A 57,671-nucleotide genomic window follows, 5' to 3' on the forward strand; every position below is an offset into this window, starting at 1 on the left:
CGGATCTCTCCGTCCATCCCTACCCCGCTCGCCGCGCTCACCCGGACCACGTGCGCCCGCCGCAGCACGCCGTCCAGCGCTGTCGACCTGTCCATGAACCGATCCCTCCCCGCCCGGGCCGCAGAGGCCGCCCGATTCCACCGCAGCTCCCGACCGCCTCGCAACCCGGTTCCCCCGCGCCCGCAGTTCAGCGCGTACGCCGACGGGCGTCGCTGCACGATGAGGCTACCCCCCCGCTTTGGACCGACCGCCCTGTCCCGAGGCCGGCTGGCTATCGGCCGGCCCCGGCCATGTTGCGGCCAGGCGGCCGAGGACATTCGCTCGTACCGGGATGGGGAGGTATGCCCGTACGCCGACACCCGGTGCCCGATGACCGCCGTGAGTGCCGTGGACCTTCGCCCTCCGCAGTGGAACCCAGGCGGTGAAGGCGGCGTTCATCTCCTCAACGGAGGAGAAGGCCCGCCCTGCCGGCACCTGGTCGCGGACGATGTTCACCTGGCGTTCGACCCGGCCCTTGCCCTGCGGCCGGTAGGCGGCCAGCACGTCGATGTCGTAGTCGTAGTGGCCGGCGAAGGCGACCGCCTCCCGGTGCAGCGGGACCGCCTCGCCCGGGGCGACGTGCCGGCGCACGACCGTGTTGGTGCGGTCGTAGACGATGCTCATCGGGATCCCTCTAATATGCGGGTCTTGCTGTCAACCCTGGGAAACCGGTTGGGGCTCACTGCGCGGTGGGACAGGATGACGGGCGTGATCCTGAAGTATCCCTGTGTGTGCTGCGGCCGTCTGACAATGGGCGAGCCGCCCGGCTCGTATGAGATCTGCCCGGTGTGCTTCTGGGAGGACGACGCCCTGCAGCTGCGCTGGCCCGACTGGGCAGTGGGCGCCAATCGGACCTCGCTGGTCGAGGCGCAACGGAACAACCAGGCATTCGGGGCCTGTGATGAGCGGTCCGTGGAGCATGTCCGCCCGCCGGGGGACGACGAGCCGCAGGATCGGAGTTGGCGGCTTATCGATCTCGAGCGCGACCAATTCGAGCCCCAGGGCATTCAGCTGGCCGTGTGGCCAGTCGATCGAACGGTTCTTTACTGGTGGCGCTATCGGAACACGGGTTTCTGGCGTCCCGCGGTCGGATGATTGTCACCCGGCCCGTTCGTCGAGTCGAGCCAGGAGGCCGTCGAAGATCTGGTCGCGGGCGACCTGGCCCTTGGCCGCGGCGTCGTCCCGCTGACGTTCGAGGGTCGGGCGGAATTCGATCGTGGTGACGAACGTGCACGACTCACAGATCGACTCGAAGTGGCAGTCCATTTCGACCGGGCGAGCGCAGTAGCCGTTGCCGAGCATCCGGCGGTGCATTTCCCGGCGGAGCTTGCCCATCTCCGAACCCTCGGCGTCGGCCGGCAGTCGGCGCGGAGCATCGTAGAGGGCTTCGACCTTCTCCGAGACGGCGAAGTACTCGTCCGCGGCAGTGCGGTCGGCGATCCGCGCGTAAACACGCGTCATGGACAACGACCGGTGACCGAGCAGCGCGGCGATGGCCTCGAGGGACATGCCCCTGATCGCCTGGGTGGCCAGAGTATGTCTGAGCTGGTGCGGGGTGACCCGGCCGAGACCAGCCCGCTCTGCGGCCCTGCGGACGACCGCCTCGATGCGAGATGTGTTGACCGGGCGGCCGTGATCGGTGAACAACAGGTTCGAACGCAGGCCCTCGGGTCGGTGCAGCAGCCAGTCATCCAGGAGCGTCTTCAGCTTTGGATGCAACGGGAGGTAGCGGTCGGTGTGCATCTTGCCGACCGGGACGCGAAGCCAGTAGGCCGAGCCGATCTGCACCCCTGCGTCCACATCACTCCGCGAGACGGCAAAGATGCGGCGAAGTGGCGAACCCCGAGGCCGGAGGAAGTGTATGAGCAGCGAGGACCCCAGGGCGCAGCAGTGGCCGGGCTACCGCGCGAAGCCGTCCTATGACCCTGGCCAGAGCTTTGTGTTCCCCGCCCCGGTGCCTGCGGACCTGGGGGCGCTCGGGCAGGAGGTCCGGGCGGTCGACTGGCCGGTGCGGCTGGCCTTTCGCACCTCGAGGATCGCGCTGCTGGACACCCTGTGTCACTGGCAGACCCTACGTGCGCTGGCCTACGTACATGCGCTGGCTGCCCAGGCTGCGGATGCGCAGCTGCTGAGCGCCCTACGGGTGATCCCAGGGCAGGAGACGGCCAACGATCCGGCGCTGCCAGAACTCCTGGAGCGCCTGGAGCGGTATGCCCTGGCCCTCCCCCCGGACATCGTCGACGCGGTCGCCAGCGATGGCGGCAGGCTGATCGCGGCCAACCGGTTCGCGGCGTCCGTACTGGCCGCTGGGCTCACCGCCGACTCCCGCCCGGCGGACACGGACGAGGCCGTCTCCCGCGCCGTGGTGCTCACCAGCTACTGGTACGAGACCCCGGCCCAACGCGGCGCGCTCGCGCTGGCAGGGAGCGCCAACGCGTTCGTCCGCTCCTGGCTGTGGTGGTCGGCCCGCTTCACGTACGGCGACCCGGCGAGCGGCATCGGCATCACCTCGGATCCCCGCTCGGCCCGCCCGTCACCGTCCGCGCTACCCGTCTGGGCGGCCCCCCTGCTGGACCGCGCGGCCCAATGACTGCTAGGTGATGAGGTTCCGTGAGCCATCACACCGGTCGCAGGACAGCTGCCCACGGTGCCAGTGGGCAGCCTGCGCGCACTCACCGGCCGCGGGGCCGGTGAGAGGTCAGAAGCGGACCCAGCCGCTGATGACGACGGTTGGCTGGGGGCCCAACGTGAGGTTGGTGTGATAATAAACGGCCACCAGTAGAACCCGGTCCGTCAACGGAAGGCACCGCGGCCGACCCCGCCAGGACCGTTTCCGCCCCGTTCACGCACCACCTTGACCAACTTGGCGACCGGTCCATCCGCAAGCCAGTGAACGTCTCCACCCAGACTGGCTCACGCTGGACCTGTGGGGAGACGCGTTCGCGGAGATCCCCCAGAACGACGCCCTTCTCGAGTACACAGCTGTAGCATTCAGGTCGCCGGACGTCTCCGTCGTTCTGAGCTCTACCAGGTTGTGGACGGCCAGCGAGGCCCCTTCACCCTTTGGCCGCCGAACGAGCCGCACGACCTGATTGTCGCCGGAATCTGGCCGTGCATTCGACGGCGGTCTGATGGCCGCTGTTTGGTGTGCAGTGGCGTTTCGGCAGTGAACCGGGCGCCCCGCGTGGGTGAACCACCTGCCCGGGACTGTCCCCGCAGGTACGCGGCCGGTAGAGCCGCCGTCGTGATGATCACGATGAAGCGGGCCGCCACGGTGGCCGCGATCTACGCCGCCAGCCCGGCTACAGAGCAGGGGTCTAAAGGGTGTTGCTGAAGGTTTGGCTAGGGGAGGGCTTTGTGGCGTCTGACCTGCTGGTTCGCCCGGCCAGGGCGAGATTATGCATGGTGGCGACGGCCTGGACGGCGTGATGGAGGCCGTCGCCCTTCTGTCGGCAGTCGCGGAGGATCTTCCAGTTCTTCATGCGGGCGAAGGTGTGCTCGACGCGTGCCCTGATCCCTCGGTGTTCGGCGTTGTCCTCCTCCTGACCACGCAGGAGAGGACGTGCAGCCCTTCTGCGGTGCGGCACGATCAGCCCGGTACTGAGGTAGGCGCCGTCCGCGATCACCGTCGTCCCGGCCGCCGTGGCCGGCAGCTCCGACTCGCGCCAGACATGGGCATCAGCCTGGTTTCCCGGTGCCGGGCGGGCCGAGGCGACGACCAGGCGGGTGTCGGCGTCGATGATGACCTGCACGTTCGCCGAGAAGCGGTAGTTGCGTGAGGAGGCGCCGACGGTGCGGTCGCGTACGGGGATGAGCGTGCCGTCCACGATCCACAAGCGCTCGACGTCGGCAACGGGCCGCGGCGTCGGCTCCAGCGCGAGCAGCGGTCGCAGCCGGTGGATGACACGGCAGACCGTCGCCGAAGAGATCCCGAACAGCGGGGCCAGCTGCCGCATGGTGAGGTTGGTGCGGTAGTAGACGGCCACCAGCAGGACCCGATCGGCCAGTGGTAGACACCACGGCCGCCCACCGCCCGGACCGTTGCAGCCCCGCTCCTTCACCACTTTCACCAACTTCGCGAACCGGTCGATCCGCAAGCCCGTGAACGTCTCCACCCACACCGGCTCAGCCCGCAACACCCCACCCATACAAGAGAAATGCCCGGAGACGAGCCTTCTGCAACACCCTTTAGCCGTCCGGGTCACCCACCGGCCCGCTCGTCAGCCGCGGGGCGCCAGCGGGTGAAGATGCACTGATCGTCGCCCCCCGGAGTCGGAACGGCAGGGCGATGGGGTCGACGCTCGTGACTCGTCGTGGCACCAGATGCCAGAGGCTCTGGTGCCACAGCAGTGGGTGGGAACTCCTGCTACTCGGCCCCTGCCTTCTCAAGCTCAGCAAGTCGGGCAAGAATGCGCCTTGGAAGTTCAGCAGCCGTGAGCCGGAACGGGGTCCAGCGGTCCTTGGAATCTGGCTTCATCGACGCCGAGAACCGGAAACGGCCCTTGCTGTTGGGTTCTGTCACCATCTCTCCGAACGTCCCGCTTGGTATCAGCCAGGCTGTCATGACCGCCCCTCGCTCGACGTCTACGGCGATGAACAACATGTCCAGGTCAGTCCGCGGCTGGAACGTCTGCGACCGCACGAAGGCCATCAGCCTGCCCTGCTGAACCTGTGTCCCAGTGGACATTCTCGCCTTGACCTGTACCGCCAGCGTCGCGGACCTCCCGCGCCGATGGAAGACGAGGTCCACCCCCTCGTCATCCACGAGCGAAGTAGAAACGTTCAGCTCACCACCCGTGGCGAGGATGGACGAGGCCGCTACCAAGTACTCTGCGGCCTTCCCCATCCGTGCAGCTGCTGGGCTCTTGTCCAGGGAGTCCTCGTCGTCACTCATGACGGAAATCTACCGAGCGCCGACTCACGGTGACCATCCATCCGGACAGCCGCCCTGCTCCCCTGGAAAGGATTCGCGTAACGAGATGGCGGGCCCCGCGCCCGACCTCGCCGCCGTCCCCAAGGGGCACCAAGCTGCTGCCGGCACTGATGCTGCAGACGAATAGGTGACACGCGTGGGGTCCTCGTATCCGAGCTGTGCGTCGCGCTCGACACTGCGGCCGTCAATCTGGCCGCACGCTGCACCTGCGGAACAGGCTCCGCGAGCCTCTGCTGACCACCGTGTCGCCTCGGATCGGGGCTACGGCTCAGGTGCTGTACGACGCCGTGCGGGACGCCGCGGACGTGCAATTCGAACTCCATCGTCGTCACTACGAAGTCCGGAACGCCTGGCTTCCCTTGACCGCGTAGCGTTCGAGCAGCACAGCCGGGCCGTGGACGACGCGGTGAACGCCTTCTTCGTCGCAGACCGCAGGGAGGGGAGGATCATGGCGGCGAGCGCATCCGACCGTGCCAAGGTGGGACGGATCGTTGAGGTTCTGCCATCCGACGAGCCCTGGCTGGTCACGCTGGCCTGGCGCCAGCCCTTGCACCGGGCCCCCGTTGGGTTCTCCGACGGGCTGCAGGCCACCCTGAACGCCCTCAGCCAGGACGTCGTGGACTTCGAGGACCCAGAACTGGCTGGAGCTCACCAGGCGCTCTTGGACGCGCTCGAATGCCTTGTAGGCGAGTTCGCCGGTACCTTCGCCCCAGAGAGCGCCGGGCCACCCCGGTACACCGAGGTCCCACCCGAATGGAAGCGAACCGACCGCGCCCGCTACGACCAGACCCTGCGTGACCTCTCCCGGGCCGCGCGACGCCGTGCTCGACCGATACAAGGAGCTGATGAACGCCATGGGCAGCAGAGGCCACCTGCCATCACCGCAAGACCAGCCCAAGGGGCAGTCCTTCAACCTGACCAGCGGAAACAATTCTCCGGTCACCGTGAACGCCCCGTACGCCCACGCCACCGACGGCTCGACCGCCACGGCCGGCGTTCCCGGGCCGCAGCCTGCCACGCCAGTCCCCTCACCCGGTACACCCTGGTTCCGCAGCTGGGCGAAGTGGGGAGTCATCGCTGGCTTCATCGGTGCCATAGCTGGCGTCGCCGCCATCTTCATCAAATGATCTGGCCGCGCCGCCGTGAGCTCCAGCCTTGGGACAGGCTGGAGCGGGGCGTTTTGGACGACACCGCGCAGCTCGCTGGCCTGCTGCGCCATGCGCTCATCATCGGGGACCACGCCTCTTCCCAGCCGCTACGCCAGTGGGCTCTGCACGAGTTGAACGGCTATGTCAACGTTGATGCAGAGGTCCCCGAGTACCGTCGTTTGCCCGCCCCGATCCAAGCAGACTCCCTCTCATATGCGTGGCAGAAACGCGGCGAGACGATCAGCGTGAGGCACCTTCCGGAAGTCGCGCGCGACGTGATCAAGGAAGAGGTCGTCATCCCCTGGGGTGTCGGCCATATCGAAAACCTGATCGCTCGCACACCGCCCGGAGAGCACCTGAAGTTGGCACTGCCTGGGGCCGCGGAGCTCCGAACGCTGATGAGTGCGCAGTACCGCCAGCGCGGCATCTCCATCGAGGCCCTCTACTGCTCCATCGACGCCTCAGCCCTCCACGGGATCGTCGATCAGGTCCGCACTCGGCTGACCCAGTTCGTCGCCGAACTCCGATCGGCCATGCCTGCCGGCATGCAGGTCCCTTCCCCGGAGCAAGTCCACCGAGCGGTGCAGAGCATCAACATCGTCACCGGCAACAACTCCCCGGTGACGCTCACGGCTCCCGTGGCGTATGCCGAATCCGGCGGCACAGCCGATGCAGTAACCGCCGTGGAACCGGGGCGCTGGTGGCGGCGGCAGTTGCGCGAGAGACCGTTGTTCCACCGTAACCACCCCTCGGATACAACCTGGCAACCGGCACTCCCTGCGTGCACGCGCCTGGATACGACATCAGCGGCTTACCGGCCTGGAACGCCTCGCAGGCCGCCATCGACGCCTACCGCAATCACCTGCCGGATATACGGTTCATCGCCTCCCTGCTGGCCGGCTACCAGTTCGACCGCGAGGCCCCGACCGGACGACTCGCCCATGGACGGGACGCCGTCTTCTCTGAGGTGAACTCCTTGCCCTGGAGGCCCGCGACGACTTGCTGGAGGCCGGCGCGGTCCTGGACGCCCTGGCCCTCTCCTGCACACCGGGCCCGTATCTGCCAGGCGAGGAACCGTACGACGACGTCCCCGAACCGGTGGACTCCGCAGTGGAGCTGCGCACCGACGCGGCCATGCTCGCCGAGCGCCTGGTCGCCCACGACCGCATCCACGGGGGAGGGAAGACCTCACGCCCTCCCCAGCCCCGCACCGACGGCGACCGGGACGCCGAGCGGGACTCCGCCCGCGCCTATCTGCGCAGGGAGTGGATAGCCTCCCGCGAAGGCCGTCTCGGCGGCCGCCGTCTGCCGTAGCCAGCACGGACGTCAGTCTGTGAGATCTGTGAGGCTCACAGGCTATTTCCCCAAGTGGGCGAGGTGAGCTGTGAGGCTGTGAGGTGCCTCGCCAAAGGCGTTCCGCCGCCTGTCTCGCACGGTCGCAGCTCACCGCCTACCGTCACCCTCTCGGGTGAACGATGCACCTGGCGGCGCGGGCTGCGCTGCTGGACGGCACCTACCGCGAGGTCGTACTGCCGGCGGAGCGGCGCAGCCGGTCGCCAGCCCGTGGCGCGGGGCGATCAGGTGTGCAAGGCATGCATCGGTGACACGTCCCAGGCAGACGTAGCCGGCTCCCGGAACGCGTACCTGCGGCTTGACTGCGGCAAGCCCGGCTCAGAGCTTGCTGACGGCTTGGCGCTCATCACCGATTACGACACGAAGACACGTGTCGGGAGCATCATCGGTGCTTCGGAGCGCGTCAGCTCCCCTGACGCGCCCTCCGCCGTCTACAGCCCGTACCTCGACACCGCGGTTCAACACCTTTACGAGGAGGCGGTCCAGGGCAGCAAGCCCGCCGTCACGCCTCCGATCACGCCGGGCGCGAGCCCCTTGTACACACCTCCCGTCACCCCGCCGAGCGCAAGCCCCTCGCCGTCAGCGCCCCGCCCTACGGCCTCGAGCACTCCTGCCACGCCTCCCTAGCCCACCGACCCGGGCGCCCTTCTGACGGCGGTGAGATGAAGGTGAAGGCGACGCCCGCCCAGATCGCCGCGGCGAAGGAGGCGGAGGCGTACTGGACACCCGAGCGCATCGCCAAGGCCGTCCCAGTGGACGGCGGCAAGGCGTCGGACACCAGCGCTGCACGGGAGAGCGGTGTGACACAGCCGCGCCATCCCACTTCGACAACAACGGCGTAGCCACAGTCGGCGTGTTCCTCATCAACGAGGACGACGACCCCCAGTCGGACCCCGGCGGCCGCGACCAGTTCTGTTCGGCGAGTGTTGTGGCCTCCCCGACCAAGTCGCTCGTGTTGACGGCTGCGCACTGCCTCAGCGACAACGACCGCTTCAAGCGACTGGCGTTTGCTCCCGGCTGGAAGCCGGACCCGCGAACCCGGAGAATCGTGGAATCGCACCGTACGGAGTCTTCCCGATCCAGAAGGGAAAGATCTGGATCGACGGCCGGTACCTGGCCCAGGGGCCGTGCAAGGCAGATGATGTCGACTTCGCGTTCCTGAAGACCGGACCCAACTCCAAAGGGCAGTTCCTGGAGAATGCCACTGGTATGGGCAACACTCTCACCACGATCGCACCGGGGCAGTTCAGCCAGAAGAACGTGAGCCTGTTCGGGTTCCCCGGCGGGTCCAAGGCTCCGCTCGTATGCCCCTCGACGAACACCACCGGATACTCCGGTCGGTTCCTGAAGATCGCTTGCAAGGGCTACGCCGGCGGTGTGTCTGGAGGCCCCTTCCTGCGCAACTTTGACGGCAAGCGCGGGGACGTGATCGGTGTCATCGGTGGCTGGAAGACCGGTGGAACCATCGACGACGAGTCCTATTCCTCGCAGTTCGACGCCGACGTCATCCGCCTCTACAACCAGGCGGTGAACGACTACGCTCCTGACACCCCCAACGGCGATGCGACGATGGGCAGCTCGGACCTCTGGAAGCACGCTACCGGCGCCGCCTCGGGAACCTTCCACACCAGCTCCCAGCAGTTCGGCGACTCTGACCTCATCGTCAAGTGGGACGACGGAGAGGTCACCCTCTACCCCGGAGACCAGAACTTCGGATTCCACACAGGCTGCAAGCCCGACGCGCCCTGCGAAACACAGCTGGCCAAGCCCAACGACGTGTGGAAAAACTACGCCGACATCATCACGGCCGGTGACTACGCAGGAACCAACGCATACGACCTGCTGGTCAAGTGGGTCGACGGTGAAGTCACCCTCTACCCGGACGTCAGTGAAGGCACCGGCCTCCCCACAGCCTTGGACCAGCACCTTCCCAACGAGATCATTCTCGCCGCGCCACACTCAGTGTGGGAGTACGCCCGCGGTTTCGCGACCGGCAAGTACGGAGGCAACCAGTGGCCCGACGACCTAATCGTCCGCTGGAGCGACGGCGAGGTCACCAAGTACATCGACATCGACGGCAGCGGACTGCACGCCGAGGAACAGCTCGCCGCTCCGAACGACCAGTGGAATACCGCGAGCCTCATCACCGGCGGTGACCTCGACGGCGACAGCAACGGCACCGACCCCAACCACGACCTGCTCGTCGTATGGGCCAGCGGAACGGTGAGCGTCTTCCCCAACGTGAACTCCGGACGCCTCCAGAACGAGCAAGTCATCGAATCCAGCTCCACCTGGACCCACGCAAGTGTCATCGCCCTCGGCGAATACGGCATGAACGACTGGGAGGACGACCTCATCGTCCGCTGCTCGGACGGCGAGGTCACCATGTACGGAAAGACCCAGGCCGGCGCCATCGGCCGCGAGTACCAGCTCGTCCCCCCGCCCGCAGCAGCGAGGGCAGCCACCGCCCAGAGGGCCGTCCGACCGGACGACCCCTGTGCGAAGGTGTGTGGACCGGAACTGTATCGCCGTAGCCACTAAAGCCAGTGGGCCGTGGGGCCCCCGCCCACATCGCGTGGGCCCCACGGCCCGAACCGAGGACGCCATCATGCGGATACCAAAACCACTTTTGGCCTTAGCCATCGCTGCTGCTCTCGCTGGCTGCACGAGCAATGAAACGCCAGCGTACGAACCTGGAACGGAATGGGAGCCCGACGACGCCCTGCGAAACGCCCAGGCGATCCTGAAGGACGATGATGTTCCCACGAACCGTATCAAATCAGGCGCTCCGCACCTAGCCTCGGGTCTGAACGAAACCCTGCAGACCGGCGGCGACAAGCCTTACCGCTTCGACATCGTGTGCGACAGCGGCGAGGTTTCCAAGGTGACACTCGTCGTGACCCGCAGCACATCGAGAAGACAGTTCGGCGTTGCATGTGCAGGTACCGACGCCGTCCGCGTCAACTTTCCCGCAGGACCGCCTGTCACCGTGACCGTCCCGCCCCTAGCAGGCAAGACCAAGCCCCAGGGCCTGCTCGTCTGGAACCTCAAGGTCCTCGAGTCCGCCGATGTGCACGGCTGCGCCAACAACATCGAGGGCTGCTAGCCAGCCGCATCGTGGACGGAACAGTCGGCACAGGGCGTTGGAACGCGTCGGCCATCGGCCGGAGTACATCAGCTCTTGTAGGGGGCCTCCAGTAGATCGGCTGCCATTCGGACGGCCACGAACGAGGCCATCGTTGTCTATCGCCTGACCAGTCCGGCACGGCAGGCACGCGAGCACACCGCTTCGGGTCCGACGCGACGCTACCCCGGGCCACCGAGCCGGCCCTCCCACGCCGCCCCGCGGATCGACGCCGACGACCCCTTCCCGCGTACACAGGCGACGGTGCCCCAGGAATAGGTGAGCGAACACGTCAAGCTGTGAACCTTTTTTGAAGGTCGGTTGAGCTGGTGACTGGCAGATGTTCAGGTGGTAGGTAACGCAGATGGCACGCGGAGTCGCAAGACGATGGCGTGAGACGGTAGCCGAACGGATCACGCCACCTTGCGTTCTTATTCAACTGCGCCAAGACATGGCCCTGCACCGCGACCTGCTGGGCTCCTGGGTCAAGGGCGCTCACCTGGAGAGCCTGATCCCGCTGATCGGAAGCGGCGGCGGCACCAGGCAGCGCCCCTCTGCCTGACCGCGACGCGCGCTGCGCCCGGAGATCTACGCCGTACTGGAGCTAGCAGGTCCTGGGCCCCGAGCACCGGCACCCGCCCCGGCCTATCCGGGCGCTGCGCCGCCAGCCAGCCGCCATCGTTTGGAATCCCAGTTGTGCGGCTATCCCCAGTCGTGCAGGTCCCGTTTCAGCTCGTTGAACCGTGCGGCCCGGCGGGGGGCTTGGCTCGCGTCGGGTGGGCTGCCGAGCGCGAGTACGGGATCGGTGACCTGGTAGGTCACCCGATAGTCCAGGACGTCCAGGGCGGTTTCCAGCCATTCCTCCGCCTGGCGTGGGGAGCCATGGGGCCGAGTGCCGTCGTGAACCACACGGGTAGCAGGTCGGTGCCGGTGAGCGCTTCCGACAGGCGGCTGCGTAGGCGTACGCGCAGCTGGGAGTACGCCCGTTGACCGGCCTCGATGACCGCTGCCGACTTCGCACGGCGGGCCTTGTCCGCGGCCTGCTCGGCTTGGGCGCCCTGAGCGCTCTGTGCCAGCTGCCCGATCCGTTCCTGGCCCTTCTGGGCCTCGGCCGCGGCCTTGGCGAACGCCTGCTCGGCCTTCTTACGGCGCGGGCCGCCGGCCGGCGTGGAGGCCAGTACGGCCGCGGCGTCGCGGACGGTCGAGCGGTGCGCGGCCAGTGCCTGCCTCGCCTGCTGGTAGTGAGTGATCCGGAGCTGGAGGACGTTGCGCTGGTGCGCGGAGAGGAGGACTTCCTCGGCAGCAAGCCCCTCCTCAACGGCGAGACCGAGGCCCCTCAGCTTTCCTCCTCGGTCGACGTCCAGGTCGACGACGACGGCACCCTCGGCCTGCCGCAGGTGCCGCTCCAGCGCGCTCACCCGCGTGGCCAGCCGCTCCAACCCCGTCTCCGTCGCGGTGATGGACTCCTCCAGCTCGTCGGAGCGCGCATCGGCGATCTCCTTGGCTTCCTGCAGTTCTGCCTCAAAGGTGTCGAAGCGCCGCGTGGCGCTGCGCTCACGATCCTCCAGGCGCTCCACCGTGTCCTCGATGTAGGACGGCTTCGACTTGAGGTCGGACAGGGCATAGTCGGTGTCGCGTTCGAAGGTGTCCTGGCTGCGTTTGAGTGCGTCGATGCGGCGGCCGCGTTCCTCGCCCAGGCCCAGGGAGTCGTATCCGCTCATGCCTTCGCCTTCCTCACGTCGTCCCCGCTCGCTTCGCTGGCCAGGCCGTAGCCGGCGGCCCAGCACACGAGAGGCAGGAGCCACACCCACCACGGCAGCATCCCAAACGTGAGCAGCGGCACCGCAAAGCTGGCGACGCCCAGTGCGGCCGCGGCGTGCCGCAGCTGCCGGTGCTTGCCCGGCAGGGGCTTCTGGCCGGCCTTGTAGAACGCGGAGGTCCCGATCAGCTGCGCCAGTGCGAGGGGCGTCCACCACCCGCTGATCCAGCCGACCCCGGCGGCCACGCCCAGCAGCACCGCACACGCTGCGTGGGCCCACAACGCCACCGTGAACCACTTGGTGCTCACCTCGAGGTGAGGCTGCTCCAACCTGGCCGGCACCTGCGCCTCGTACGTGAGCAGCGCGTTGCCTGCCTGTACCAGGCGCGCGAAGGCGGCCGCGTACTGCGGATCGTCCTCGTCCAAGCTGTCGAGACCTTGGAGAGCGGCAGTGATCTCGGCCTGCAACTCCGTGACCTCCTGGGCTATCTCCTCGTGAAGCTCGGCCACATGTCCCCCTCCTCGACGACCACGGGGCACCTCCCGCGTGTCCGCTGCGAAACCGGTCGACAGTACCGGCCGCCTCACTCCCCGTGCTTGTGACTTCTCCGGGAGTGGCCGGATCAAAGCGCTCGACGACCGACCACCGGTTTCGACGCAGCGACGGCCATGAACCGCTCGGCCCCGGCGCGGGGATCGGCAGGATGATGACAGAGCGTGGCTTGGTCGCCCAGCGCATCCGGCGGCCCTCCCCGTTCCAGTAACGGATCCCATCCGATCTCACCGGTCGGACGCGTGGTCGAGACCGCGGGCCACTGAGCGGCGTCTGCTGCATCCGCCTTCAGGGTGTTGGGGCGCCCGACGGCTGTTTACGGAACCTCTGACCGCAATCCTGGCTGAGGCGCGGGGGTCGGCGCATATGATCCAAACCAGGGGAACAGGGGAGGATGAGCATGTCAGGAGACGCAAACAACACGGGAACAAGCCTGAACAGCGTGGATGGTTTACCGGGGCCGCTGGCTTCGGGAGGCGGAAGCGTGTTCGGCTCGACGCCGGCGGAGAAGAAGGCCGCGGCGAACACCATCGAGACCGAGCTGGAGCCCAACACCAAGAAGGCCACAGACGGTGCGAAAGAGAAGACTAGCGCGGCGGCAAGGACCCTTGATGGCTGGGAAACGGCTTCCGGCCTGAAGAAGGTAACGGAGACCTGGGACCAGCAGGCGAAGATGCTAATGGGCCGCCTGAGCGCCGAAAAGGCCTCCTTACGTGGCACCTCCGGCTTGTTCGTACAGAACGACGTACGCACGGGTGACGACCTCCGCGCGCTGGCTCCGAAATCCAAGCTCGAGCGACTGTAGGGGGATCGGGATCGTGTTGACCTACCAGGAAGTCATGACGACCGATCTCGGCGTTCTGACGACAGCTGCCGAAAAATGGCAATCCATGGCCGCTGATCTGTCCAAGGTAGAGGAGCGTTACGGGGAGACGGTCCAGAAGATTACCCTGGGCCAGAACTGGCTCGGGGTCAGTGTGGAAGCGGCGCAAACGAAGTTCGCGACGACTCGGCGTGAGTACAAGTCCGCGCAGACCGAGGCGAAGGCGGTGGCCAAGCTCCTGACGGACGCGCACACCGGTTTCGCGGACCTGAAGAAGAAGGTCGAATCGGCGCGGGACGACGCGGTGGCCGCGGGCATGGCGGTCTCGGCAGCGGGACGCGCGACCTTCGACTTCACGCGGGTTCAGGACCCGGCGCAGGCCCGGACCCTGCGGCGCGACCCGGACCTGAAGAGCGTGGAGGAGTCCTGGACCGCGCACATCGCCGCGGCGGTGAGGGCCATGGACGAGTTCGACAAGGCCGTCAAGCAGGCACTCGAAGCCGTGGTCGTGGACGGGAACATCCTCGACGGCACCATCGGGGGGTTCAACGCCTCGGCCAGTCCCGTCATCCCGCCGACGGGGTCGGCGCGGAGTGAGCAGAAATTCACCGACGCCGAGAAGTGGATCTTCGAGGAGATGAAGCGGAACGCAAAATCGGACACCGTCGGGCACATACGGTCCCTGCTGGACAAACCCGAGTGGTACGAATTCGGGCGCAACTACGGTTCCGACATCAACACGGCGCTGACGATGTGGGGCGTGAAGGTGGCTCCGGGGCAGGACTGGGACCACAAGCCGCAGCTGCAGGAGCGATACGACCTGCAAACGCTTGACGACTACTTCTTCAAGCAGCCTGGAACGAACCGCGAAGTCTTCTACGACATCTATTCCAACGTCCACTACGGATACGTCGGCCGAGCAGCCGGCTTCGACGCGGACACCTTGATCAAAGGCGCCTCCCTTGGAGAAACGGTGCTCACCGGGGATGACGACCAAGGGGATCAGATAACGATGCGCGTCGGCATGGACCTCTACGACAAGTACGGCGACAACCTGACCGAGGAACAGCTCCGGCAAGGAATCAACGACGCGATAGACCAGATGGAGCAAGCACAGCGCAATGGCGAGAACGTCCCGCAGATCAGGACCCGGAAGTGACGCGGGGGCAGTGGGGCTGTGCAGTCGCCCCCGTGGCCAGCCTGGCCACCGGCGTGCTCGGGTCGGTGCTGCTGGCAGCCGCGTGGCGGGCGTGCGATGTAGGGGTGAACGGCGCGGCCAACGGCCTCGCGCTGACCTTCTACGGAGCACTGCTCGCGATCGCGGCAGCGGTGTGGTGGGGGATGCTCATCGGGTACGTAGGACGCTGGAACCTCACAGTCGCCCTCCTGGGTGGCACGGCCGGCGCCGCGGTCATGGTATGGATCTTCGTGGCTCTCCTCCAGGTCCCCAACGGCTACCGCTGCTGACGAGGTCGCCCCGGCGCGGTGATGCGCCGAGCCCTCTGCGCCTGGTCATCGAGGGCGAATGTCGAAGGAACTCGTGCGACCGTCGTGCAGGCGGCCTGTTCGATGCCGAGGGGAAGGTGGCCGAGTTCGGTGCACAGTTCGACGGCACCGTCCAGGTCTCGTCCGGGACTTGCGTGGGTGGCGATACGGGTGAGCAGGGCGAGGGATTCTTTTGGTTCGAGGACGTCGAGGCGGACCACCTTGGTGGCGTCGCTCCAGGCGGTGGCGAGCCGGCTGGTGATCAGGAAGCGGGCCGTCGGCGGCGCGTGCGATCACGGGGGCGATGTCCGCGGGGTCGTTGACGTTGTCGAGGGTGAGCGGCCAGCCGGTGTGGCTGGCCAGCCACTGCAGCGCCGGCGACATCGCCGGCATCTCCACCGGCTTCCACGACCTCGGCACCCTCACCGGCGGCCACTACCCAGGCCAGCTCATCGTCATCGCCGACCGCCCCTCCATGGGCACCTCCACCCTCAGCCTGGACCTCCTGCGCGTGTGGCCAGCATCAAGCAGAACCTGCCCACAGCCCTCTTCACCTCGAGTCCCACCGCACCGTCGTCACCCTCCGCCTCCTCGCCGCCGAGGTTCGTGTCGCCCTGACCCACATGCGCTCCGGCAGCAGGACCGACGACGACTGGACCCGCCTCGCCAAGCGCATGCGCCCCGCACCCGCTCGTTGGTCGCCCCGGCCGTCGGCGGAAGCGTCCAGACCGTGCACGTCCTGGCGCCCGCGCCCGTGAAGGCCGGCCCAGTCGCCGACCCGGTACCGCATCAGGCTGCTTCCGTCGTACCGGCGCAGCGACCTGCTCCGCCAGAGGGCTACCGCCTCGGCGTCGAAGCGCACCGTGCCGCGGGGAGGGCGTCCCGAGCGGACGGGGGCATCGCGCAGGCGGCCGCGCGGCGGGAATGCGTCGTGCAGTGGCGCCGGGGCCCGAGTCGAACGCGTGCAGCGGCCGGGGCAGCAGTTTTCCTTCCGCCAGTCGCCCTCGCTTCGCACCTCGGCCAGACCTGGCCAGCACTGAGCAGGGACGCCTGCTGGAGGAGAGGGCCCCACACATCGGCCTACGCCGGGGTGCTTGCTTCCGTGCGGGCGGCTGCATCGACCGAGTTCTACGGCCTCAGTGCGACGCCTGCCTCCCGGAGCAGGGCAGCGAGGTCGTCGGGGATCGGCATGGGGGTGGTGAGTCCGGCCCGGGTGCGGCCGGTGTTGCCGTCTGGATACTTCCCGGCCGCTGAGCCGGGAGCGGCCACGACCAGGCGCACCAGCTGGCCGAGGACCTCGTGCAGGTCGCGGTCGCGCAGGGCCAGGCGGAGCATCAGGCCGTGGGTGCGGGTGTGGGGCCATGGCCAGGGCTGGGACAGGATGTGGGCCCGCTCGGCGGCCCGCCATCGCTCTGCCGTCACTCCCGGCGCGCGGGCTGCGGACATCTCGGCGGTGAATGCCTCACGCAGGGGGCGTGGCATGGGGGCGCGGCGGGACACGGAAGACCTCCAACAGTTCAGGGTTTCTTGGATTCAAGCATCCATGTATCGTCTTGTCCATGCTGACCCTCGCGACCGACCTCGACGCCCTGACCCGCTTCGGCCGGGCGCTGGCCGACCCGATCCGCTGTCGCCTGCTGCTCGTGCTGCGCGAGGCCCCGGCCTATCCCTCCGACCTCGCCGACACGCTGGGGATCTCCCGCACCAGGCTGTCGAACCACCTGGCGTGCCTGCGCGACTGCGGTCTGGTCGTCACCGTCCCCGACGGCCGCCGTACCCGCTACGAGCTGGCCGACCCCCGCCTTGGCCACGCCCTGGACGACCTGCGCAACGCCGTCGTGGCCGTCGCCTCCGACCGCACCTGCGTCGACGTCGACGACAAGGGGTGCTGCTGATGACCGGGTGCCCCTCGGGCCCAGCCCGGCCCGCCGCGACGTACTCGCCCGCCACGACTGCTGCACCTGAAGGCGGCAACCGGAACCGGTCACGACTGCCGGCAGCTGCCGACACGCCGCAGCGTTCGTAGAACTCACCGTCCGTAATTAGTGTCGGCCGAGCGTTCTTGGAAGGCAGCTACAACCGTTCTTCGTTCTCACTGACGTAGCCAGCCCGCCTGACCAAGGTGATCTCGGACATTCGTGATCCGGGCCGAGGGCTGCTCGGCGTGGCCCTGCGGTCGGGGGTGCCGCGGAGTGCCGGGGTCGCCTGGGCAGCTCCGCGCTGCCCAGGCGACCCCGCTTGGCCACTGACAACGAACCGAATCCAGGGCTGGGATGTCTACGCTCAGTGTCGATGCGCAGGCTCAGGCAGCTGTGGCCCTGACGCCCCCGTTGCCCCGGTATTCCGCGGTGTGCGTCTTCTTCTGAGGCTGCTTGGGCTGCTCGGTACGCGTCTTGGTCGTGGCGGTGGTTGCCTTCTCCTGGGTCCGGAGCTTGGAGACCCGGTCGGTGACGCAGGTGTCGTACCCGCCGCACTCGGTGCGGGCCTGCCGGTAGAGCGGGTCGGCGTTGGACTTGTTTGCCTTCTTCGTGGAGTCCGCGATGGCTTTCGTGTTCTGCTTGCGCAGCTTGTCGGTCCGGTCGGTGACGCAGGTGTCGTATCCGCCGCATTCGGTGCGGGCCTGCCGGTAGAGCGTGTCGGCGTTGGACTTGGCCGCGGTCGCTTTCGCGGTGTCTAGCGCCTTTTGGGACTTGATCAGCTCAGGGGCGATCTCGCGGGTGGCGCCCTGTGTGAATCCCTTGGACGTGTCGAAGGCGCGGAGGAGGACCTCGATTTCGTTGTTGTCCTTGATCTCGTGGTAGTCGTCGATGATCCGCTTCGCCAGCGCCGGGTCCTTGCGTGCCTTCTCCAGCAGCTCCCGGTGCTCGCGGTCCAGATGGGCCGCGTAGTCCTCGCCGATGTCCTCGCCGATGATCTCGGCGATTTCAGTGCCGATGCCGGTGCCCGTGCTGCCCCGGAACCCGGTCTTGGGCGTCTTGGGACCGCTCCATCCGGTCCACCCCTTCCAGGACGCCCTGGGGCCGGTTGCGGTGGTGCCCTTGGTCCCCTGCGGCACGGCCGTCGGGCCCGCGGGGGTGGTCCCCTTGGTTTGCGTGGTTCCCTTCGGCATGGTCGAGGTGGTGGTCGGGCCGGTGGAGACCGGTCCCTTCGGAGGCTGCTTCGGGCCGCGCGGTGTCGTACGTGTCCCGCCGGTGCCGCCGTCGTCGTCCGGCGGTCCCTGGAGCCGGCGGCGGTCGGCGTCGGCCTGGGCCAGGTCCGTACGGGCCCTCTTCAGTTGCTGCAGCTTCTCCCGGCGGTCCGGGCGGGACTTCTTCGTCTCCTCCTCAAGGATGCTGATCTTGTTCCTGAGGTTGCTGATCTTCGTGTCGAGGCCCTGGATCCTCTCCGCGACGCTCTGCGCCTCCGGCCGGGTCTCCTTGAGATTCCGGAGCTTCCCGGACAGGTACTTGTACTGCCGGCGGACCACCCTCCGCTGGTTCTCCGCCTCTTCCCGCTCGGCGGGCGTCTGGGCATGTTTGATCTTCTGGTTCAGATCGTGGAGCTTGTCCCCGGTCTCGGTGACCTGCCGGCGCACCCCGTCGGGAGTGTCCTGCGACCGCCGGAGGAATGCCTCCCCGTCCTGCACGAAATCCGGCACATCGGCGATCGAGAAGCTGGTCTTGCCCGTCTTCCACCACTCAAGGCCGCGCGCGGTGCCGATCTGCCGGAGCAGCTTCCACTTGTAGTACGGGTCGTGGGGGTCCAGCGCGTCTGCGACGGACCACTCGTACATCTGCCACTTCGCCTTGTTCAGCATCTTGTCCCAGCGGCTGGGCTCACGATCGGGGGAATCCGAGGTCGGATTCGGCGTGGGCGGCGCGGCCGTCGCCGTCGCCGTCGGCCCGATCAAGGCGAAGCCGATCGCGGCGATGACGGCCGCCAGAGCCATCCGCAAGGACGCCGGCCAGCGACGGGGCTCACGGGCCAGCCACCAGCCAGTGCCTTTGCCTCGATGGGAACTGACCTTACGCACAGGGACCTTCACAGGGTTCCTCCTGGGACAGGGTGAGTGGGGCGCCGGGCAAGTCCATCCCCCCCGCAGCTTCGAGTTCCGGCTTTGCTCCGGCGTCCTGGACTGCTGGAGGAAGGCCCCGCACCCGGCGCCGTCGAACGGCTGCGGAGCGGTACGAGAAGCGTCGCGAGCCACCGACCTCCCCACAACGGATCAAGGCGTCCGGGACCGTCCGGGACAGTCCGGGACAGTCCGAGGCCAGCCCACCCCAGGTCAAAGCCCTGATCAGACACTCCCGGACACCCGGCCGAATGCTCGCGGAAGACCCACGGCATCGTCGCGTAGCTCCGGCTCGGACAGCATGCGGCCCCCGATGCGGCGGCCTTGCGGACCTGCTGAAGAGTCAACCGCGAGCCCGCGACGCGACCCGTTGGCCAGCACGCAGGTCTGGGCCAGGGGATCACGAAAGTGCGGAAGGTTTCGGTTGGAGCTTCGGAAGTGATCGTTTTTGGCCTGCACATTCAGGGGCCCTCCAACCGGTATAGGGGTGGAGGCGACACCACCTCCGGCGCCGCGGAAGGCGGGGTGCGGCGCCTTCGACGACATCCCCTGGGAGCGGCACGTGCAGCGAGACGCTGCTCCGTGGTTGGCGGTCCTGGAGACCACTCTGGCCATCCGCGTCTTCGGACCCGACGCGGTGCGCTGCTGCCGACGGTTGCTTGCCGCAGACGTGCGGATCGGGATCACCACCATGGCGGGGGCCGCCCGTCGCTCCAGCACCGATCCAGACGATCACCACAAGGCCATGCTGTGAGCCACCGCGAGCCGGAGCCTTCCGGCGGGGCTGAGGACGCTGCGGACTCCACAAGCCGTCAGGCCATGAGCGATGGACCGCCGAGAACCAGCTACGACGAAGCGGGACACCTCACCTCGGTGACCGACGCGCTCGGCGCCACCACGACCCTGCGGTGCAACGCTGCGGGCCTGCCGATCGAGATCACCGACCCACTGGGGGCCGTCACACGCTACGAACGCGACGCCTTCGGGAGGCCGACTGTCATCACCGATCCGCTGGGAGCGGTCACCCGCTTCGAGTGGACGGTCGAGAGCCTGGTCTCGGCATGCACCGAACCTGACGGCGCGCGTCGGACGTGGACGTACGACGGCGAAGGCAATTGCCGGACCGACACGGACGCCCTGGGCCGGACCACTGAGTACGAGTACACGGACTTTGACCTGCTGGCGTCCCGGACCGACCCGGACGGGGCGCGGTACGAATTCCGGCACAACGTCAACCTGCAGCTCACTAGCGTCACCAATCCGCAGGGCCTGACATGGGAGTACGCTTACGACGCGACCGGTCGGATCATGTCCGAGACCGACTTCGACAACCGCTCGCTGCACTACCGGTACGACGCCGCCGGACGGCTGAACGAGCGGGTGAACGGGCTCGGTCAGACGACCCGCTTCGAACGCAACGCACTCGGTCAGGTCCTCCGCAAGGACAGCGAGGGTGCCGTTACCACCTACGAGTACGACGTCTTCGACGAACTCGCGGTGGCGGTGAACGCCGACGTCAAGCTGGTACGGCTGCGGGACCGCTACGGACGGCTGAAGTCAGAGTCGGTCGACGGCCGCGAGCTGACCTACGACTACGACGAACTCGGCCGGCTCACAGGGCGGACGACGCCCAGCGGCGCTGTCACCACGCGAACCTACGACGCCGCCGGCCGCCCCGCCGAATTGACTGCCTGCGGCCGCAGGCTCTCCTTCGAGCGCGACACGGTCGGCCGCGAGCTCATCCGGCCCTTGCCAACACCTTCGACGTAACCGGACGCCTCGCCGAACAGCAAATCTCGGGTCGTGGCCGTACTCTGCAGCGCCGGGCGTACTCCTACCACGCAGACGGGCACCTGGCCGCCGTCGAGGACCGGCTCTCCGGGGCACGCCGCTTCGACCTTGACGCGATGGGCCGTGTCACCGCCGTGCAAGCCCCCGGCTGGTCGGAGAAGTACGCGTATGACAGTGCAGGCAACCAGACCGCTGCGGCTTGGCCGGCAAGCCACCCCGGGCAAGAGGCGACCGGCCCGCGCGCATTCGAGGGCACCCGCATCACCCGGGCCGGTGACGTCCGCTATGAGCACGACGTGCAGGGCCGCACCGTCCTGCGGCAGAAGACGCGGCTGTCGCGCAAGCCGGACACCTGGCACTACATCTGGGACTCGGAGGACCGGTTGACCTCCACGATCACGCCGGACGGCACGGTGTGGCGCTACCGCTACGATCCTCTCGGCCGCCGCACTGCCAAGCAGCGGATCGCCGATGACGGCCGTGGCGTCCTCGAGGAGACCCTCTTGACCTGGGACGGCGCCACGCTGTGTGAACAGGTCAGCCATGGTGCCGCCCTGCCCCAGCCCGTCGCGCTCACCTGGGACCACCTGGGCCTGCGCCCCGTCGCGCAGGTCGAGCGCAGGCTCGGCGGGGAGGCGCTGCAGGAGGCCGTCGATGCACGGTTCTACGCGATGGTGACCGACCTCGTTGGCGCGCCCACCGAACTCGTCGACGAGTCCGGGGACCTCGCCTGGTACACCCGCAGCACGCTGTGGGGTACGACTACGTGGGCGAGCGGGAGCACGGCGTACACGCCGCTGCGTTTCCCCGGCCAGTACTTCGACCCCGAAACCGGACTCCACTACAACCTTCACCGACACTACGATCCGAGACGGCCCGCTATCTCAGCAACGACCCCCTTGGACTCGACCCCGCCCCCAATCCGACGACGTACGTACACAACCCGCACACCTGGTCCGACCCTCTCGGCCTGAAGCCGTGCAAGATCCGGGTGTCCCCGGTCGCCTCCGACTGGGCAACTAAGGGCGCGCACATCCACATCCCGCTGAAGAAGGGGAAGGAGCACGAGGTCAGCATCACTGTGGACAAGGACGGCAACATCCAGGGTGCCCCCATTCGGCTGGAGGACGGCTGGGCGTCGGACAAGAGCGTCCAGCAGGCCGTGGACGCGGTGAACAACGACCCCAAGCTGCGTGCCGACCTCCTGGCCAGGGCCAAGTCGGCCAAGGAACACATGGACACCCACAACTGGGGCAATTCGCATAACCGTTCCTCGGAGATGCAGGCCCTGATCGACAAACTGGAGAATTGGCCGTGACCGGCATCGAATCCCTCGCCACCTTCATCACTACCGGGCGCCTGCACGGCATCGGCATCGGTTCCACCCTCGACGAGGTCGACCGCGCCCTGCGGCACCGCTGCGTCGATGTCGTCGGCGAGGGCGGCACCTCGCTGCGCCGCGACTACGGGTTCGTGGAGTTCTACTTCAACCCCGGGAAGCAGTGGGTGATGTCCGGCGCATCGATCGAGCTGCACCGGCTCGCGAACGCCCCGGAGATGGCGGCGCGGTGGGGCGACAGCACCGGGGTCGAGTTCACCCCGTACACCGCCTGGGCAGACGTACGGAAGGCGCTTTCCGACGTCTCTGCGGTCCCCGAGTTCACCGTCACCGACCAGGGCGGCTTCGTGGAGTACCGGGCGGAGGCGTCCGGCGTCTCGGTTCTCGTTGTGGACGACGATGAGGAGGAAAGGGGCTACCACGCGGGACACGGGGACGTGTGGAGCGTCAGCCTGTGGGCGCCCGTACGGGCCAACTGACGAAGCTCGCATGGGGGAGTGCTGTGGGGAGTGGTCCGTGGTGGGGTTTAACCGCGGCCCGCGCCCGCGGCGCCCGGGCCCTGGCTGCCCGTTGGCCGGCCTACTTCGTCGCGTTCGACGTCTTGCAGCTGGATGGCGAGGAGCTGCTGCAACGCCCCTACGCTGAGCGGCGCGCCCTGCTGGAGGCGCTGAGCACCTGACCGGCGTCGCCATTACTCCGACGCTGCTCGAGGACACGATGTTCACCTGCGCCACCGTCCCGATCCGGTGACGTCCCCTCTCCACACTCCCGTGTTCGGGCGCCTGCATGTGGCGTGGATGATGGCGCGGTGACGAACATCAGCAGCGACCACCTGAAGGTCCATTTCCGGATGGACATAGATGAGGACGGCTGGCCGCCGGCGAGTGTCGAGAGCCTGGGCGGTGGACCTCCGCAACGGCACCGTACGGCTGGCAACACCCATGGTTCGTCCGTGGCGTCGCCAGCGGGGACGTCATCAAGGCGGATCGCGATGGCGACGGTGTTCTCTGGGCCGGGGAGACAGTCCGTCCGTCTCAGAACTGCACGATCCGGCTGATCGTGCTGAAGGACGATGGCTCCGCTGCAGCCCGGCAGAGCGTGCTGGAGGTCTTTCACCGCCTCGGCGCGACCGGCGAGGGGATCGAGCGGGTACCGGATGGTGGCCTTGGGTATCCCACCTGAGGCGGACCTGCCGCGGGTCCGCAAGCTGTTGTAACACGGTGAGGCAATGTGATGGTGGCACTGGGAGGAGGGATGTGTCACCGCCGCCTGGGAGGCTGCAGCAGAGGGATGAAGATCGCCTGCCTAGCCTCGGCGGTTGGCGTCCAGCCATTCGTCGCTGTTCCACATGACGGGCATGGCACCGACCGGGTTGAATCGAATGTCGGGGTCGTTGCTGTGGACCAGGCAGATCAGCCTGCGCTGAAGTACGGCTGCGTGACGGGCTTGGTCGGCGATGATGTCGAGTACGGCTTGCGCCGCTTGGGGGCAGGCGGCTGTGAATCGGTCGTAGTCGGTGAAGGTGAGGACCAGTCCCGCGCCGTCCGTTGAGTCGTCGTAAGGGCCGTAGCAGGCCACATCGCCGAGGCAGTCGTTGAGTGCGTGAAGGTTGTGGCCGTAGTAGTCGGGGAATTGCAAGGCGGCAGCTATGGCACGGTGCATGTCCTGCTCCGTGCTCCACTGGCCCGCTGCCAGCCGGACGACGCGGAAGTCACGGTCTTCGAGACGCTGCACAGCCTTGTTGAGGAGCCGCTGGCGCCAGAAGAGGGTGACGAACGTGTTGCCCATGTACTCGATGCCCGGGAAGCGGGCCTTTGAGGTGTTCGGCGTCGGCTTCAAGGCTGCGTGACGGTGGTAGTCGTCCAGCAGTCGGAAGAACTCCTCGATCGGAGTGGAGCCGTCCGGGGTGTTGCGTTCGATCTCCGCGGCCCAGCCAAGGGAGCTGGACATGCCGTGGTGCTCACGCAGCCACTGGGTGAAGTGGTCGTCGGGCCAGAAGGCGAAGGGCTCGTCGACGGAGTGCACGCCCAGTGCGGCTCGGTAGCCGACGAGGATCGACTGCAGGTGGAGCAACGAACCACCGGGCAGCCACATGCCGGGGCGGAGGCGGATCTGCTCCAGGAAGTCGTACACGTCTGTGCACTCCTGCCAGTGCTTGGCGGTGCTCTGCGGGCTGTCTTCGGTCGGCATGTGCTGAGCCTACGGCTCGGACGGGAATTGTCGTCTGGCGAAGGGGTACGAGGCGGGCGGGCGTGGTCGTTTGGGGCATTGGCGGTCACCTTCTGCCGCCGCCCGACGAACGTGGCCACACCCGCTCCGCCGCGTCCCGTGCCCGTGACCTGGGCACCTTCCCAGACCGGGCCGTGTGCCCGCTGCCACCAGCCCTGCTGCAGGTACGGACACGGAGGCAACCCGCTCTGCCAGAACTGCCGGGACCAGCGGGCATCGACGTGAGAACACGCCGGGCGTGTGCCGTCGGGAGGGGCATCAACAAGCTCAAGCAGTGGCGCGGCCTGGCCACCCGATGCGACAAACTCGCCATCGCCTACCAGGCCGCACTCCACCTCGCCGCCATCCTCATCTGGGCACGACCTGACCAAAGAGACAGAACCTAAGCTCTGGCAGCTCTCCTGACGCTGCTCGGCTAGAGGCCTGTGAAGATCACGGGCGGGTCAGGATGCGTATCCGGAGCAGTTGGAAGGAGGCCCGCCCACATGGCCCTCTTGAGGGCTCTGTCCGCAGTTCCGCGAAACAGCCAGGGGTCGGCAGGGTGCAGGATCGACTGTCATAGGGGCGTGGCAGAGTACGCGGGCATGAAGATTGACACGTTCTGGCACGTCATCGAAGCCGCGCAAGCTGGGGCTGTCGCAACGGGTGAGCCCTTTGACGAGGTTCTCGTCAAGCAGCTCGCGGAGAGGCCGCGGCAGGAGATTCTGGAGTACGCGGAACGTTTCGACGAGCTGCACGACGCCCTGTATCGCTGGGATGTGTGGGCGGCCGCTTATCTCATCGGGGGCGGGTGCTCCGACGACAGTTTCATGGACTTCCGCGCCGGTGTGATCGCCTTGGGCTGTCAGTGGTACCAGCGCGTGGCCGCTGCCCCCGACAGCCTCGCTGCGCACCCTGATGTGGTGCAGACTGCGAAGGTCCGAGACCGTTCCGAGGTGCTGTTCTATGAGGACGTGAACTATGTGGCCAGCGGGGCGTTCGAACGGATCACGGGTGATGCGGATGCCTTCTATGAAGCCTGGCGCAGTTTCCGTGGGGTTAATACAGAGAGCGACAACGCAGTTGTATGGGCGAGGATTTCGACTTCGACGACAAAAGGGAGATGAGCCGTCGGCTTCCACGTCTGGCCGCCCTATTTCTTGGCGCAAGCGCCTGAAAAGGGCTCCCGCAGTTCCGTGATACTCATGGTCGGCTGAGAATGCGGGCTCGGAGGAAGTTCGAACGAGACCCTCGCACATGGCTCGCTTGAGCGCCTTCACCCGGTTTGCGTGTCCAACAACGACCCCGGATCTCCAGGGGAGGGTCAGACCGGTGGTCACCACGTCGAGGTGCTGGCGGAGGAGGCCGGCGAAGCCCTTCATGGGCTTCGGTTATCCTCCTCGGCCTGTCGGATCCACTCCAGCTCTGGCTGTTCTGCAGTGCAGGTTCGCGAGCGAGCCCACGCCACGCCCAAGGTCGTAAAGGCCGAATCGCCGCCGGTTCGCCGCAGGGGGCCCTCCAAGATTCGGCGAACCCGTCGGTTTCCGGTCGTCGGCGACAGCATGATCGACGCCGCCATGGGCGAGGGCGACATCGTCGCCGTGAGGAAGGCTGACACCGCGGATCACGGCGACATCGTGGCGGCCATGCTGGACGGCCAGGCCACGGTCAAACGCCTGCGCCGCGAGAACGGCCGGGTCTGGCTCATGCCGCACAACCCGGCGTACCAGCCGATCCCCGGCGACGACGCCGTTATTCTCGGCAAGGTGGTCGCCGTCCTGCGCGCGCTCTGAGCGCCCCGCACCGCCGACAAGCCGCCCCCGGCGACACGGCGCACCCGGCTCTCTGACGAGCCGGCAGGACCGCCAGCCACGACCAGCACGACAACGGGACCCGACTTGACCCTGACGCCCGGAGCACGCGTGCCGGGGCGGACCTGGACGGTCCGCCTCACCGGCCACCCCGACCACACCGTGTCCGTCACCTGCAGCACCACCGCGTGCCGGATGCCGCCCCGCTCGAAGGACGCCGCGAGCATGCGCCGCTTCGCCGCAGAGCACGCCAAAGCCCACGGCCGCCCCGCCGGCGCCCGCCCCAACGCCGCCTGCAGCTGCGGCAGCGCAGGGTGTGCCCTCCACGAATCCCGCGTACACTGCGCCGGCACCAGCCTGCTGGTCCTCGTCCACAACCCGGCCATCGGCCAGGTCTGGACCCTCGCCGAGGTCTGCCAAGCCTGCGCCCGGAACATCACCCACATCACCATCCTGGCCACGGCCGCGCCCGCACTCCCCACCACCGCGGCCCCGGCCGTGCAGCAGCCGGTCCAGCGCGCCGCAGTGCCCGGCGGATTCTCCTCACCGGAGGCCGCTCCGGATCCCTCGCCGGGGCGCCGCCGCCCCCACCGTCAGCGCCGCTCTCGGGGCTGACGGTGGTCAGCCACCACTCGGGCGGTCGGCTGGCCCCCCGGTAAACGCGCGGAGCCGGTTCACTGAAGATCCTCGTCCGCGATGCGGTCGTCGAGCACGGCCTGGTCGACGTGGGAGCAACAGCGGCGAGGACCAAACGCTGGAGCTCGGTGGGGCAGAGCGCCTCGACCTCCCACTGGACAGGCTGGCCAGGGTCGAACCCGTACCGGCGGGCGAGCCCGGCCCATCGCGGATGTTCGGCCTTCCCCGCAGCCGCGGGCAACTTGTAGGCGCGGACCTGGTCGTGCGTGAGCAGGACGCGTTCCACACGGCTCCAGCACGCCGTGCGGGCCACCCAGTCCCGTTCGATGTCGGCCCCGAGGCATCGAAGTCCCGGCGGCACGAGCGCACCCCAGGAACTCGACTTCTTCACGGACATGGCCGACGGCTGCGCCCGCATCAGCCACCTCGCCAAGGCCAACGGTGAGGCGCCCATGGAGACGGTGGACAGGCTGCTCGCGAACGCCATGGACAAGGTGCTCCGCTCCACGCCCGATGTGTAGGCCGGGGCCGAAAGCCGCGGGACCGTATCTCGCCCTCCTCCCGGTCTTCGCGAAGCGCCTCCCGGCCGCCTCCCGCGCACGTACGCTCACGGCATGAGCGCCTACCCCTTTGCTGCTCCGTCTGTCTCTCACCGCACGTGACCTACCTCCGGACGACCGGCACGGTCATGGACCACAAGCGCCGGCTGAACGGCGAGCTCGTCGAGTGCGACGGATCCCGCCAGCCGGTCATCATCAAGCCGGGCGCCGAACGCCAGCGTCGCCGCTTCCTGCGGACCCTCCACGCCGCGGGCGAGCCCGTTGAGGTCACCGGCGGGATGCCTCCGCGTAAGCGCTGACGACCAGACCGCCACCGCTCCTCGCGGCGGGCCTGGGCGAGGCGGGCGGGCAGGCTGTCCGGCGGTCGCGCGGTTGTGGTGATGGAGGGGCGGCGATGACCGTGGCGGAGGCATCGAGTCTGCCTTGGAGCTGGGTTCGCTCGCGTTTGAGGTTCTTCACCTAGGCCCGGAGTTCCTGGAGTTCGTCATCGTGTCGTGCTTCGTCGGGCGTGGGGCGTCGGTGGCGGCTGTGCGCTGGTCATTCGGCGAGGATGCGATCCGCCCCATGCTCCGTCGAGGGAGGGCTCGGGTGTGGTCCCGGCGCTCCTCGCCGGGCCGGAGCGCCCACTGGAGTTGGCGGAAGGCGGCCGTCTCGTCCTCGAACTCGGCGTGCACGCGTACTTGAGCGCGGGCGGGTTCTCGCGCGTGCTGTAGCGCGCGGCGGTGACGGCGCGGCCGTCATGGCGGCGTGGGCGAGAAGCAGCTCGATGTCGCCGACGCGGACCGGCCCGGAGGCCGGCAGGGAGGGCGCGGGATCGAGTTCAGGGACTCTCGGCCGGGACTCGGGCGTGGTCCGTACTGAAATCTGCCACCATGCCTCTCCGCCGCTGCCGGTGCGGGTGACGAGGCCGTAGAGCAACCCGTCTCCCGCGCCGCCTTCGGTGGCCCGGCCCTCCAGTCCGGTGATGGGCTCCAGGGCGGCAAGGATGTCATCGCGCAGTGCGATCGGTTCCAAGGTGGGGGACCTCCTTCAGGTGCTGCAGCCGGACAGACGTTGGTCCGACGAACGGGGCCGACATGCCCACGGCTCATTCTCTTCCGCAAGGATGTTCGGCCAGGTGAGCGGCTTCTGGCGAGTCGCACGGCCACATCGGGCACCCGGACGTTTCGGCGGCCGGCGGCGGGCAGGTCAATGGCGCGCCCACATTGGGTGCCCCGCTGCGTCCTCCTGGCTCAACCGAATCGAGGCCCAGTTCACCGCCCTGCGCTACTTCGCCCTCGACGGCACCGACCACCCCAGTCACAACGCCCAGGGCAGCATGATCCGCCGCTACATCATCTGGCGGAACAAGAACGCCGCAGACAAGCGCCTCAGAGCCCTGGTGAGCAGGGCCAACGCAGCCTGACCTGCCACGGCGGCAACGACCTTCACCACAGGTGCAGGAAGCTCCGGACGTCGTCATATCCGTCGACGGCCCGACCGTCCACGTCCGACGGGTCGGCCTCGGCCCGCGTCGCCAGCGACTGCACCACCACGAGGGCTTCATCGCTAAGGCGTCCGAAGCGTCGAGCGGTGTGTCCCAAGCACAGGCCGGCCAGCCCGAGCAACGGACTGCCCGACGTGGCCCGCGTCCCGATCTGCATGCACCAGTGCTCGATGAACTCCGCGTCGTGATCGTTCAACGCGGTCCCGACCAGGACGCCCGCCGCCTCGCCCTCCGCCGAGCGGTCGCGCAGAGCCCGCTCCATCGTCTCGACCACCACCTCGTGAGGCAGCGCAGGAGGGTTCTCGAAGCTCAGATGAGAGTGCATCCCGCGAGACTACGCGGACCGCGGCCGACAGCTACCTGCCGCCGCCCCGTCCGCCAGGACGGGGCGAACGTTGCTTGATGCGGCACTAGCTCGTGGGAGTTGCCACCGTCGGCATGGAGCTTCACGGCATGGCGACCTTTGCAGATCCAGATCTGGCCGACTGGGTGGAGTACGCGGATTTCCCGGATCGCGGCATGTTCGCTGGCCCTCTTCAGGGAGGCCGCGGCCCGTCCGTTCCGACGACTGAGGCGGTACGGCGGGTCTGAAGTGTTCGGCCGCGCTTGTCACGAAGTGGAGAAGGCGTGTGCCGGCGCTCACCGCCCGACTGGAGCAGGCGGGCGAACAAGGCCGAGGGAAGTACGCCCAACTCCTCGTGCAGCAGGCGCTGGAAGGCGACGTAATGACGCACCGCCTCGTGCACGTTCCCCTCCGCCAGATGCGCTGCCACGACCGCTCGGTGCGCGCTTTCCCGCAACGGTTCCGTCCGCACGCTCGTCAGGGCGGTCTCGAGGGCGAGTGCGTGCTGGCCTGCCCGGGCCAGGCCGTTTGCCAGCGCGTCGAGGGCGTGCAGGCGCAACTGCCGCAGCCGTTCACGCTCGAGCAGCACCCAGTCCTCGTCCCAGCCGGGCAGCAGTTCCCCGTCGCCGAACAGGACCGCTGGCACCGCCTCGGCGCCGACCACCCCCAGTGCCCTCGGCGCCCGCACCACGCGCAGCGCCGTGTCGGCGAGCACGCAGGCGTCCACGGTCACGGAGTCGACGAGCGAGACCGTGTTCCTGCAGCAGATGACCAGTGCCCGGTCGCCATGGGGAAGCTTGCACAGTGTGCTGCGCAGGCTGCCCCGGGCACGCGCTTCCGTGGCCTCCGGCCACAGCGTTCCCGCGAGGACCGTCCGGCTGACGCACGAGCGCAGTCCCACGAGAGCCAGCAGGCGTTGTGCGTTCCCGCACAGGTTCACCGCCTCGGCGCCGTACGTCAGCCGGAACTGACCCATCAGCCGCAGGTGGGGAGAGGAGGGTGATGTCGAGCGGTCCATCGTTCCTCTCATAGGGTGGATAAGGGCGCTTCACGGCGCCGTGTAGCGAAACTCCGGTCCGTAGTTCTTGCCGCCGCCGGGCACCACGCGATTCATCAGCTCCCGAGCGGGTGACCGCAGCGCGAACATCCTCTGCACAGCGTCATCCAGAAGTGCCGTGGCCTCGTCCTCGTCCTCCTGCTGCCACGCCTGCTCGAGGAGCCTCAGCACGTCGCTGTAGGCGCGGTTGGACTTGTCGAGGAGGTTGATTACGTCGGCAGGGGCCCCGGTCCGTGGCCAACCCCCTGCGGGCACCTCTCCCATCGGGAGAATGGGCAGCTGCGGTGCCGGCGGGTCCGGGAAGTACTTTTCGAGGATCTCCCTGAAGGCGTAGTAGTGGGGGAGCTCGCCCGAAGCCGCCACCGCCTGGTTCGGGTCCGGGGGCGGCGCGGACGTTCCCTCGCCCTGTTCCTTGATGACCTTGATGGCCGCCTTGACGGCGTCGAGCGTCTTGAGCTTCTCGAGGCTGTTCCCCGAGCCGTGGTGCGACATGTCCCGGGTCACCTGCCGGTGGCCGGTGATCAGGCCCGGGTCGGCGGACAGGGCGTTCAGGATCGCGGTGTAGAAGGCTCCGATCGAGGTGTAGGGGGGATCGGCCGCCCCCGGGGCCGGATTGTCCGGTTCCTCGATGTTCGCGTACATCTCGACCGACTTCTTCGACAGGCCGCTCAGGAAGACCGTCAGTCTGGGCCGTACTCCGCCGGGCAGCGGGCCCGGGTAACGCGGAACCAGCGTCTCGTCGGCGAGGTGAGGAGTGCCGCCGACGGTGGTGAGCAGGTTGCAGGCGATACCGAGGTGCGACATCTCGTCGAACACGATTTCACGCAGGGTGTGGGAGACCTGGCCGGCGTCCCCGCTCGTGCCGTTGATCGACCACAGGCCGCACAGGTAAGGCGGGAGGGTGGCGAGTTCCAGTAGGACCGCCTGCTGCAGTGCCTTCTTCACCCACTCGGCGTCCCGCTGTTCCACCGGCTGCCGCATCAACTCGACGATTCGGTTGCTCTGGGCGTACTGAACGGCGTTCACCGCCAAGCTCCTTCCGACGAGACGAGCCCCCGTCATCGAATCGTCGTTCGACGCCGTCACTGCACCGTCATCGCGCCGTCATCGACGCCGCGCCGCGCACCGCCATTCGAGTGGGATCATGCGCGCGAACTGGGCGGAAGGCTCGGTCCCGAGTTCCGCCCGGAGCAAGTGGCGGAAGGACTCGTAGTGCCGGAGGGCTTCGACGAGATTGCCCTCGGCCAGGTGCGTCGAGACGACCGAACGGTGCGGATCCTCGCGAAGCGGTTCAATGCGGATGCTCGCCAGGGCGGCCTCCAGGGCGAGGGCCGGCAGCCCCTGCCGCGCGAGCTTCTCCGAGAGCGTGTCGAGCGCGCGCAGGCGCAGCTGGCGCAACCATTCCCGTTCGAGGACGACCCAGTCCTCGTCCCAGTCGGGCAGCAGATCGCCCTGCTCCAGGAGGTCCATCAGTACAGGCTCGACCCGCGGCGGCCCGCAGCCCCCGACCACGTCGAGCGCCGTCCGCGCGAGGTCGCGCGCGTCCACAGTGACACCCTCGGCGAGGGCGAGGGACTCCTGCGTGCAGCGGACAAGTCCTTGGGCGCGACTCGGAAGTTTCCACAGCGCGGTCCGCAGGCTTCCCCGGGCGTGCGCCTCGGTCGATTCCGGCCACAGCGTCCGTGCGGCGACGCAGCGGGGGACCCGCCGCCGGAGCCCGACGAAGGCCAGGAGCCGCTGCGCGTTGCCGCACAAGGGCACGGGCTCGCCGCAGGACTCCAGACGGAACCGGTCGAGCAGCAGCAAAGTGGACTGTCGTGGAGGTGAGGGAGAGGGATTCATGTGCCGTCCCTGCGCTCAGGTCGCGAGACACCGGTCTCGGTTTCCACAGCCACATCATAGGGCGGGGGGCTGCCGCGAGCCCGTCGTCGCGACCGGGTCTGCGCCCAACCGGCCTACGGATAAGTCGAGGTGCGGGTGGTGGCACGGGAGAGCACGATGGTCAGTGGGGAGCAGAAGGGTGTGCTGGGAGGGGACGCCCGTTTGGAGCACTCCTCCTGACGCCCGGAAGGGATGGTGGGTCGTGATGAGAGAAGAACCACGACACCAGACCCCGCGGCCGGACAAAGTCCGCAGGCCCACCCACAGGATGAGGCTTCCCGGCTTCGTCGACGGCGAGATCGGCCTCGGCGACGTGGTGAAGCACGTGACCCTGGCAATGGGTGTCAGGCCGTGTCGCAGTTGCGAGGAACGGGCCAGAAGGCTGAACCACTGGATGACTTTCACGGGTCGGCGAGACGGCGGCACACACTGAGTCAGCGGAGCGCGCACGCGCTCCGCCCGGCGGCCGCCCGCCGGAGTTCAGGAGCTTCTCCATGGATGCCGAAGACATCAAGACCCCCACAACGGGATCGGCAACCCCGGCGCGGTGCCGATGCGAAACCGAGCGTGACGAGCAGTCCGCACGGCCCGCGCCCGCGCCGCCGTCCTTCGTCTACGCGATCGGCAGTCTCGACTTCCGATTTCGCGACCCCGGCGTGGAGAAGGAGCTGGCGCAGAGCATGAGGCGCACGGATACGGAATGGATGACGGACCGCGAGGCTCTCTGTGAAGTGCTCAACCAACCGGAAAACCGCTACCTGACGCGGCAACTGTGCTACGTGTTCTCGATACAAGGCGTGGACACCTACATCCTGGTCCCACGGGACCCGGCCGACTTCGCCCTGCTGGCCGAAGCCATCCGGCCCTCGCACCAGGCGGATGCCCTCGACGTAGTCATCGGGGTACGGGGCGGGCTCGCGCCCCCGAGCCACTGCGGCGGGCTCCAGCTGCCCGTCGTCACCGTGGACCAGCTCTACTCCGCCTCCATCCCATACCTCATACAGGCCATCGACAGACCCCAGTCCATGGACGTGGAGCAGTTCGAGAAGGCGGCGGGGGACCTGCTGCACACGGTGATGAACGTGTCCGGGAACGTGGGCGCGTCGGACGCGGACCGGGCGCTCAACTACCTGATGGTCCGCTATCCCGCCATCTACCGGAAGACGTTCGAGCGGTTCATGGACGACTACTCCCTCACCTCGATCGACGTCCGACCATCCAACCTGGGAGGACCCAGACAGATCATGGACGTCGTCTTCACCTACGCCAGCCGTAAGACGGACGAGGTGGAGAAGTACTTCGTCCCGGTCGAGGTGAGCTACCTGTTCCCCTTCCGAACCGGCCCGCTGAGCGGCTTCTACGACCACGATTGAGGAGGTTCCGATGCCTGCGAAAGGAACGGTCCCGGAGTTCCATTACGAGATGCCGAAGTGCGGGGAGAACTGGTCGACGGGCATGGCGGAGGCCTTCTGCCCGCAGGAGTGCCGTGTGGAGTGCTCGAACCATTGCGCGCACGAGTGGAATCCGGCGCGATGCAGGGAGCAGTGCCAGAAGGTGTGCATGAACGAGTGCCTCTTCGTGCCGTGCTGCACGAGGACATGGATCTGCGACGACGGCCGGAAGCTCGAACGCGAGTCCTGCAAGTACAGCTATTACGGAGAAACGGAGACCTCGGCGTGGGTGCCCACGGGCTACTGCTAGGGGCAGCCATCGACGAACCATGCTGATGCGTGCGGGGCCCATGCTGATGCGTGAACCAGGGTCAGACAGTGAACGTGTCAAGGTAGGACACCCGCTGGATCAGTCCCCGAGCGCCGCTGCGGATCTCCTCGACCTCCTGTACCAGCAGCCGCTGCGGACGCCCCTCCGACGGAGCGGCAAGCAGCCTCAGCGTGCCCTCCCATGTCCCGATGGATCCGGTCACCGACGTGAGGGCCAGCGTCACCGTGGCCTCGGCGGTGCCGACAGTGGACCATTGCGCGGGGTCGTCGATCGAACTGAGGCCCCGGATCTGGACCCCTACCGTCATGCGCGTGGTCATGCCGGCCGCGCCCGCCGGAGGAAGCGGGCCGGTGACGGTCACGGTCGCGTCCTTGCCCACGACGGACACCGACGCCTGGCGGCGGGCCGGAAGCTGGACGAATCCCGCGTCGACTCCGGCGGAGAGCCGCAGGTCCTGCGGCGAGAGCAGTGCGTTCCGCTGCAGGCGGGCCACCCGCAGCCGTACGAAGGGCTGGTAGACGTTCTGGGCCTGGAACCGCACGTCCGCGTACCAGAGGCGACGTCCCTCGTCGTACTTCACGGGGTAGCCCATGGCGTGGCCTTGGGGCACCGTCTCGTCGACGGCGCCGAGCAGGTCGACCGGCCGGGGGTAGCCGATGACCGGTGCGGAGCCCGGCTGGCGGATGGGGTCACGGCCCCACATGGTGGCCCACTTCGCCGAGGCGCCGTCGGGTTGCTCGCCCGGCCCGAGGACGCGGACGGCCAGCATCTCGCCCTCCCCCGACGCGTACCAGGGCCGTTGGAGATAGACCCGGACCACACCGTCGAGCCGCGTGCTGGTCAGCTTCGTACCGACCATCCCGCGCTCCCACTGGAAGGCGGGCACCACCGAGTGCACCGCGGGCGCCGGCGGCCGCGCGGTCGCCGGGACGTGGCGGGTGACGGTGGTCCCGGCCCGGGTCACCGGAGGAACGGTGAACTCGATCAGGACCTCGGCGCCGTCCGGGATGCCACTGGCGTCGCGGCGTGCGACGGTGCCGTGCGCGTCGTCCACGACGAAGTCACGGCCGAAGGTGTACGTCGGCCCGGGATCGGCGGGTGTACCGGAGGACGTGACGGGCGCGACGGAGGCCCGTACGACGACCGTGCCCGGCACGAACGCGGCAGCAACCGAAGCCGGCTGTGTGCCCACGAGCCGCACCTTGCGCGACTGGGTGAAGTACGAGACGAACCTCGACACGCCCACCGGGGTGAAGCGGATCGTGCGGTGGCGGGTGTCCCCCACGTCGTGGCGCGCCTCGAAAGGCACGGTCACGGTGCCCGCCCGCTCGGAAGGGTCGTCCTCGTCGTACGTCACGGGACGGTGGGCCCGGTCGGCGCGTACCGCCTCGTCGCCCTGGTGCAGGACCGCTCGCGCGAGCGTCTCGGCCGGCTTCTCCTGCGTCGGGTCGTCGATGTACTCGGTCCACTCCGCCTCTGTGTGCACGGACAGGGTGGACGCCTCGTGGAGGGTCATCCCGGGGTCGTCGAGGACGTAGACGGTCTCACCGGGGCCGCGCTTCACGCTCGCCTGCACGAACTCGGGGCCGGCGACCGGACAGCGCACAGCGTGGATCAGGCGCAGCTCCGTCGTGGGCGTGAGTTGGGCGAGCAGTCCGGCGGCGATCCGGGCGCGCAGCTCGTCGAGCTCGTCCTCCGGCCGGCCGTCGGATTCGGCGTACCACCGCCACAGCGCCAGCAGGTCCTCATCGCCCCGGTTCAGCATGCTGCTCAGCATCGCGGTATGGGTGGCGGCCGGTGGCACCGTCACGCGGATCACCCGGGCCGTCAAGTCCACGACGGGGACCTGCTGTGCGGCTCCGATGGCGCCGGGCACCACGACGAGCCGCAGCGGCAGGCGCTCGTGCCATCCACTGCCCTGCGGCCAGGAGGCCAGGAGCTCCGGCATCCCGGGCAGGCCGTGCAGGGCCGCTCCCCTCGACAGGGGGTCGGGCGGCCATGGAAGCTGCACGGTGTCGGCGTCCTTGTACGGCGTTCCGCCGGCGCCCGGGTCCGGCGTGCCCGCGACCACCCCCGAGTCGAGGCGGCTGAGCAGCGAGTACACCGCAGGATCGAGGCGGTGCTCGCGGGCCACGTCGAGGACACCGTGGCGTTCCAGCAGTTGCACGCTGGCCTTGGGAGCCAGCAGGTGTCGCTCGCAGGTCGGGCCGGGCGCGGGGGCCGCGGCGTTCGAGTTGTCCGTACGGACGACGAGCACCGTCAAGGACTCTCCGGGGGTGACCGGACGCCGGGGCACGAGCACGGGCGCGGGCACGGGTTCGTAGCGCGAGTAGCGCAGCGGGGTGCTGGCCGGCTCGCCGGCCGTCGGCCGGGACGTGAAGGGCACGCTGCGGCCGGCGAGGTCGACCAGGCGGGCCCGGAAGCGGTACGTACGGCCGTAGCGCAGGGACGGCAGGGTGCCCGGTGTGGGCCGCACCGTCGAGGAGAACGGGAGGGTGGCATCGAGCGCGGGGCCCGGCTCCTGGAGCTGCTCCGACGTGTCGATCATCTTGCCGGTCAGCTCGGCCACCGGGCTCCAGCCGCTCCAGCGGAACAGGTACTGGTGCAGGCGCAACACCGTATTTCCATGAGCGTCGACGCCTCCGGTCAGGGCATCGCAGATCGTGCCCTCGTCGTCGATGGGCAGCGCTCCGCTGTACCCGCGCACGCTGTACTGGCCGGTGCGCCGGCACAGGGGGTACCAGCGGCCGGAGGCCTGGTCGAAGACGTCCACCCGGTAGCCCTGGAGCACGTTGTCCGCGTGCAGGGTGATCGCTTCGCCGGGTTTGGTCGCCTGCTCCAGGTCCTTGTCCATGTCGACGGCCTTCTTCAGCTGTTCGCGGAAGCCGATCTGGCGGTCGCTCTCGACCACGCAAATCCCGTCAGAGCGCAGGGCGGGCGCCAGCAGGCGCGGAGCCTCACGGTCGCGCGGCAGGCCGGCGAGCATGGCGGCGTAGGCCTGAAGGCCGAGGGCCGCCGCGTCGACGTCGACGTCGACGACCTCGTACGTGTCGGTGTCGTCGAGCGGCAGGTACAGCGCGGCCTGGGTTCCGTTGCTCCGTGCCAGGAGGAGGCGGCCCTGCCGCAGGACGCAGCGGGTGAAGGGCTGGTCGACTCTGACGGACGGATGTTCCAGCGGCACCGCCTGGATGTCGATCGGTTTTCCCTCCACCAGGTTGGGCGGCAGCGGCACCGTCACCCGCCGTATCAGCCCGAGCCGCTCCATCAGTCCGGGATGGTCGGCCAGTGCCGCGAGGAGACCGTGGAAGTCCCGCTCGGGAGTCTTGAGCGCCGGGCCGCCCGCCTCCAGGTCCTCGTCCTCCGGAAGGACGAACGGTTCGTGGAAGCCGGCCAGACGCATCCAGCCGTGCGGGTCGTCCTGGAAGTCGTCGGGCAGCACCCCCTGCCGGATCAACGCCGCGTGTGCGTCGGCGGTCCGCGCCGGATCGTCCGCACCGACCAGACGTACGAGACGGTCGATGGAGTTCCATCCGTCCGTACCACCCGGCAGGTCCCCACCCTGGGTCAGTGCGGGCAGGACCTCGGGGTACGGGCTGTCCGAGAGGGGGAACATGCGGCCGTACTCCTCGCGGAGGGAACGCGACACGAGTCGGGCAGGGTAGGACTGCAGCGGCTCCGTGGCCACGGAGCGGTCGAAGACGAAGGGCCTGACCTTGGACCCGGCGAAGAGGGTTCCCCACAATGCGGGCTGGGCGACCGGCTCGACGGTGGCCTGCCTGGTCGTCGAAGACCCGCTCTCGGACCTGAACCTGACACTCAACTTGAAGGAGAAGTCGGGCCAGGACTTGGCGTTGGGAAATGCCGTCAGTGGAATGAGCTCGCCGGCTTCCATGGCCGGTGCATCGAAAAGCTGCAGGCCGAACACGAGCGAAAGGTGGGCCAGTCCGTCGGCGGTGGCCGGAGCCGTGGGGTCCGGCAGCAGGGTCCACACCACGGTCTCCAGCGTCATGACTCCTCCATCGGGGCGAAAGCGGCACAACGATCACGCCACGGCTGCGAGGTGGGGAACGCCTGGCCGAACGACGGATCGTCGCCGCCGGAGAAGGTGCGTTCCAGCTTCATCGTCACCGACTCCGAGAAGAAGGCCACACGGACCCGGACGGTCACGAAGGCCACCCCGTACAGCGTCTTGGGCGCGCGGAACACGAGGCCGAGGTAGAACTCGACCGAGATGTTGATGATGCCGAGGACGTCGAGTTCGCCGTAAGCCCGCAGGAAGCCGCCGACGGACGAGACACCCCTGTCCAGCTTGATGTACACGCTGGCGGTCACGCTGACGGCGCCGCTGGCGACGCCGAGGTTCAGCGCCACGGCTGCACCGAAGTCCACCTGGCCCTCCAGCCTGATGACCTGGCCGGTACTGACGGTCACGGCCACGAAGCCGCCCCCGCCGAACACGGAGGCCGCGACCAGGAAGGGGTGTTCGCGCGAGGACACGGCGAAAGTCGCCTCCACGGGGGCGCCGTCGAAAGGCAGGTGCACCGACGTCGACAGAGCCAGGTTCTGCAGGAGGAACACGCCCAGGCCCACACTGGGCACCGCGAGGGTGTATCCGACGTCGATCCCTTGTGGGTCGACGTTGATCCGCGGACCGTTGGCCACCGACGGCAGGTACTCGCGCAGCCGGTCGAGGAACTTCAGCTGGCCGGAGAACCCCACCCTGCCGACCTTGGCGTCCAGCGCGGTCGACATGCCGGGCTTGCTGGTGAACGCGATGCGCTGGAACTCGACGTCGAGCACGTCCGCGAACGACAGCGTGAAGTGACTGAGCTCCCCGCGCACCTCCGTGACCGGTGGGCCGCTCCTGTCGAGGTTCATCAGCGTGACACAGCGCAGGTCCAGCTGCGTTTTGTCCGTCGTCTTGAGCGGGCCCTGCTGGGTGGGACTGAGCTTGGGGTGCCAGGTGAGGGTGGTCTCCACCGCGTGAGGTGGTCTCCCGGGCAGCCGCAGCACCTTGGTGAGCATGCGGGGGACGTCCGTGCCGTCGCCCACCCCGGCCGGCGGCACGGAGACGGGCGGCACCAGCTTGGTCAGGTCGACGAAACCGAGGAGCCTGGTCGGGAACACCGGCGCGTGGGGAGGGACCGGGGGCGTGGGGGGTGTGAAGAAGCTGGCCGGGGCGAACGTCCCGCTCTTGAGTTTCTCCAGGTCGCCGCCGATCAGACCGGTGGCGCTCGACAGCCCCGTGACCGGCAGGTCCAGCTTGGCGATGCCGCCGGACGCGGTGACCGGCGGGGCGACCGAGACCTGGTTCTTCAGCCGGGCGTAGACCTGGCGGGTGGCTGCCAGACCCTCCTTTACGTACTTCTGGTCGAGCAGCAGGGTGTGAACGGCCGACCTGATCTCGTCGTCCGCCTCTGCCTCTGCCTCTGCCTCCGCCTCTGCCTGCGCCACGCCGCGCGGGACCAGGGCGTCCAGGGCGGGGATCCGTGCGTCCACGGAGAACAGCTCGGGGAGCGCCGCCAACCGCCCGGCCTCCTCCAGGGCTGCCTGTGAGGCGCTCGACTTCACCGCTTTGATGCGGAGGGTCGCGACGTCCACCGTGGTCGATTCCGGGTCGGGTCCGGTCGCGGGCGCCAGTTCCAGGCTGCCGGAGGCGGGCAGATCGATGTTCTCCGCCTGCCGGTTGAAGGCGTCCAACGCCGCGGTGAGGTCACCGTGGGCCCTGTCCCCCTTCACGAAGACCAGCGGCGCCGTGAAGGCGACCGGGTGTCCGCGCCAGTCCTCGGCCGTCAGACTGAACCGCAACCGCCCGTCGGACGCCCCCGGACCTCGTATCCAGAATCCGACGTCCGTCAGCGGGTCCGTGGTGTCGATGACGTCGGCCGTCAGCGGCCCGTTGAGCCGTACGCGGGTGAAGGGGAAGCCGCGGCCCCCGTTGGGGAGGGCGGCGACGTCCTGGTAGGTCAGGTCGGGCAGCAGCACGGTCAGGACGCTCGACCGGACGAGACCGTGATCGAGCCGCCGCTCGGTCTGTGTGGTGATCAGCGCGGGGAATCCGAAGGGCAGCAGGTAGCCGCGCTTGAGCACGTTCACGGTGGTGTCGCGGCCGCCGGCGGACTCGTGGTGGTACATGAGCACGCTGACGCTCGCCAGCCCCAGCCAGTTGCCCGTGAGGTCGACGTTCGCCCCGAGCGGGGTGAACGTCAGGTTCTTGGCCAGTGCGGGCCTCCGTGCCATCGACGCTCCGATATCGCGGCGATCCGCCAGCGAGAGGGAGCTCATGAACCCCTCGGAATCGTTGACGACCTCCGTCGGCTTGACCGGCACCGGCAGCCGGGAGGGGGTCCCGGCCGGACCGGACCCGTCGGGCCGGAGGCCGAGGCGCGTGTGCCAGATCCCGACCGCGCCGGATGCGCCGGCAACCGGCTCCGCCGCGTGCAGCCACACCGCTTGCGACGGCGTCGCGGGAGAGAGCCCGAGGCCCCACACGCATTCCAGCCGCGCTGAGTCGGTCTGCAGTCCCGCCCAGTCGAGCAGGCCCGTGGCGGTGAGCGGGATCGTCGTTCCAGGCGCCACTCGCAACGTCAGGTCGCTCGGTCCGGCGAACCAAGCCCTCTTCACCGCGGTCGACGGGCTCCCCAGCGGGGTGGCCTCCTCAAGCATCGCCTGCGGCGGCATGCGGACGAAGAGGAATCCCGGTTCCGTGGCGGTCTTCGTCACCAACCGCTGCTGGGCACCCGAACCGGTGCGCAGCAGGCCCCGGAATCTGAACTCGATGAGGAGCATGTCCTCGCGGCGCAGCAGCGTGACGACAAAGCCGTCCATGTCCATGTCGGCCGCACGGGCGGCCTCGTCGAACTCCTCGAGCGTCTCGAACCCGGACGCGACGAGGCCCACGCCGGGGTCCGACTCCGGCGGAGGCAGATCAGGGTCTTCATGCACGGTCATGTCCGTTCCCCTCAGAAGATCGCGAGGACACGGCGCGACGGACGCGCACCGCGCGCCACGGATGCCTCGCACGTTAGGCAGGGACCGTCATCCCACCGTCATCGCAGTACGCGCGCGGCGGTGTCGGCGACACGGTCACGTCCCTGCCGCAGGCGCCGGTGGCGACGCGGTGCGGTGCCTGCGTCACTCCCGCGTCATCGCGTCGTCACCGCCCCCTCCAGTGCCGGTGAGCAGGCGGACGCACTCCTTGGGCACCGCCATGGAACAGGCCCGAAGCCGAGAACGGCGAGCCCAGAGGACAGAGTTGCGGGCCAAAACCGCAGAACTGAGACTGAGGGCGGACACGCCCGACACGGTCCTCAGCCGTGTCCCGTCCCGCGAGCCATCCCGGTGACTCCATCCGGCACTCGAGGCGACCCGAGCCCTTTCGCGCCGACGGCGCGCTCGTGACGGAGGTCTTCCCCTCGCATACGCATCCACCTCCACAGGAGTTGGTGACGGTGAACCAGTACACCGACCCGCCCTCCGAGTCCTTCGAGACGCTGCTGCTCAAGGCCCACCCGGAAACGGCGCTCATCCACGAACTCGCCTCCCGGCTGAGGACGCTCCCCCTGCCCATCGCGGACTGGGACGACCTCGTCGGCAAACTGCAGCGCGAACCCGTTCCCGAGCTGCTGCAGGTACCGACACTGAACACGCCGTGCCTTCCCGACGAGCTCTTCCCGATCCGTGACGAGGCCGACCTGGCGGTCAAGCTCACGGCCACGATCCGGACCTTCCTCAGGCAGGCCCAGGCGGGTGCGGGCTCCCCCGCGCGTCTCACCCTGCCGCTCCACAAGCGCCTGGCCATCCTCGCCGACGAGGCCACCAGGGGCGCCAGGCGGGGGAGCGGAGTCTTTGACGACGGCGGGCTGCTCGGGGCGCAGCAGGCACCTACCAAGGAGACCCGATCCGTCTGGGTCGTCACGCTCGTCCTCCATGACTGCGACACCGGGCAGCTGCTGCCGTGGTCCTGGCTCACCGACTGGAGCGTCACGTACTTGTTCGATGCCAATGCGCAGTTCATCGCCGTGATCGACGGGATGTGGACGAGCTACGCCGTCCTCGTGATGCGCGACGGGTACATCAACCGGAGGTTCGTCCTGGACAGCGCCACCATGGCCGGTACGACGCAGCACATCTGCCTCAACCGGGCCTGACGTCGCGCGTCGCGCAGAGGAAGAGGAGGCGGAACCATGGCAGTGCGCATCACCATAGAAATGTTCTCGGGACGCCCGAACCCCTCATGGGAGATCAACGACCCCGAGCGCGTCAAGGAGCTACGGGAACGCCTGGGGCGCAAGCCCGCGGCCCGGGGACCAGTCGGCAGCGGCTACACGGGACTCGGTTTCGACGGCATACGAGTGGACTTCACCGAGGGCGACGCCCCGGCCGGCCTGCCCGCCGGTTTGGAACTGGCCGGAGGCGGAGCGAAGGACTTCCGCGCGAGCGCGGAACTGGCGCAGGCTCTGGTGGAGACGATCCCGCGGGACCTCGCGGAGGGCGGGGGCATCGCCGTCGGGGACACCTCGTACGCGGAACTCATGCTGGAGACGGCCCGCGGGGAGATCGAGCGGACGCTGAACGGGGGAACCCAGGGCGGGGCCTACAGGTCATCCAAGGCCCAGCAGGAGTCCGAGCTGCCTGACGGGTGGAAAGAGCAGATGCAGGCGCTGGTGGAGAGGGCGCCCTCGTGTTACATCGACACCGAGCCGTGGTCCCCGTACTACTGGAACCACCCCAACATCCAGCCCTACAACAACTGCTACGCCTATGGCGTGGCCTACAGATCGGACACGTTCGCGTGGCCCGGCCGCGCACACAACTACACCATCCCCAGCAGCATGCTGGGATATCAGGTCGCCGTGGGCCTCTACAAGGACGGGCTCGTGCAGTTCGGCTACCCCTGCCAGTCGGGGTCCAGACGCTTCCTCCTGGCCCTGTGCACGGGTGTCTATCCGTCGACCGGGGTCCGCGATTTCCACTTCTACCGGTTCCACCCAGAAACGGGCTACTGGTCGCACAAACATGCGGGCAACTCGGCGCGATATGTCGACGAATCCGGCTATGTGATCAGGGACCCCGGTGTCTGCGACAAAGGCATCTACACCGAGGTGTACGACTACCTGTTCCAGTCGAACGACTCGGTGAGGATCCGTTAGGCGCACGCCGGTCGGGCCCTGCGCGTCATGAACCTCAGAGCAGGTGAATCTCCCATGACCACCACCCATCCCGAAGTCCCCAGAGACAGGGACGGGTTCGTTCGAGCATCGTGAATCTTGCCTGCCAGGAATGCCTGCTCGAACAGGTGGTGATCCTCATTCAGGGACTGCCGGTGATCGCGGCGATCGTTGCACTCTCGTCCGAGCTCTCGCCGACGAATTCCCCGTCATGTATGGGCATGGCGGGGAAATGTCGAGTGCCGTGGCCATGGTCATTCGCCTGCTTCCCGAGGTGGGGCGCGGTGTGCTGGTCGCCCCTGGGAGCTCTTTTTGCTCGGACATTGTTGAAGCGATCGCCTCTCGCATTCGTGCAGTAGCGACCTCGTTCATTCCCCGGCGTACGGCGGTTTGCCGTGGTGCTGCTCCAGAGACTGTACGAAGGCATTGCTCGGGTCGCCCTCGGGGCGTCGTTCGGGCACGCGCTTGGGGACGGCAGCGGTGCGAGTGGAACGACCGAAGACCTCGACCCCGTTTTCGGAGACAAGGCCGCGGATGCGGCCGGCGGGAGCGCCGGGGCGGTGGACGGCGTACAGGTCTGCGGACAGACCGGCGTCAGCCGTGTGTTCCATCGTGCCCGCGTACACGGGTTCACCGGTGGTCCGGGTCACCCGCAGGGCAGCACCGTTCGCGGAGGGCTGGTAGAGGACGAGAAGAGCGACGCCCAGAGTGCCGCTCTGCGGATTCGGGCTCACGCCGTAGCCGAGCACGGCGGGAGCAGACAGGAGACGTTTTTGGCCCTGGGCATCCAAAAGGTCGCGACGGAGAACAAGGTGGGTAGGCTGCTTCCCGCAGGCGATGTCCAGAACGACGTGGGACTCCGCAGAGACTTCGGGCGCCCAGTCGCGCACCGCCGCGAGAGTGACGGATGCACGCGTCGCGCCGGTCTCAGTCGACACGAAGGGCTCACCGGCCGGACCCGGGTCGGACAGCAGAGCGAGCGGTGCCGGCTCTTCTTGACCCCGCAGCCCGAACCGGTGTGCTATCAGCGCCCGGGCGAAGTCGGCCCGGCTGACCACCGCCGGGCTCGTCTCGGGGGCATCGGCGAGCCCCGCGACCGTCCCCGTGTCTGACGGTTCGCCCAGCCGCCCCAGGGCCGTGAGTGCAGCCAGGACGACCTGCTCACCCGGATCTCGCACGTTGCGAGCGGCTGTGACGGCGCGTGCGGGTGCCGTCCTGGCGAGGGTGCTCAGGGCGGCACCACGGACAGCGTCGGCTACGTCGCTCGAGGCCACGGCATCCTCCAAGAGGTCGTCACGTCCCGGCAGCTCGACTGCGACATTCGACAGGACGCTCATGGCCTCCTCTGCGGTCATTGCCGCGGCGGCGCCCCGTAGCGCGGCTGCCAGGGTATCGCGCTGCAACTGCGTGGCAGGGATGTCGAGATACAGCATGACGGTCAACTCCTCACGGCAGGCTCGTGAAGCAGTGCTCGGCCATTTGGGTGCCTTGAGCGAACGTGAGGACAGGGAGACCGCTCGGGCCGCCGGAAGACACTGAGTAGTACATCAAGTTGGTCGGATCGCTGTAATCGTCATGGAGACCCAAATAGTGGCCGATCTCGTGTGGCATGGCGACGTTGGTATCAGCTCCGATGAGCTCCACGACCGAGCCGGTCATGTACGGGTAGGTCAGGTACTTGTTGCACGGGCCAGGGACTGGTGAGAGGCCGGCTGTCGAAGTCGCATATCCCTTCACGAGGAAGATGTCGACGGATCTACCGGGGATCGTGTAGTCGGACGTCAGCCACGTCGCTTCCGCGTCGCTGTCGATGTATGCATATCCTTGGGCATCGGCCACCGAGATCGAGTAGGCGTCGAAGCCGAAGATGTCGAACCCGACCTGCCAATATATGCGGCGGGTTGCCCAGCAGGCCGCGTTGACTACTGCCTTGTCAGCGTCGGTGAAACTTTCCCACCCGACGTAGATGATATTGACGGGGACGTGAGGCATCATGCCTCCCCTACGGAAATCTGCGCATCTGTGCAAAACGTGCGACTGCCGCGCTGCTCAGCAGAATGGCCGGCCCCCGACACGTCGAGCTGCTGCCGCACCGTCAATTTGCGTAATACTTGGGGGATTGTTCTTGCTTTCAGATTCCAACCGGGGGTGCCTTGATGTCAACTGTTCAGCGTCCACCCTACTGAGCGTCTCCCGGTCTGCCGGAGAGTAGCCGGCGGTACGGCTACGAACCCACCCCCCCCGCGCCCAAGACGGACGGAGCGCTTCGCCGCCCGACCCACCCGCTCATCGATGACGGAGGAGTGACGCGCGCTGGCTACCGTCAGGACCAGACGGAGCACCACGGAAGGCGAACTGCAACAGACGCTCGCCGACGTGCTGGCGGCCGGTCGGCGAAGGACCGGTCCATGCGGCCGCGCCCGCAGTATGCTGCCCATGCCGGAAGGGGCGTTTTCACCCTTACTCGGGGCACGGGGGCGGCATATTGGATCAGGCGTTGATTGCCCTGGCTTCGGCGGCCGGGGTAGCGGTGGCACAGGCGGCCGGCACGGACGCCTGGCAGAGCTTCCGGGAGCGGGTGGCCCGCGTCTTCGGCCGTGGCCCTGCGCCGGAGGCGGCCCAGGAAGCAGCGCTGGACAGGCTGGACCGCACGGCAACCGGGCTGGAGAGCGCCGACCCTGGCGCGGCCGAGCGAATACGGGACGCCGCAGTGGCCGCCTGGCAGACCCGTTTCCAGGACCTGATGGAGGACCTGGACGAGGACGGCCGTGACCACACCGCCGCCCAGCTGCGTGAGTTGGTGGCGCTGGCCCAGCAGGCCAATGGCGGTGTCTCGGCCGCGGACGAGGGCATCGCCATCGGCGGCGACGTGCACATCCAGGCCCAGCACCATGGAGCGGCCGCCGTGAAGATGGGCGACGTGACCATCGGAAACCCTCCCTCGCCGGGCCCGGACAAGAACTGACCGCGCCCGGCGCCCAGCCCGTTTCGCACATCACCGCGCAAAAGTTGATCCTTGCGCAGCACCAGTCGATCGCCGCCGACCGCATCAACCGGGTCGAATACCACGCCGGGCCGCGGCCCCCGGTGGTCTGGCCTGTGCGGGTGGGGATGGTGCCGCATTTGGCCTCCGCTTTCCAGGCCCGTACCGGCCTGCGCGACCGGATCGACCAGGCCCAGATCGGACGCACTTCGGTGGTGCTCTTCGGCGGCGGCGGAGTGGGCAAGTCGCAGCTGGCCGCCGCCTTCGCCCACCGGGCTCTGGCCGATGGCACCGAGGTGGTGGTCTGGTGAACGCCTCTAAGATGGCGCAGGTCGTCACCGGCTACGCTGCCGCCGCGCTCCGCGTCCAAGCGGACGGTGCACTGGGGCAGGACGCCGAGAACGATGCGCAGGCCTTTCGGGACTGGCTGGCCGTCACGTCGCGCTCTTGGCTGGTCGTGCTCGATGACGTTACCGACATGGAGAGCATTCAACCGTGGTGGCCCCCGTCCTCGCCTACCGGAGGTGGCCGGGTACTGGCCACTACCCGGCGCCGGGACGCGTTGCTGTCGGGGGGCGGCCGGGCGGTCATCGAAGTCGGGACCTACACCCCGGGCGAAGCCATCGCCTACCTGCGCAACCGGTTCACCGACGCGCACATGACCCATCTGCTGGATGCACCGGCCCCGGACCTGTTGCCCGAGTTGGGGCACTTGCCGCTGGCTCTGTCACACGCAGCTGCCTACGTGATCAACGAGGACGTGCCCTGCGGGCGCTACCTCCAGCTGTTCACCGACCAGCGGTCCCGCCTGGAGTCGCTGCTGCCCCCAGCGGCTGATACCGAGGGCTATGGCCGGCCGGTCGCCGCTGCCTTGCTGCTGTCCCTTGACGCTGTCCAGCGCCGTGACCCGGCGGCCCTGGCCGCACCGGCCCTTTGCCTGGCCGCCCACCTCGACCCGGCCGGACACCCCTTGATCCTGTGGGCCGAAGCTGCTGTCACCGACTACCTGGCAGCCCACCGCACCCCACCCCCCGCACCCCCGGAGCAGGCCGAGGTCTTCGCGCAACAGGCCGGGGCAGCACTGCGGCTGCTGCACCATTACAGCCTGATCACCTGCGACTCCCGGGACGGGGCACGCGCGGTGCGGATCCACGCACTGACCGCTCGCGCTGCCCGCGAAAGTGCCCCCGCGCCCACGCTCGCCGCGGCCGCGACGGCGGCCGCGAGCGCCCTGGCCACGATCTGGCCCGAAAAAGACCACACCGATCGCGACCTTGCTGCAGTGCTTCGGGCCAACACCGACACCCTGGCTGCCCTGGCCGGTGACCTGCTGCGGCAGCCCGACCTCTACCCGGTCCTGCTCAGAGCCGGGAAAAGTCTGTTGGACGCAGGCGCGTACGCCACGGCGGTCATCCACTGGCAGCGACTTGCCCTTGACACCGAGCGGCTGCTGGGCGACGAACATCCCAGCATCGTGGTCACCCGCGGCTTCCTGGCCCAGGCTTACCGGCGAGCGTGGCGCGTCGAGGAAGCAGTCACCTTGGCGGAGCAGGTTGCCGCCGACGCTCAGCGGCTGCTGGGCGAGGAACATCCCTCTACCGTGACCGCCCGCAGCACCCTGGCCGACTGCTACTCGACGGCGGGGCGTACCAGTGACGCGGTTGTCCTTGGGGAGCCGAGGGATGGCGGGTGACAGGACAGACAGGTCAGCCCCCGTACTGCGCCTGCCGCGCGACCTTGCAGGACGCGCATAGGCGCGAGTCGCCCACCCCATCGCGGCAGGTGGGGGCGCCGCAGCGCGCGCAAGGTCCGGTCTGGCTCGGCGCCCAGGTGACGGGCTCGGGTCTGGCAGGGGGCTCGGGGGTGGGCATGTGTGACTGAGCACCCCATGTGGCGGGTGAGTGCTTGAGTTGGCGGAAATGGGCCGTTGGCTGGCGGGGACCGCCAGCCCAACTGTCGTCCTGCGGTCAGTAGCAGGCGGCTACTGAGGTGGCGTCCGCAGTGAAGACCATGGGACGAGGACGGTGAGGATCGCGTGGCGGGTGCGGAGCGCGGCGGACAGGAGACGCTCATCCAGCTCCATCTCGCCGTCCGGTGTCGAGTCATTGACGGGAATGCGGGCACGCCGGTCGATTATCGCTGTCACAGCCGGCAGCGCGGGCAGTGCGACTCGTCCCATCCGCGCGAGACCCGCCAGATAGAACTCTCCGACTGTGTAGTCGGCCAGGTGCGGTGTCATCAGGGCGAGCAGCCGGGGCAGCACGGAAGGCCCCGCGTGCCGCAGCCACAATGGGGCACATTCCGCCTGCATGCGGCTCGGGTGATGGAAGGTGAGGTTGTACAGCTGGGCGGCCTGCCGGAAGGTCAGCGGGCCGGCGTCCAGCAGGGCGCTGAAGATCGCGGTGGCGTGCCCCAGACGGACGATGCCTACTGGCTTGCCGGCGAGGAGGGCGGCGGCGGACGCGCTGTCGTACGTCGGCGGATCCCCGAACAGGGACCGGCGCGGTTTCGGCGACGGCGTGAACGGCAGCTCTGCGATGAGGGCGCCATGTACCTGCCTTGCCGTCTCGGAGATCAAGGCCGTCCCGAGGGCCTCCTCGAGCCCTGCCGTGGTTCCCTGGTCGCGGTACCGGAGGAGCAGTGGCAGCAGCGTGACCGGGGCCGCCCGCCAGATGTGGCACGCCTCGCGGGCGAGCCCGGCGCCGATGCCCCGGGTGGTGGGGTCAGCGAGAAGTCGGGCCACGAGGACGTAGGCGTGCCGCTCTCGCCCCAGCCCGTACAGGACATGGCCCCAGAGGTGCCCGATGTCGGTCAGGTGGAGTGCGGCCTCGCGGGACTCGGCGACGAGTGCCGCGTCCAGGACAGGCCACCGTACGGGCGGAGCTTCTTGCAGGGTCTGCAGGTGGGCGAGGAAGCGGACTGCTGTGAGGCGGTCGCTCCTCAGCCGGGCGACCGCGGGGCCGAGCGCCCTGGCCAGGACGGTGCGCACCACGGGGTCGGTGGTATCGCCGAGGGCGGCAAGGACGAGCTCCGGTCGCCCGCTACGCCCGACCAGGTATGCGGCCCTTCGCCGTACCTCCTCGTCGGGGTCGCCGAGCCGGCTCATTGCGGCTTCGACGGCTTCAGGCCAGGGCCGTTGGCTGCTCAGGCTGGTGAGGAGGTCAAGCGCCTCGCGCCGTACGAACGGCTCTCCGGTGCGGGCAAGCCCGAGAAGCCGGATGGCGAGGGGGCCGCTGCGGTCGGCGTGTACCGCTTCAAAGAGCGCGATACGGGATGGGTGGGCAGGCGTCGTGGCGGTCCCGTCGGCCACGGCCGCGTCCAACCACTTCACCGGCTGGGGCGGAGGCCGCCCTTCCGTGCTGAATATTCGATCATGCCGCCGATCTTGTCACACGGACACCGGCTCGGCCAGGGCGCATCGGCCCAGCGGTCCCCCTTGTCCAGCGTGGTCGGCCCGGCCACGAACCCGATCCCGAGCCCTTGTCCACCTCTGCCACCGCCCCGACCACCGCCGTGTTCCTCCTTGACCACGTCCGCTACCGGCACGGTCAGACCGCGGACAAGGGGGGCCCGTGCACGCTCCGACCGCCGTGCGACGGGACAGCATGCCCGCGCCCACAAACGGCCGCCCGTCGTAGCTCAGCGCCAGCAGCAGCGAGCCGCCTCCGGGCCGACCAGCCGCAGCCGCTTTTCGATACCTGCGCCCGGCTGCAAACGCGAGTTCTGGGACGGACCCGGTTGGTGCTGCTCGACCTCGCCGCCGGCCCCGACGATCCGCCCGTCCTCGTTGCGCTGGAAGGGGTGAGTCCGCGGAGAGCAGCTGTTCGACCAGGTGCTCACTGGGAGAGAGCCGGCCTGGAGGACCGCCACGTGATCCTGCCCACCTTGGTGGTGCTGTCGGGGTTGAGCCGCAGGGCCCAGCCGACGTGTTCAAGACTTTTGGGCGTCTTCCCATGCCTGGCGGACGTTGGGAGGGATTCGGCTGCGTGGGGGGACTTGGTATCCGTTGGCTTGGGCCCAGGTGCGGATGGCGTGGGTGTCGGTGGGGGCCTGGTCCGGGATGGGGGTGGGCTTGTAGAGGACGGGGTGGGATGGGGTGAACTGCGGTGGCTGGGCGGTCAGGCTGTGGGGGAAGAGGGGGACGCGGGTGCGGCCGGTGAGTACGGAGGTGAGGAAGCCGGTCAGGTTGCCGTCGTAGTCGAACCAGCCCGGCCCGCGGGCTTCGTTGACGGTGATTGGCCAGCGGTCGGGGGGACGGTCGGCTGGTTCGGTGATCCAGAAGAGGTACTCGCCGTTGTCGGTGGAGCCGATCGCGAACAGTGCGTCGGGGGCATGGGGCACGGGGAAGCGGCCTTGGCGTGCCTGCTGGTGCAGCTGGCCGCGGATGCATGCGGGCATGCGGCCGCTCACGTTGACGTATTCGGTGACGCCGTGGGGGTGGAACACCGAGAGGTAGTTGTTGAACCGGCCCGGTCCGTACGTTTCGGCCAGCTGTTTGTAGTCGGCGGGCAGCGGCATGCCCAGCACGGTCTCCACCGGCTCCCAGTTATGGCTGTCGGGCTGCCGGGGGGCGGGCACAGGCGGGTGAGGGCGCTGATGTCGGTCATCTGATTCCTCGGCGGCGTCGGTCCTGCTGGGCGGCGGTTGCGGAAGTCGCTTCGTAGACAGACGGCACGTCGCGCCTCCGGTGCCCAGTCCGCACCCTGCCTCGGCGACGGCCGCCAGCCGCGCCCACGCCCAGGCGCTGGCGGTGGCCTTGCTGGGGCCAGTATGCCGGGGCGTACGGATGGCTTTCTCTTGCCGTCAATGGTGCGGGGCCCAGGGGTCGTCGCACCCTGCCGGATCGAGCTGTTCGGGGTAGAGCATGTCTCGGACGCAGCGATGCAGTCCGGTCTCGTGGGGTCGGCCGGCGGCGGCCATCCAGGGCAGGTCGTCCATGGCGTGGGCGCGCTCGCTGGTGGCGAGGTCGTCGATGGCCGTGCGCAGGGCGTCGGGGGCGGGTTTGCTGGTGAGGCAGAGCCAGCCGATCGCGGCGGCCAGCCGTACCTCGGGCGCCTGTGTCCGGTCCCTCCACCGCTGTCGCATCCACGCGGTGGTCGGCGGCTGGGGGTCGGCGCGGGTGGCTTCGGCGGTGGCCAGAACCAGGGCGGCGCGGACGATCGGGTCCGGCTCGGCGGCGAGACGGGCGCGGAAGGCGGCACGGACCGCTCGGTCGGGGTCGGCGGCGGTGGCCAGTGCGTAGGCAGCGCGGACGCGGATCGCAGGATCAGGGTCGGCGAGCAGGGGCTGCAGCAGGGCGGTGTCGGCGGTGATTGCGGCCCGGGCCGCGGCGATCGACCACCCTGCCGGGTATCCGGTCACCTCGACGCCGTAGTCGTCGTAGAGGGCGCCGTGCTGGGTGCCGGCACGATGGAGCAGCAGTTCGCCGCGGGAGGCGACACCGAAGTGGCGGGCACGGGCCGGACAGGAGACCTCGGCAAGCGCGGCGGCACGGTGAGGGTGGCGGGTGTCGGCCTCCTCGAGGTGGAGCCGGACGAGGTGGCAGGCGCGCTGCCATTCCACCAGCAGGTCAATGGACTCCAGGGCGACCGGCTCCCGCAGTGGATCAAGGCGCCCCGACGCCCACTCGGACCAGGTGGCCGCGCTCGCCGGCCGCCCGCACCACTTGCCCCGCCACGACCGGCACGTGTCCCTCGGCCCGGACCAGGCCGCGCGCCGGCTCGGCGTGCCGGGTCGACTGCGACCAGATGGTCAGGCTTGGATGGATCTCCCCGATGAGCTCCGTGACGATCGACTACAAGTCCCACGGCGAAGGCATCAGGGTCCCCTTGTACTCGGGTTTGATCTGGCTCTGCTTCCCGTCCTAACGGCCCGCAGCGGCCTGGGAAGCGTTGCGCACCGTGGTGTCGGGCCGCCGCTCGCCGGTCGTTCTGCTCGGATCCTGTCGATTACCGCGGCTTGCGGTTGGTTGAGGTGAGCCGATGGCGCACGTGCGGCCTCGATGATGTGGCTGCCAGATGTGAGGCGGTCGGCGGCCTGACCGTTTATCAGATGGTTTGTTGATCAAGGTACTGTTTCCTCTCTTGAGGGTTGATCATCTTGAAGGAGGGGGCCAGCCGTGGAGCTGACTGCACATATATCCGCCTACCGGGAGGGTCGGGGTGATCCTCGGCGGCTGGTAGGTGAGTTCCGGCGAGCTGTGCTGCTTGCACCCCTCATCGGCGGTGGCGCAGACACCGACGGAGGGTTGATGTCGGCTGTCTCGGGTGGTATCCGCTGGTTTTACGCCTTCACAGACGAGGAGGCCCTGGCCCGGTTCGCCGAGGCCCGTGGGGAAGCCGGCCGTGAATGGCCTTATCTGGCGATCCTCGGTGCGCGGCTGGTTGATGCGGTCGTTCCGGAAGTGGACGGCCCCGCCGGAGTGGCGTTGAACGTGGCAGATGCGAACGGGTCGATGCTGTTCCCGCCCGTCGCCGGGATCGTCCCCGATGCATGTGCCGTGGACATCGAGGCCGCGCCCGGGGCGGTGGCCTGATGGCCGGCGACGGCGACCTGGAAGTCTCCCCGCAAGCGGTTGCTGCGATCCAGAAGGGTCTGCGGGCAGCGATATCAGAGTTGCGGGAGTCGGGGGATGCGGCGGGGGCTTCGCAGGGGGCGGGGTTCGAGAACCTGTCGATGACAGCGATGGAGACCGGGCACGGCGCGTTGTCGAAGGACTTCGAGGACTTTTGTGAGCGGTGGGAGTGGGGCGTGCGGAGCTTGATCCAGAACGTCTCGGCCCTCGCGGGGAATCTCGGTATCGCGGCGGGGACGATGTGGGAGGAGGACCAGTACGTCCAGGGCGCGTTCAAGGTGGCGGTGAACTCCGCGTGGGGGAATCCGCATGCCAGTGAGGACGAGATCGAGAAGAAGGCCTGGGGGGACATCTTCACCACGGACGTCTACAAGCCGGACTACAGCGCTGAGTCGTTCGAGAAGGGTGCGCAGGACATCAAGCAGACCTGGTCGGACACGAAGGACACGGTGACCTCGAACGGGAAGATCGGGTCGCTGAAGGATCTGCTGGAGCAGGCGAAGGGCAACGGGGGCAAGGGCTGATGGGGTGGCGGGACTTCATACCGGACTCGGTCGAGGACAAGGTCGAGCACGGGATCGAGAAGGTCGGTGACTTCGTCGAGTGGAGCGGTGACAAGGTCGCCGACCTCGCCGAGGATGCGGGGCTCGACGACGCTGGCGACTGGATCCGCGACAAGAGCCGCTCGGCCGCCAACCAGCTCGGCGCCGACGTGTCCGAGCTGGAGCTCGGGCAGACCGATGATCCGAAGAAGCTGGTCTACGGCAGCGTCTCGAAGATCCGCGAGCAGGTTGGGCACCTGAACGATTTTAAGGCGGCTTTCGAGTCGGTCGGCAACGGCCTCAAGGCCATGGGCGAGCCGGACGGCCTCAAGGGCGAGGCCGCCAAGGCCTTCCAGGAGTCTGTCGCCAAGGAGCCCCCGCGCTGGTTCAACGCCGCCAAGGCCTTTGGTGAGGCCGCCGATGCCATGGGCCGGTTCGCGGACACGGTGGAGTGGGCGCAGGGCAGGGCCAAGGAGGCCTTGGAGGACTACAACAAGGCGAAGAAGGCCTCCTCGGATGCCCGGGATGCGTATAACAAGGCAGCCGACGCCTACAACGACGCCTACAAGGCGAAGAAGGACCCACTCCCGCCCAAGCCGGACAAGGACTATCCCGACCCGGGCAAGGCCATGGCCAGCGCCGCTCAGGACAAACTCGACGACGCCCGCAAGCAGCGCAACGAGCAGGCCGAGGCGGTGGCCGCTGCCGTCCGAAAGGCCCGCGACGCGGCCCCGCCCAAGCCCTCGTACACCCAGCAGCTCGCCGACGCCGAGCAGTACTTCGAACTGGCCGGCACCCACCTCCTCGGAGGCGTCGTCAAGGGAGTGGCCGGCACCCTCAACTTCGCCCGCGCCCTGAACCCGCTGGACCTCTACAACATCACGCACCCCGCGGAGTACGTCACCAACCTGAACTCGACGGCCGCGGGGCTGATCACCATGGCCAATGACCCGTGGGGCGCGGGCAAGCAGATGCTCGACGACTTCATGAAGGACCCCTCGGAAGGCGTCGGCAGACTCCTCCCCGACCTCATCGGCTCCAAGGGTGCCGGCGCATTCAAAAGGTTCGGCTCGGCTGCCAAACACTTCGATGACGCGAAGCCCCACGGCAGCCGCGGGGATCACCAAAGGGATCCCAATCACAGCAGCAACCGCTGCCGCGACAACGTCTGCGACGGCGACCCGGTGGACATGGCGACCGGCCGCATGCTGCTGCCGCAGACGGACATCGCCCTTCCCGGATCACTTCCACTCTTGTTTCGGCGCACGTTCGATTCCTCGCGCCGTTCAGGTCGCTGGTTCGGTCCGGCATGGTCGAGCACGGTGGACCAGCGGCTGGAGATCGACTCGGAAGGCGTGATCTTCAGCTGCGACGAGGGCAGCCTGCTGGCCTACCCCCACCCCGCGCCCGGTGTCCCGGTCATGCCCACGCATGGCCGACGGTGGCCACTGGCCCGCGTTGAGGACGGCTATACCCTCGCCGATCCCGAAAGTGGCAGGATCTGGCACTTCGTTGATCACAGCGACGAGCTCGCGCTCCTGGCTCAGATAGATGACCGCAACGGTCGCTGGATCAGCTTCGAACACGACGAAGCGGGCGCCCCGACGGCGATCGTCCACCACGGCGGCTACCACCTGAAGCTCACCACGAGCGAAGGCCGAGTGACGGCCCTCCACCTCGCAGGAGCGGCTGCGGACGGCTCCGACCAGGAGATTTTGCGCTACGGCTACACCGACGGTCACCTCACCGAGGTCACCAATTCATCCGGCCGCCCCCTGCGCTTCGGCTGCGACGAACACGGCCGCATCACCTCCTGGACCGATACCAACGGCAGCCACTACGACTACGTCTACGACGACCAGGACCGCTGCACCTACCAGTCCGGTAGCAACGGCCACATCGAGTCCCGATTCACCTGGGACGACACAGACCCGGAAACCGGCCTGCGCACGAATTCCCTCACCGACGGTCTCGGCCACACGAAGCGCTTCGTGGTCAACGAGCATTCCCACGTACTCGCTGAGATCGATGCCCTGGGAGCGGTCACCCGCTTCGAGTACGACCGCTACAACCGACTGCTGTCACGGACCGATCCGCTGGGCCACGTCAGCCGGTTTACCTACGATGAGCACGGCCGCATGACGGTGCTGGAGCGTCCGGACGGGCGGCAGGCGCGGGCCGAGTACGACGGCAACGGGATGCCGATACGCATCGTCGGCACCGACGCGAATGTCACGCGCCAGACCTTCGACGAGCGAGGCAACCGCACCTCGGTCACCGACGCCTCGGGCGCGACGACAGCGTTTACCTACGACGCGGCGGGCCGGCTCACCTCTGTGACGGACCCGCTCGGCGCCACCACCCTGATCACCTTGGACCGCCGAGGACTTCCCGTCGAGGTCACCGATCCGCTGGGTGCCGCGACCCGCTACGAACACGACGCCTTCGGCCGAACGGTCCGGATCACCGATCCTCTCGGCGCGCAGACGCAACTGGAATGGACGGTCGAGGGCCTGCCGTCCCGGCGCACCGCACCCGACGGCACGGTGAATTCCTGGACGTACGACGGCGAGGGCAACTGCCTCCCCCACACGGACGCCATGGGCGGCACGACCCGCTTCGAGTACACCGACTTCGACCTGCTGACGGCCCGCACAGGCCCGGGCGGAGTCCGCTACGAGTTCAGCCACGACGTCAACCTACGGCTGACACGCGTGACAAACCCCCAGGGCCTGACCTGGGAGTACACCTACGACGCAGCGGGCCGGCTGGTCACCGAGACAGACTTCGACGGCCGGACGCTGAGCTACGCCTACGACGCCTCAGGCCGTCTGGCCTCCCGGACGAACGGGCTGGCCCAGCGCATCGCCTTTACCCACAACGCCCTCGGCCAAGTGATCCGCAAGGACGTCGAAGGCAGCACGGTCACGACCTTCGAGTACGACATCTTCGACGAACTCGCGGTCGCTGCGGGCCCCGGTGCCCGGCTGGAACGTCTGCGAGACCGCTACGGCCGCCTGCAGTCCGAGCAGGTCAACGGCCGGACGCTGACGTACGCGTACGACGAACTGGGCCGCAGGGTAGGGAGGACGACGCCGGGCGGCACGGTCAGTGAATGGTCGTACGACGCGGCGGGCCGCAAGACGAAGCTCACTGCGTCCGGGCGCGAGATCGCCTTCTCTTTCGATGCCCTGGGCCGTGAGGTCGAGCGCACGGTGTCGGACTTCGTGTCACTGACGTCGTCGTTCGACGAGATGAGCCGCTTGACGGCCCAGGAGATCACGTCCCGGGGCAGTCGCCTCCAGCACCGTGCGTACACCTACCGTGCGGATGGCGGCCTAGTCGGCATCAGCGACGCACTCTCCGGAGGCCGCCGCTTCGACCTGGACTCAGCTGGCCGCGTCACGGCCGTCCATGCGCGAGGCTGGACAGAGCAGTACGCCTACGACGACGCCGGAAGCCAGACGGAAGCCTCGTGGCCAGCGACGCACCCGTCCCATTACGCGACCGGCACGCGCGCCTACCAGGGCACTCGGATCACCAGCGCGGGTGCAGTCCGCTACGAACACGACGCCCAGGGCCGGATCGTCCTACGCCAGAAGACCCGGCTCTCCCGAAAGCCCGACACCTGGCGCTACGAGTGGGACGCGGAAGACCGTCTCATCGCCGTGACGACACCCGACGGCACAGTCTGGCATTACTCGTATGACCCTCTGGGCCGACGAATAACCAAGCAGTCCCCATTCGAGACGGTCCACTTCACCTGGGACGGCACAACCCTCTGCGAGCAGACAACCGAGGACATCACCCTAACCTGGGATCATATGGGCGTGCGCCCCCTTGCCCAGACAGAACGCCGCAGGGATTCCACCGACGAGCGCTTCTTCGCCATCGTCACCGATCTGATCGGCAGCCCAACGGAACTCATCAACGAATCCGGCGAACTGGCCTGGCGCACGCGAACGACTCTGTGGGGCACGACAACGTGGTCGCGCGACGCGACGGCCTACACCCCGCTACGCTTCCCGGGCCAGTATTTCGACCCCGAGTCGGGACTTCACTACAACCACTTCCGCTATTATGACCCGGAATCGGCCCGCTACCTCTCCCAGGACCCCTTGGGGCTCGTCCCTGCACCCAACCCGGCGACGTACGTCAACAACCCACAGACGTGGAGTGACCCAAGAGGACTTTCACCGTGCCTCTTCCACAATCGGATGCCAAAGGAACTTGCAGGCGAACTGGCCGACGCCGAGCGTCTCGGAGTGAAGCCCATACGTGCCGGCGAAGAAGGATTCGA

The 57,671-nt window shown here is 68.3% G+C and carries 51 protein-coding genes and 8 pseudogenes (1 of these 59 running past the window's edge); 36 read left to right on the top strand and 23 right to left on the bottom strand.

Going from position 1 to position 57,671, the window contains the following annotated elements; translation table 11 throughout:
- Nucleotides 1-375: 375 nt before the first annotated feature.
- Nucleotides 376-672, bottom strand: a pseudogene (locus tag AB0953_RS30810) (IS21 family transposase); the annotation flags it as partial.
- Nucleotides 673-747: 75 nt separating this feature from the next.
- On the opposite strand from AB0953_RS30810, the gene AB0953_RS30815 reads away from it, so the two are divergent.
- On the top strand, nt 748-1,134 hold the full coding sequence (locus AB0953_RS30815; protein WP_366862863.1) for a CPCC family cysteine-rich protein: 387 nt from the start codon (nt 748-750) through the stop codon (nt 1,132-1,134).
- 3 nt (nt 1,135-1,137) lie between these two features.
- Here AB0953_RS30815 and AB0953_RS30820 read toward each other — a convergent pair whose 3' ends face one another.
- Nucleotides 1,138-1,827, bottom strand: a complete 690-nt coding sequence (locus AB0953_RS30820; protein ID WP_366862864.1) for a tyrosine-type recombinase/integrase — start codon at nt 1,825-1,827, stop codon at nt 1,138-1,140.
- 73 nt (nt 1,828-1,900) lie between these two features.
- Here AB0953_RS30820 and AB0953_RS30825 point away from each other — a divergent pair, with 73 nt between their 5' ends.
- Entirely contained in the window at nt 1,901-2,629 is a 729-nt protein-coding gene (locus AB0953_RS30825) for a hypothetical protein (protein WP_366862865.1), read from the top strand.
- 153 nt (nt 2,630-2,782) lie between these two features.
- On the opposite strand, the pseudogene AB0953_RS30830 reads toward AB0953_RS30825, so the two are convergent.
- The 4 genes and pseudogenes from AB0953_RS30830 to AB0953_RS30845 form a co-directional block, all read right to left on the bottom strand.
- A pseudogene (locus tag AB0953_RS30830) lies at nt 2,783-2,882 on the bottom strand (IS5/IS1182 family transposase); the annotation flags it as partial.
- A 537-nt stretch (nt 2,883-3,419) separates the two neighbouring features.
- Nucleotides 3,420-4,187, bottom strand: a pseudogene (locus AB0953_RS30835) (transposase); the annotation flags it as partial.
- A 218-nt stretch (nt 4,188-4,405) separates the two neighbouring features.
- A complete protein-coding gene (locus AB0953_RS30840; protein WP_366862866.1) occupies nt 4,406-4,933 on the bottom strand; it encodes a hypothetical protein in 528 nt (175 codons plus the stop codon).
- Nucleotides 4,934-5,303: 370 nt separating this feature from the next.
- Entirely contained in the window at nt 5,304-5,828 is a 525-nt protein-coding gene (locus AB0953_RS30845; RefSeq protein WP_366862867.1) for a hypothetical protein, read from the bottom strand.
- Between AB0953_RS30845 and AB0953_RS30850 the strand changes: the two genes are divergently transcribed.
- From AB0953_RS30850 to AB0953_RS30875, 6 genes are all read left to right on the top strand, one after another.
- Nucleotides 5,818-6,099: a hypothetical protein gene (locus AB0953_RS30850; protein WP_366862868.1), complete on the top strand. Its 282-nt coding sequence runs from the start codon at nt 5,818-5,820 to the stop codon at nt 6,097-6,099. The genes AB0953_RS30845 and AB0953_RS30850 overlap by 11 nt on opposite strands.
- Entirely contained in the window at nt 6,096-7,091 is a 996-nt protein-coding gene (locus tag AB0953_RS30855; RefSeq protein WP_366862869.1) for a hypothetical protein, read from the top strand. The genes AB0953_RS30850 and AB0953_RS30855 overlap by 4 nt, the downstream gene beginning before the upstream one ends.
- Nucleotides 7,092-7,119: 28 nt before the next feature.
- The gene (locus AB0953_RS30860; RefSeq protein WP_366862870.1) at nt 7,120-7,434 is read left to right on the top strand and encodes a hypothetical protein; all 315 of its coding nucleotides are present in this window, start codon (nt 7,120-7,122) and stop codon (nt 7,432-7,434) included.
- A gap of 701 nt (nt 7,435-8,135) precedes the next feature.
- On the top strand, nt 8,136-8,315 hold the full coding sequence (locus tag AB0953_RS30865; protein WP_366862871.1) for a hypothetical protein: 180 nt from the start codon (nt 8,136-8,138) through the stop codon (nt 8,313-8,315).
- Nucleotides 8,316-8,682: 367 nt separating this feature from the next.
- Complete coding sequence (locus AB0953_RS30870; protein WP_366862872.1) at nt 8,683-10,014, top strand: hypothetical protein; 1,332 nt, start codon at nt 8,683-8,685, stop codon at nt 10,012-10,014.
- Between the two features lie 67 nt (nt 10,015-10,081).
- On the top strand, nt 10,082-10,579 hold the full coding sequence (locus AB0953_RS30875; protein ID WP_366862873.1) for a hypothetical protein: 498 nt from the start codon (nt 10,082-10,084) through the stop codon (nt 10,577-10,579).
- 836 nt (nt 10,580-11,415) lie between these two features.
- Here AB0953_RS30875 and AB0953_RS30880 read toward each other — a convergent pair.
- A complete protein-coding gene (locus tag AB0953_RS30880; RefSeq protein WP_366862874.1) occupies nt 11,416-12,318 on the bottom strand; it encodes a CopG family transcriptional regulator in 903 nt (300 codons plus the stop codon).
- Entirely contained in the window at nt 12,315-12,866 is a 552-nt protein-coding gene (locus AB0953_RS30885) for a hypothetical protein (protein WP_366862875.1), read from the bottom strand. Before AB0953_RS30885 ends, AB0953_RS30880 begins: the two co-directional genes overlap by 4 nt.
- 443 nt (nt 12,867-13,309) lie before the next feature.
- Between AB0953_RS30885 and AB0953_RS30890 the strand changes: the two genes are divergently transcribed.
- From AB0953_RS30890 to AB0953_RS30905, 4 genes and pseudogenes are all read left to right on the top strand, one after another.
- Nucleotides 13,310-13,714, top strand: coding sequence for a hypothetical protein (locus AB0953_RS30890; RefSeq protein WP_366862876.1), 405 nt, complete (start codon nt 13,310-13,312; stop codon nt 13,712-13,714).
- A 34-nt stretch (nt 13,715-13,748) separates the two neighbouring features.
- On the top strand, nt 13,749-14,891 hold the full coding sequence (locus AB0953_RS30895) for a polymorphic toxin type 44 domain-containing protein (RefSeq protein ID WP_366862877.1): 1,143 nt from the start codon (nt 13,749-13,751) through the stop codon (nt 14,889-14,891).
- Entirely contained in the window at nt 14,888-15,199 is a 312-nt protein-coding gene (locus tag AB0953_RS30900) for a hypothetical protein (RefSeq protein ID WP_366862878.1), read from the top strand. The genes AB0953_RS30895 and AB0953_RS30900 overlap by 4 nt, the downstream gene beginning before the upstream one ends.
- 391 nt (nt 15,200-15,590) lie before the next feature.
- Nucleotides 15,591-15,894: pseudogene (locus AB0953_RS30905) on the top strand (DnaB-like helicase C-terminal domain-containing protein); the annotation flags it as partial.
- A gap of 451 nt (nt 15,895-16,345) precedes the next feature.
- Here the strand turns inward: AB0953_RS30905 and AB0953_RS30910 are convergent.
- Nucleotides 16,346-16,699 carry a DUF3703 domain-containing protein gene (locus AB0953_RS30910; RefSeq protein ID WP_366862929.1) on the bottom strand — a complete coding sequence of 118 codons (354 nt, stop codon included), beginning with the start codon at nt 16,697-16,699 and terminating at the stop codon, nt 16,346-16,348.
- A 77-nt stretch (nt 16,700-16,776) separates the two neighbouring features.
- Between AB0953_RS30910 and AB0953_RS30915 the strand changes: the two genes are divergently transcribed.
- Nucleotides 16,777-17,112 (top strand): metalloregulator ArsR/SmtB family transcription factor, encoded by a 336-nt coding sequence (locus AB0953_RS30915; protein WP_366862879.1) that lies wholly within the window; start codon nt 16,777-16,779, stop codon nt 17,110-17,112.
- Nucleotides 17,113-17,519: 407 nt separating this feature from the next.
- Here the strand turns inward: AB0953_RS30915 and AB0953_RS30920 are convergent, their stop codons facing one another.
- A complete protein-coding gene (locus AB0953_RS30920) occupies nt 17,520-19,145 on the bottom strand; it encodes a hypothetical protein (protein ID WP_366862880.1) in 1,626 nt (541 codons plus the stop codon).
- A 960-nt stretch (nt 19,146-20,105) separates the two neighbouring features.
- Between AB0953_RS30920 and AB0953_RS30925 the strand changes: the two are divergent.
- From AB0953_RS30925 to AB0953_RS30950, 6 genes and pseudogenes are all read left to right on the top strand, one after another.
- Nucleotides 20,106-22,038 (top strand): annotated as a pseudogene (locus AB0953_RS30925) (RHS repeat-associated core domain-containing protein); the annotation flags it as partial.
- Between the two features lie 12 nt (nt 22,039-22,050).
- Nucleotides 22,051-22,377: a hypothetical protein gene (locus AB0953_RS30930; RefSeq protein ID WP_366862933.1), complete on the top strand. Its 327-nt coding sequence runs from the start codon at nt 22,051-22,053 to the stop codon at nt 22,375-22,377.
- Nucleotides 22,374-22,877: a hypothetical protein gene (locus AB0953_RS30935; protein ID WP_366862881.1), complete on the top strand. Its 504-nt coding sequence runs from the start codon at nt 22,374-22,376 to the stop codon at nt 22,875-22,877. Before AB0953_RS30930 ends, AB0953_RS30935 begins: the two co-directional genes overlap by 4 nt.
- Nucleotides 22,878-22,900: 23 nt before the next feature.
- Nucleotides 22,901-23,077, top strand: coding sequence for a hypothetical protein (locus AB0953_RS30940; protein ID WP_366862882.1), 177 nt, complete (start codon nt 22,901-22,903; stop codon nt 23,075-23,077).
- Between the two features lie 23 nt (nt 23,078-23,100).
- Nucleotides 23,101-23,148, top strand: a complete 48-nt coding sequence (locus AB0953_RS30945; RefSeq protein WP_366862930.1) for a hypothetical protein — start codon at nt 23,101-23,103, stop codon at nt 23,146-23,148.
- A gap of 225 nt (nt 23,149-23,373) precedes the next feature.
- Nucleotides 23,374-23,580, top strand: a complete 207-nt coding sequence (locus AB0953_RS30950) for a hypothetical protein (protein WP_366862931.1) — start codon at nt 23,374-23,376, stop codon at nt 23,578-23,580.
- A 123-nt stretch (nt 23,581-23,703) separates the two neighbouring features.
- On the opposite strand, the gene AB0953_RS30955 is transcribed toward AB0953_RS30950, so the two are convergent.
- Nucleotides 23,704-24,588 (bottom strand): barstar family protein, encoded by an 885-nt coding sequence (locus tag AB0953_RS30955; protein ID WP_366862883.1) that lies wholly within the window; start codon nt 24,586-24,588, stop codon nt 23,704-23,706.
- 284 nt (nt 24,589-24,872) lie between these two features.
- Between AB0953_RS30955 and AB0953_RS30960 the strand changes: the two are divergent.
- The 7 genes and pseudogenes from AB0953_RS30960 to AB0953_RS30990 all read left to right on the top strand — a co-directional run.
- A pseudogene (locus tag AB0953_RS30960) lies at nt 24,873-25,013 on the top strand (IS5/IS1182 family transposase); the annotation flags it as partial.
- A gap of 180 nt (nt 25,014-25,193) precedes the next feature.
- The gene (locus AB0953_RS30965) at nt 25,194-25,733 is read left to right on the top strand and encodes a DUF4240 domain-containing protein (protein ID WP_366862884.1); all 540 of its coding nucleotides are present in this window, start codon (nt 25,194-25,196) and stop codon (nt 25,731-25,733) included.
- Between the two features lie 420 nt (nt 25,734-26,153).
- Nucleotides 26,154-26,399 (top strand): annotated as a pseudogene (locus tag AB0953_RS30970) (S24 family peptidase); the annotation flags it as partial.
- Nucleotides 26,400-26,504: 105 nt separating this feature from the next.
- A complete protein-coding gene (locus tag AB0953_RS30975; RefSeq protein WP_366862885.1) occupies nt 26,505-27,032 on the top strand; it encodes a hypothetical protein in 528 nt (175 codons plus the stop codon).
- Between the two features lie 287 nt (nt 27,033-27,319).
- Complete coding sequence (locus AB0953_RS30980; protein ID WP_366862886.1) at nt 27,320-27,574, top strand: hypothetical protein; 255 nt, start codon at nt 27,320-27,322, stop codon at nt 27,572-27,574.
- 137 nt (nt 27,575-27,711) lie between these two features.
- Complete coding sequence (locus AB0953_RS30985) at nt 27,712-27,912, top strand: hypothetical protein (RefSeq protein ID WP_366862887.1); 201 nt, start codon at nt 27,712-27,714, stop codon at nt 27,910-27,912.
- Nucleotides 27,913-28,835: 923 nt separating this feature from the next.
- Nucleotides 28,836-29,018: pseudogene (locus AB0953_RS30990) on the top strand (hypothetical protein); the annotation flags it as partial.
- Between the two features lie 22 nt (nt 29,019-29,040).
- Here the strand turns inward: AB0953_RS30990 and AB0953_RS30995 are convergent.
- The 4 genes from AB0953_RS30995 to AB0953_RS31010 all read right to left on the bottom strand — a co-directional run bounded on the left by AB0953_RS30995 (nt 29,041) and on the right by AB0953_RS31010 (nt 32,305).
- On the bottom strand, nt 29,041-29,424 hold the full coding sequence (locus tag AB0953_RS30995) for a hypothetical protein (RefSeq protein WP_366862888.1): 384 nt from the start codon (nt 29,422-29,424) through the stop codon (nt 29,041-29,043).
- Between the two features lie 211 nt (nt 29,425-29,635).
- The gene (locus AB0953_RS31000) at nt 29,636-30,460 is read right to left on the bottom strand and encodes a BTAD domain-containing putative transcriptional regulator (protein WP_366862889.1); all 825 of its coding nucleotides are present in this window, start codon (nt 30,458-30,460) and stop codon (nt 29,636-29,638) included.
- A gap of 30 nt (nt 30,461-30,490) precedes the next feature.
- The gene (locus AB0953_RS31005) at nt 30,491-31,525 is read right to left on the bottom strand and encodes a ferritin-like protein (protein WP_366862890.1); all 1,035 of its coding nucleotides are present in this window, start codon (nt 31,523-31,525) and stop codon (nt 30,491-30,493) included.
- A 78-nt stretch (nt 31,526-31,603) separates the two neighbouring features.
- Complete coding sequence (locus AB0953_RS31010; RefSeq protein WP_366862891.1) at nt 31,604-32,305, bottom strand: BTAD domain-containing putative transcriptional regulator; 702 nt, start codon at nt 32,303-32,305, stop codon at nt 31,604-31,606.
- A gap of 569 nt (nt 32,306-32,874) precedes the next feature.
- Between AB0953_RS31010 and AB0953_RS31015 the strand changes: the two genes are divergently transcribed.
- Entirely contained in the window at nt 32,875-33,753 is an 879-nt protein-coding gene (locus AB0953_RS31015; protein ID WP_366862892.1) for a hypothetical protein, read from the top strand.
- A gap of 42 nt (nt 33,754-33,795) precedes the next feature.
- On the opposite strand, the gene AB0953_RS31020 is transcribed toward AB0953_RS31015, so the two are convergent.
- Entirely contained in the window at nt 33,796-33,942 is a 147-nt protein-coding gene (locus AB0953_RS31020) for a hypothetical protein (RefSeq protein ID WP_366862893.1), read from the bottom strand.
- Here AB0953_RS31020 and AB0953_RS31025 point away from each other — a divergent pair.
- Complete coding sequence (locus AB0953_RS31025; protein WP_366862894.1) at nt 33,941-34,081, top strand: hypothetical protein; 141 nt, start codon at nt 33,941-33,943, stop codon at nt 34,079-34,081. The two genes, AB0953_RS31020 and AB0953_RS31025, sit on opposite strands and share 2 nt — an antisense overlap.
- 61 nt (nt 34,082-34,142) lie before the next feature.
- On the opposite strand, the gene AB0953_RS31030 is transcribed toward AB0953_RS31025, so the two are convergent.
- Complete coding sequence (locus AB0953_RS31030) at nt 34,143-38,111, bottom strand: hypothetical protein (RefSeq protein ID WP_366862895.1); 3,969 nt, start codon at nt 38,109-38,111, stop codon at nt 34,143-34,145.
- On the bottom strand, nt 38,108-41,053 hold the full coding sequence (locus AB0953_RS31035) for a hypothetical protein (protein ID WP_366862896.1): 2,946 nt from the start codon (nt 41,051-41,053) through the stop codon (nt 38,108-38,110). The genes AB0953_RS31030 and AB0953_RS31035 overlap by 4 nt, the downstream gene beginning before the upstream one ends.
- Before the next feature lie 500 nt (nt 41,054-41,553).
- Here AB0953_RS31035 and AB0953_RS31040 point away from each other — a divergent pair, with 500 nt between their 5' ends.
- Together AB0953_RS31040 and AB0953_RS31045 are read left to right on the top strand one after the other, a co-directional pair.
- On the top strand, nt 41,554-42,252 hold the full coding sequence (locus tag AB0953_RS31040) for a hypothetical protein (protein WP_366862897.1): 699 nt from the start codon (nt 41,554-41,556) through the stop codon (nt 42,250-42,252).
- Between the two features lie 36 nt (nt 42,253-42,288).
- The gene (locus AB0953_RS31045; RefSeq protein ID WP_366862898.1) at nt 42,289-43,254 is read left to right on the top strand and encodes a hypothetical protein; all 966 of its coding nucleotides are present in this window, start codon (nt 42,289-42,291) and stop codon (nt 43,252-43,254) included.
- Between the two features lie 386 nt (nt 43,255-43,640).
- Here AB0953_RS31045 and AB0953_RS31050 read toward each other — a convergent pair whose 3' ends face one another.
- Both AB0953_RS31050 and AB0953_RS31055 read right to left on the bottom strand, forming a co-directional pair.
- On the bottom strand, nt 43,641-44,705 hold the full coding sequence (locus tag AB0953_RS31050; protein ID WP_366862899.1) for a hypothetical protein: 1,065 nt from the start codon (nt 44,703-44,705) through the stop codon (nt 43,641-43,643).
- A gap of 13 nt (nt 44,706-44,718) precedes the next feature.
- Entirely contained in the window at nt 44,719-45,267 is a 549-nt protein-coding gene (locus tag AB0953_RS31055) for a hypothetical protein (RefSeq protein WP_366862900.1), read from the bottom strand.
- A gap of 535 nt (nt 45,268-45,802) precedes the next feature.
- Here AB0953_RS31055 and AB0953_RS31060 point away from each other — a divergent pair.
- From AB0953_RS31060 to AB0953_RS31070, 3 genes are read left to right on the top strand one after another with little or no spacing between them, the layout of a single operon-like run.
- On the top strand, nt 45,803-46,237 hold the full coding sequence (locus AB0953_RS31060; RefSeq protein WP_366862901.1) for a hypothetical protein: 435 nt from the start codon (nt 45,803-45,805) through the stop codon (nt 46,235-46,237).
- 44 nt (nt 46,238-46,281) lie between these two features.
- Nucleotides 46,282-46,566 (top strand): hypothetical protein, encoded by a 285-nt coding sequence (locus AB0953_RS31065; protein ID WP_366862902.1) that lies wholly within the window; start codon nt 46,282-46,284, stop codon nt 46,564-46,566.
- Nucleotides 46,563-47,948: a tetratricopeptide repeat protein gene (locus AB0953_RS31070; protein ID WP_366862903.1), complete on the top strand. Its 1,386-nt coding sequence runs from the start codon at nt 46,563-46,565 to the stop codon at nt 47,946-47,948. The genes AB0953_RS31065 and AB0953_RS31070 overlap by 4 nt, the downstream gene beginning before the upstream one ends.
- 288 nt (nt 47,949-48,236) lie before the next feature.
- Here AB0953_RS31070 and AB0953_RS31075 read toward each other — a convergent pair whose 3' ends face one another.
- The 3 genes from AB0953_RS31075 to AB0953_RS31085 form a co-directional block, all read right to left on the bottom strand.
- A complete protein-coding gene (locus AB0953_RS31075) occupies nt 48,237-49,565 on the bottom strand; it encodes a HEAT repeat domain-containing protein (RefSeq protein WP_366862904.1) in 1,329 nt (442 codons plus the stop codon).
- Between the two features lie 620 nt (nt 49,566-50,185).
- Nucleotides 50,186-50,791 (bottom strand): histone-like nucleoid-structuring protein Lsr2, encoded by a 606-nt coding sequence (locus AB0953_RS31080; protein WP_366862905.1) that lies wholly within the window; start codon nt 50,789-50,791, stop codon nt 50,186-50,188.
- A 267-nt stretch (nt 50,792-51,058) separates the two neighbouring features.
- Nucleotides 51,059-51,817, bottom strand: coding sequence for a hypothetical protein (locus AB0953_RS31085; RefSeq protein ID WP_366862906.1), 759 nt, complete (start codon nt 51,815-51,817; stop codon nt 51,059-51,061).
- Between the two features lie 556 nt (nt 51,818-52,373).
- Here AB0953_RS31085 and AB0953_RS31090 point away from each other — a divergent pair.
- From AB0953_RS31090 to AB0953_RS31100, 3 genes are all read left to right on the top strand, one after another.
- The gene (locus AB0953_RS31090; RefSeq protein ID WP_366862907.1) at nt 52,374-52,790 is read left to right on the top strand and encodes a hypothetical protein; all 417 of its coding nucleotides are present in this window, start codon (nt 52,374-52,376) and stop codon (nt 52,788-52,790) included.
- Between the two features lie 140 nt (nt 52,791-52,930).
- Nucleotides 52,931-53,353, top strand: coding sequence for a hypothetical protein (locus AB0953_RS31095; protein WP_366862908.1), 423 nt, complete (start codon nt 52,931-52,933; stop codon nt 53,351-53,353).
- Nucleotides 53,353-57,671, top strand: the 5' portion of a protein-coding gene (locus AB0953_RS31100) for a putative T7SS-secreted protein (RefSeq protein WP_366862909.1). Its footprint extends 274 nt past the window's final position; only the first 4,319 of its 4,593 coding nucleotides appear in the window; it begins with the start codon at nt 53,353-53,355; the stop codon falls past the right edge of the window. Before AB0953_RS31095 ends, AB0953_RS31100 begins: the two co-directional genes overlap by 1 nt.

The organism is Streptomyces sp. NPDC046866 (genome assembly GCF_040704625.1).
Taxonomy (GTDB): domain Bacteria; phylum Actinomycetota; class Actinomycetes; order Streptomycetales; family Streptomycetaceae; genus Streptomyces.

Bases quoted from the DNA above. Each gene is read 5' to 3' on its own strand.
- AB0953_RS30995 (WP_366862888.1), bottom strand. From the start codon at position 29,424: ATGCACTCTCATCTGAGCTTCGAGAACCCTCCTGCGCTGCCTCACGAG.
- AB0953_RS31055 (WP_366862900.1), bottom strand. From the start codon at position 45,267: ATGATGCCTCACGTCCCCGTCAATATCATCTACGTCGGGTGGGAAAGT.
- AB0953_RS30890 (WP_366862876.1), top strand. From the start codon at position 13,310: ATGTCAGGAGACGCAAACAACACGGGAACAAGCCTGAACAGCGTGGAT.
- AB0953_RS30955 (WP_366862883.1), bottom strand. From the start codon at position 24,588: ATGCCGACCGAAGACAGCCCGCAGAGCACCGCCAAGCACTGGCAGGAG.
- AB0953_RS30855 (WP_366862869.1), top strand. From the start codon at position 6,096: ATGATCTGGCCGCGCCGCCGTGAGCTCCAGCCTTGGGACAGGCTGGAG.
- AB0953_RS30915 (WP_366862879.1), top strand. From the start codon at position 16,777: ATGCTGACCCTCGCGACCGACCTCGACGCCCTGACCCGCTTCGGCCGG.
- AB0953_RS30865 (WP_366862871.1), top strand. From the start codon at position 8,136: ATGAAGGTGAAGGCGACGCCCGCCCAGATCGCCGCGGCGAAGGAGGCG.
- AB0953_RS31095 (WP_366862908.1), top strand. From the start codon at position 52,931: ATGACAGCGATGGAGACCGGGCACGGCGCGTTGTCGAAGGACTTCGAG.
- AB0953_RS31050 (WP_366862899.1), bottom strand. From the start codon at position 44,705: ATGCTGTATCTCGACATCCCTGCCACGCAGTTGCAGCGCGATACCCTG.
- AB0953_RS31015 (WP_366862892.1), top strand. From the start codon at position 32,875: ATGGATGCCGAAGACATCAAGACCCCCACAACGGGATCGGCAACCCCG.
- AB0953_RS30920 (WP_366862880.1), bottom strand. From the start codon at position 19,145: ATGGCTCTGGCGGCCGTCATCGCCGCGATCGGCTTCGCCTTGATCGGG.
- AB0953_RS30870 (WP_366862872.1), top strand. From the start codon at position 8,683: ATGGGCAACACTCTCACCACGATCGCACCGGGGCAGTTCAGCCAGAAG.
- AB0953_RS31035 (WP_366862896.1), bottom strand. From the start codon at position 41,053: ATGACCGTGCATGAAGACCCTGATCTGCCTCCGCCGGAGTCGGACCCC.
- AB0953_RS30825 (WP_366862865.1), top strand. From the start codon at position 1,901: ATGAGCAGCGAGGACCCCAGGGCGCAGCAGTGGCCGGGCTACCGCGCG.
- AB0953_RS30850 (WP_366862868.1), top strand. From the start codon at position 5,818: ATGAACGCCATGGGCAGCAGAGGCCACCTGCCATCACCGCAAGACCAG.
- AB0953_RS30840 (WP_366862866.1), bottom strand. From the start codon at position 4,933: ATGAGTGACGACGAGGACTCCCTGGACAAGAGCCCAGCAGCTGCACGG.
- AB0953_RS31025 (WP_366862894.1), top strand. From the start codon at position 33,941: ATGAACGAGTGCCTCTTCGTGCCGTGCTGCACGAGGACATGGATCTGC.
- AB0953_RS30880 (WP_366862874.1), bottom strand. From the start codon at position 12,318: ATGAGCGGATACGACTCCCTGGGCCTGGGCGAGGAACGCGGCCGCCGC.
- AB0953_RS30910 (WP_366862929.1), bottom strand. From the start codon at position 16,699: ATGCCACGCCCCCTGCGTGAGGCATTCACCGCCGAGATGTCCGCAGCC.
- AB0953_RS30895 (WP_366862877.1), top strand. From the start codon at position 13,749: ATGACGACCGATCTCGGCGTTCTGACGACAGCTGCCGAAAAATGGCAA.
- AB0953_RS30875 (WP_366862873.1), top strand. From the start codon at position 10,082: ATGCGGATACCAAAACCACTTTTGGCCTTAGCCATCGCTGCTGCTCTC.
- AB0953_RS31020 (WP_366862893.1), bottom strand. From the start codon at position 33,942: ATGCACACCTTCTGGCACTGCTCCCTGCATCGCGCCGGATTCCACTCG.
- AB0953_RS31000 (WP_366862889.1), bottom strand. From the start codon at position 30,460: ATGGACCGCTCGACATCACCCTCCTCTCCCCACCTGCGGCTGATGGGT.
- AB0953_RS30845 (WP_366862867.1), bottom strand. From the start codon at position 5,828: ATGGCGTTCATCAGCTCCTTGTATCGGTCGAGCACGGCGTCGCGCGGC.
- AB0953_RS31030 (WP_366862895.1), bottom strand. From the start codon at position 38,111: ATGACGCTGGAGACCGTGGTGTGGACCCTGCTGCCGGACCCCACGGCT.
- AB0953_RS31045 (WP_366862898.1), top strand. From the start codon at position 42,289: ATGGCAGTGCGCATCACCATAGAAATGTTCTCGGGACGCCCGAACCCC.